The sequence below is a fragment of the Pseudomonas sp. UBA6753 genome, from assembly GCF_002453565.1.
In the GTDB taxonomy this organism is placed as follows: domain Bacteria; phylum Pseudomonadota; class Gammaproteobacteria; order Pseudomonadales; family Pseudomonadaceae; genus Aquipseudomonas; species Aquipseudomonas putida_Z.
Window position 1 is genome coordinate 115344 of the sequence record NZ_DKHD01000032.1, and the last position, 56528, is coordinate 171871.

Below are 56528 nucleotides of genomic sequence, written 5' to 3' on the forward strand. Positions count from 1 at the left end.
TCGCACCACCAATACAAGGCATATAGCACGGGCATCACATCGTGCAGCAACTCGTCCGCCAGCCATTGCCAGCCCTGCGGTTGCCACAAGTGACGCAACAGCACGCTGTAGGCCAATGCCACCAGCACGATGCTGGCGGCCACCGCGGAACTCACCGCAGGCGACAGGAAAAAGCGCTTGGCACGGCCTTCCCGGCCGAACGCCGCATAACTGAGCACCGTTGCCACCAGGGTATTGGTCAACACGGTGAAATACCCGAACACATTGATCAGGCCACCCGCCAGACTGGCCTGTTCCTGCCAACGCGCCAACAGCACCAGGTACACCTGCACGGCCAGGCCGAACCAACCCAGCACGGCCATGCCGGTCAGCCAGGGACGGCGCGGCATGTCAGGCCTGGCGCTGCAGCTTCACGTACAGCTGCTCGACCTTTTCCCGTGCCCACGGCGTCTTGCGCAGGAAGGTCAGGCTCGACTTGATGGTCGGGTTGCTTTTGAAGCAGCGCACATCGATGCGCTCGGCCAGGCCCTGCCATTGGTAGTGCGCCACCAGCTCGGTGAGGATCTGTTCGAGGGTCTTGCCGTGCAGCGCGTTGTGTTGGGCCGTGCTCATGCCAGTGCTCCGTAGGAAAGATGCGCACCTTACACGAGTGTAGTGGTGGGTGGGATCAGGGGAGTCGACAGAAAAACCGCTGGCCAGGCGCAAAACCTCTGTGCTGAAATAGAGATGTTATATTGTAACAATACAAAAGCATCTGCCAAGGAACGCCCCATCCCCATGCTGTACACACCGCTTCGCCTCTCTCCCCTCGTCGTCGCGCTGTGGCTGGCCGCATCACCCAGCCACGCCGTGGAACTCGAACCCCAGGTCATCACCGCCAACCCTTTGGGCAACAGCCAGCTGGCCGCACCCAGCACCGTGCTCGAAGGCGACAACCTGCTGCAACAGCAGCACGGCAGCCTCGGTGAAACCCTGAACAAGCAGCCCGGGGTCGCCTCCACCTGGTTCGGCCCTGGCGCCAGTCGCCCGGTAATTCGTGGACTGGATGGCGACCGCATTCGCATCCTGCGCAATGGCGTCGGCGCCCTGGATGCTTCATCGCTGTCCTACGACCACGCCGTGCCGCTGGACCCGGTGACCGTCGACCGTGTCGAGATCGTCCGTGGCCCGGCTGCCCTGCTCTACGGCGGCAACGCCATCGGAGGCGTGGTCAATACCTTCGACAATCGCATCCCGGATACCCCCATCGAGGGCATCCAAGGTGCCGGTGAACTGCGCTACGGCGGCGCCGATACCACCCGCAGCAGCGCTGGCAAGCTGGAGGCCGGCAACGGTGCCTTCGCCCTGCACCTGGATGCCAACAGCCGCCAGTTCAACGACCTGCGCATCCCCGGTTACGCGCGCAGTTCCAAAGTGCGCGACGCCGACGAACCCGGCAGCAAGCACCGCCTGGAAAACAGCGACGGCCGCCAGGACGGTGGCGCCGTGGGTGGCGCCTACCATTGGGACCACGGTTACGCCGGCCTGTCCTACAGCCGCTACGACAGCAACTATGGCTCGGTGGCCGAGCCAGGTGTGCGCCTGGACATGAAGCAGGACCACTACGCCTTCGCCTCCGAACTGCGTGACCTGGACGGGCCGTTCACTTCGGTCAAGGTCGATGCCGGCTACACCGACTACGAGCACCGTGAAATAGAAGAAGGCGAAGTCCACACCACCTTCAGGAACAAGGGCTATGAAGCACGTATCGAAGCCCGCCACCAACCGCTCGGGCCGGTAGAAGGCGTGATCGGCGCCCAGGTCAGCCGCAACGAATTCTCCGCCTTGGGCGAGGAAGCCTTCGTCCCGCACACCGACACCGACAGCCTGGCGCTGTTCATGCTGGAGCAGTGGCAAGCCACCGAGCGCCTGAACCTGAGCCTGGGCGCACGCATGGAGCACACCCGGGTCGACCCGGATGCCAAAGGCAACGAGAACTTCGCCGACGCCGACAGCGCCAGCACTTTCAACGCCTTCAGCCTGTCTTCCGGGGCGGTGTACCAGCTCGACCCGATCTGGTCGCTGGCCGCCAACCTCGGCTACACCGAGCGCGCCCCGACCTTCTACGAGCTGTATGCCAATGGTGCCCACGTGGCCACCGGAGCCTTTGAAGTCGGCGATGCCAGCCTGAACAAGGAAAAAGCCATTTCTACCGACCTGGCCTTGCGTTTCGACAACGGCACCCACAAGGGCAGTGTCGGGGTGTTCTACAGCCACTTCCGCAACTACATCGGCCTGATCGGCACCGGCAACATCCGCGAGGGGCATGACCACGACCATGGCGAGGATGACCATGACCACGATCACGACCATGACGGTTTCCCGGAATACCAGTACCAGGGCGTGCGGGCGCGCTTCTATGGCATCGAGGCCCAGGACCGCTGGCAACTGGCCGAGAACCGCTATGGCAGCTTTGCCCTGGAGCTCTCCGGTGACTACACCCGGGCGAAAAACCTGGACAGTGGCGAGCCGCTGCCACGCATCGCCCCACTGCGCCTGAACAGCGGCCTGGTCTGGGAGCTGGACCGCTGGCAGGCGCGGGTCGACGTGCAGCATGCTGCGTCGCAGCATCGCAAACCGGCCAACGAAACCAGCACCGATGGCTACACCACGCTGGGGGCCAGCGTTGGCTACCGCTTCGAAGTTGGCCAGAGCCAATGGCTGGCGTTTGTGCGCGGCGAGAACCTGACTGACCAGACCGTGCGCTATGCCAGCTCGATCCTGCGCGATATCGCCCCGGCGCCGGGGCGTAGTGTGGAAGTAGGCCTGCGTACCACCTTCTGATTGCAAATCAGTAACTGTGGGAGCGGGCATGCCCGCGAAGAAGCCGACACGGTGGATGGCACCGGCTCCGCCGGTGTTCGCGGGCGCGCCCGCTCCCACAAAGAGCTCGCAAGCTCTGGACTGTTGCCATATCAGCAACAATCCACTGCGACAATTTGTCTTTTTTTCTTACAACTTCCCCTATATCCTCCCCGCCGCAAGCTGAATCGCTTCATCGAAACCATCTTGTCGTCATTTCCATTGGAGGGCCCGCCCTTCGATGCGCTTGCCGTTTATTCAATAATCAAAAGATAGCGCTATCTCATGCTCCAACTGCCCAAAACCTGTTACATCGGCCTTGCCCTCAGCGCCCTGGCGGCCCCCACCGGCGCCAGCGAGATGTTCGCCAGCGACTCCCCCTGGATGCTCGGCGACTGGGGTGGCACCCGCAGCGAACTGCTGGAAAAAGGCTACGACTTCACCCTCGGCTACACCGGCGAGATGGGCAGCAACCTGCATGGTGGCTACGACCACGACCGCACCGCGCGCTACAGCGACCAGTTCACCTTCGGCAGCCACCTGGACCTGGAGAAGATCCTTGGCTGGCACGACACCGAATTCCAGCTGACCATCACCGAGCGCCACGGCGACAACATCAGCAACGACCGCATCAACGACCCGCGTGTCGGCGGCTTCACCTCGGCCCAGGAGGTCTGGGGCCGTGGCGAAACCTGGCGGCTGACGCAGATGTGGATCAAGCAGAAGTACTTCGATGGCGCACTGGACGTGAAATTCGGCCGTTTCGGCGAAGGCGAGGACTTCAACAGCTTCCCCTGCGACTTCCAGAACCTGGCCTTCTGCGGCTCGCAGGTAGGCAACTGGGTGGGCGGCATCTGGTACAACTGGCCGGTTAGCCAGTGGGCCCTGCGCGTCCGCTACAACCTCAGCGATGCCCTCTACGCCCAGGTCGGCGTGTACGAGCAGAATCCCTCCAACCTGGAGTCGGGCAACGGCTTCAAGCTCAGCGGCAGCGGCACCCAAGGCGCGGTAATGCCGATAGAACTGGTATGGAGTCCACAGGTCAATGGTCTGAAAGGGGAATATCGCGCCGGCTACTACTACAGTAATGCCAAGGCACAGGATGTTCTCAAGGACAGCAACGGCCAGCCGGCAGCCCTCAGCGGCGCCGCCTACCGCAGCAGTTCGAGCAAGCACGGCTTGTGGCTCGGCGCCCAGCAGCAGGTGACTTCGCTGGCGTCCGACCAGTCGCGTGGCCTGAGCCTGTTCGCCAACGCCACGGTGCACGACAAGAAGACCAATGCCATCGACAACTATGTGCAGGCAGGACTGGTATACAAAGGGCCCTTCGACGCCCGCGCCAAGGACGACATCGGTTTCGCCCTGGCCCGTGTGCACGTCAACCCTGCCTATCGCAAGAACGCGCGCCTGGCCAACCAGGCCGCCGGCCTCTACGACTACGACAACCCCGGTTTCCTGCCGGTGCAGGACACCGAGTACAGCGCCGAGCTGTACTACGGCATCCACTTGGCCGACTGGCTCACGGTCCGCCCCAACCTGCAGTACATCCGCCACCCGGGCGGGGTGTCGCAGGTCGATGGCGCCCTGATCGGCGGCCTGAAGATCCAGAGCAGTTTCTAACCCCCTTTTTGACCTGACGGAGAACCTACGATGAGCACTGAAGGTGCCAACAATGGAAGCCGCTGGCTACCGCGCCTGATCGGCGCGCTGCTGTTGCTGATGGGCCTGGCCCTGCTGGCCGGCGGCATCAAGCTGAGCCAGCTGGGCGGATCGCTGTACTACCTGATCGCCGGTATCGGCTTTGCCCTGTCGGGCATCCTGCTGCTGGCCCAGCGCCGCATCGCCCTGGGCCTGTACGGCCTGGTACTGCTGGGCAGCACCGTGTGGGCCCTGCTCGAAGTGGGCCTGGACTGGTGGCAACTGGTACCGCGCCTGGCCATCTGGTTTGCCATCGGTGTGGTCCTGCTGCTGCCCTGGGCGCGTCGCCCGCTGATCGGCCCGGCCAACAAGGCCAACACTGCGCTGCTCGGCATTGCAGTGGTCGCTTCGGGCGCTTGCGCCCTGGGCAGCCAGTTCACCCACCCAGGTGAAGTGTTCGGCGAACTGGGCCGCGACAGCAGCGAAATGGCCAGCGCCGCCCCGGCCATGCCCGACGGCGAATGGCAGGCCTACGGCCGCACCGAGCACGGCGACCGCTATTCGCCGCTGCGCCAGATCACCCCGCAGAATGCCTACCGCCTGGCAGAAGCCTGGCGCATCCGCACCGGTGACCTGCCGACCGAAAACGACCCGGTGGAGCTGACCAACCAGAACACCCCGCTGAAGGTCAACGGCATGCTCTATGCCTGCACCGCGCACAGCCGCGTGCTGGCCCTGGACCCGGACACCGGCGCGGAAATCTGGCGCTACGACCCGCAGGTCAAGAGCCCAGTCGGCACCTTCAAGGGCTTCGCCCACATGACCTGCCGTGGCGTTTCGTACTATGACGAAAACCGCTACGTCAGCCGCGACGGCAGCCCGGTACCGAAAATTACCGACGCCGGCCAGGCCGTGGCCCAGGCCTGCCCACGCCGCCTCTACCTGCCCACCGCAGACGCCCGCCTGATCGCCATCAACGCCGACAACGGCAAGGTCTGCGAAGGTTTCGCCAACCAGGGCGTGATCGACCTCACCACCGGCATCGGCCCGTTCACCGCCGGCGGCTACTACTCCACCTCGCCAGCGGCGGTCACCCGTGACCTGGTGATCATCGGTGGCCATGTCACCGACAACGAGTCGACCAACGAGCCATCCGGCGTGATCCGCGCCTACGATGTACACGATGGCCACCTGGTGTGGAACTGGGACAGCAACAACCCGGACGACACCCAGCCACTGGCTCCCGGCAAGATGTACAGCCGCAACTCGGCCAACATGTGGTCGATCGCCAGCGTCGACGAAGACCTCGGCATGATCTACTTGCCACTGGGCAACCAGACCCCGGACCAGTGGGGCGCCAACCGCACCCCGGGTGCCGAGAAGTACAGCGCCGGCGTGGTCGCCCTGGACCTTGCCACCGGCAAGGCTCGCTGGAACTACCAGTTCACCCATCACGACCTGTGGGACATGGACGTCGGCAGCCAGCCGACCCTGGTCCACCTGAAGACCGACGACGGCGTGAAGCCGGCAATCATCGTGCCGACCAAGCAAGGCAGCCTGTACGTGCTCGACCGCCGCGACGGCACGCCGATCGTGCCGATCCGCGAGATCCCCACCCCGCAGGGTGCGGTGAAAGGCGACCACACCTCGCCGACCCAGGCCCGCTCCGACCTCAACCTGCTCGGCCCTGAACTGACCGAACAGGCCATGTGGGGCGCCACGCCGTTCGACCAGATGCTGTGCCGCATCCAGTTCCGCGAACTGCGTTACGAAGGCCAGTACACCCCGCCATCCGAGCAAGGCTCGCTGATCTACCCGGGCAACGTCGGTGTGTTCAACTGGGGTAGCGTGTCGGTCGACCCGGTGCGCCAACTGCTGTTCACCTCGCCCAACTACATGGCCTTCGTGTCGAAGATGATCCCGCGTGAGCAGGTGGCAGAGGGCAGCAAGCGTGAAAGCGAGACCAGCGGCGTGCAGCCGAACACCGGTGCGCCGTACGCGGTGACCATGCACCCGTTCATGTCGCCACTGGGCGTACCGTGCCAGGCCCCGGCCTGGGGCTATGTCGCCGCCATCGACCTGTTCACCAACAAGGTGGTGTGGAAGCACAAGAACGGCACCACCCGCGACAGCACCCCGGTGCCGATCGGCATGCCGGTTGGCGTGCCGAGCATGGGTGGTTCGATCGTCACCGCCGGTGGCGTCGGCTTCCTCAGCGGCACCCTGGACCAGTACCTGCGCGCCTATGACGTGAACAACGGCAAGGAACTGTGGAAAGCCCGCCTGCCAGCGGGTGGCCAGGCCACGCCGATGAGCTACAGCGGCAAGGATGGCAAGCAGTACGTGCTGGTGACTGCCGGCGGGCATGGCTCGCTGGGCACCAGGATGGGCGACTACATCATCGCCTACAAACTGGCTGAATAAAGCTGCCGAGCCCCGCCAGCGGGGCTCACTCGCTGTACTGGCCTCATCGCCGGCAAGCCAGCTCCCACAGGTACTCCACTAGCCTTGAAAGCAGTGGGTCACCTGTGGGAGCTGGCTTGCCGGCGATAGGGCCGGAACAGGCCACCAAAGATCCCCTTCCCTCCTGCCATCATCTACCATTGAAACCCATCCCCCCCCGCCCCATCTAAGCACCATAGTCATTCACGCAGGTGCCCCATGAGCGACCAGCAGGATTTCCCGGAACATCCCGACGAACACAGCGAAGTCGAACACACCACTCCCCAGGCCGAAACCGGCCACGCCCTTGCCCTGCCCGGCCAGCAGCTCCCGGACAAGGTCTATGTGATCCCGATCCACAACCGCCCGTTCTTCCCGGCCCAGGTGCTGCCGGTCATCGTCAATGAAGACCCTTGGGCAGAAACCCTCGACCTGGTGGCCAAGTCGCCAGACCACAGCCTGGCCCTGTTCTTCATGGATACCCCGCCAGAAGACCACCGCCACTTCGACACCTCGGCGCTGCCGCAGTACGGCACGCTGGTGAAGGTGCACCACGCCAGCCGCGAAAACGGCAAGCTGCAGTTCGTCGCCCAGGGCCTGACCCGGGTACGCATCCGTACCTGGCTCAAGCACCACCGCCCGCCGTACCTCGTCGAGGTGGAATACCCGCGTCAGCCAGCCGAGCCGACCGACGAGGTCAAGGCCTACGGCATGGCGCTGATCAATGCGATCAAGGAGCTGCTGCCGCTCAACCCGCTGTACAGCGAAGAGCTGAAGAACTACCTCAACCGCTTCAGCCCCAACGACCCGTCGCCGCTCACCGACTTCGCCGCCGCCCTCACCTCGGCCACCGGCAACCAGTTGCAGGAAGTGCTCGACTGCGTACCCATGCTAAAGCGCATGGAAAAGGTCCTGCCGATGCTGCGCAAGGAAGTCGAGGTGGCGCGCCTGCAGAACGAGATCTCGGCCGAGGTCAATCGGCAGATCGGCGAGCACCAGCGCGAGTTCTTCCTCAAGGAACAGCTCAAGGTCATCCAGCAGGAGCTGGGCCTGACCAAGGACGACCGCAGCGCCGACCTAGAGCAGTTCGAGCAGCGCCTCGAAGGCAAGACCCTGCCGGACCAGGCACGCAAGCGCATCGACGAAGAGATGGGCAAGCTGGCCATCCTCGAAACCGGCTCGCCCGAATACGCCGTCACCCGCAACTACCTGGACTGGGCCACAGCCCTGCCCTGGGGCGTGTACGGCAAGGACAAGCTCGACCTCAAGCACGCACGCAAGGTCCTCGACCAGCACCACGCCGGCCTCGACGACATCAAGGAGCGCATTCTCGAATTCCTCGCCGTGGGCGCCTGGAAAGGCGAGATCAGTGGCTCGATCGTGCTGCTGGTGGGCCCGCCCGGGGTAGGCAAGACCAGCATCGGTAAATCCATCGCCGAATCGCTCGGCCGGCCGTTCTACCGCTTCAGTGTCGGCGGCATGCGTGACGAGGCCGAGATCAAGGGCCACCGCCGCACCTATATCGGCGCCCAGCCCGGCAAGCTGGTGCAGGCCCTGAAGGACGTCGAGGTGATGAACCCTGTGATCATGCTCGACGAGATCGACAAGATGGGCCAGAGCTACCAGGGCGACCCGGCTTCAGCGCTGCTGGAAACCCTCGACCCGGAGCAGAACGTCGACTTCCTCGACCACTACCTGGACCTGCGCCTGGACCTGTCCAAGGTGCTGTTCGTGTGCACCGCCAACACCCTGGATTCGATCCCCGGGCCATTGCTCGACCGCATGGAAGTGATCCGCCTGTCCGGCTACATCACCGAAGAGAAACTGGCCATCGCCAAGCGCCACCTGTGGCCCAAGCAGCTGGAAAAGGCCGGTGTGGCCAAGACCAGCCTCGGCATCAGCGACAGCGCCCTGCGCGCGGTGATCGAAGGCTATGCCCGCGAAGCCGGGGTACGCCAGCTGGAGAAACAACTGGGCAAGCTGGTGCGCAAGGCCGTGGTCAAGCTGCTGGAAACCCCCGAGGCCAAACTGAAGATCGGCACCAAGGACCTGGAAGCCGCGCTTGGCATGCCGGTGTTCCGCAGCGAGCAGGTGCTGGCTGGCAAAGGCGTGATCACCGGCCTGGCCTGGACCAGCATGGGCGGCGCCACGCTGCCGATCGAAGCCACCCGCATCCACACCCTCAACCGCGGCTTCAAGCTGACCGGCAAGCTGGGTGATGTGATGAAAGAGTCGGCCGAAATTGCCTACAGCTACGTCAGCTCCAACCTCAAGCAGTTTGGTGGTGATCCTGGCTTCTTCAACGAAGCGTTCATTCACCTGCACGTGCCCGAAGGCGCCACGCCCAAGGACGGCCCGAGTGCCGGCATCACCATGGCCAGCGCCCTGCTGTCGCTGGCCCGAGACCAGGCGCCGAAGAAGGGCGTGGCCATGACCGGCGAGCTGACCCTGACCGGGCAGGTACTACCGATTGGCGGTGTGCGCGAGAAGGTGATTGCGGCGCGGCGGCAGAAGATCTTTGAGCTGATCTTGCCGGAGCCTAACCGTGGAGACTATGAGGAGCTGCCGGACTACCTGCGCGAAGGCCTGACCGTGCATTTCGCCAAGCGCTTCGCCGACGTGGCCAAAGTCCTGTTCTGAGCTGCTCCGGCCCCTTCGCGGGCTTGCCCGCTCCCACAGGGAAACCACAGTTTTCAAATACTGTGCAATACCTGTGGGAGCGGGCAAGCCCGCGAAGGGGCCGGCACAAGCAACACAAATCTCCTTGATCATCGGTTATCCTCAGGCCATCGTCAGCCTCCGGAGCCAACATGACCGCCCCTCGTCTGCTCGTTCCCCTGAGCTTCGCCCTGATTTCCGCCTGTGCCCAACAGCCCACGCACCCCGTCGAACTGGACGCCGAAAGCGAATGCCCGACGCGCCTGCAGGTTGGCCAGGCGCTGATCCTGAGCTTGCCCAGCAACCCGTCCACCGGCTACCGCTGGCGCGTCGAAGCACCTGCCTCCAACATACTGCGCAGCCTTGGCCCGGAGGTGTATAGCGCTCCCGAGGAGGAAGACGTGGTCGGCAGCGCCGGTGTCTCCACCTGGCGCTACCAGGCCAGCGATACCGGCGATGGTCAGTTGGTGCTGGTGTACCAGCAGCCGTGGGCCGCAGATATCGCCCCCGTGCAAACCTTCGACTGCAAGATCATCGTCCGCTAAAGTCCGCAGCTTCGCTCATAGGCAACCTGCACACCCACCAGGCAGGCGCAGAGGTCCCTCAGCGCCCGCCCCTGAAGCGCTGCCATGGCAAGAATCGCGGCCTTTGGCTAAAATGCGCCTCCGTTTCACCCTGTATCGAGCCCGCCGTGAGCAAACAACCCGACCGCCTTTTCGCCCAGCCCTTGGAGCAAGTGCCCGACTTCGTCTTCAACGAGGATGTGGTGCGTGTGTTCCCGGACATGATCAAGCGCTCGGTTCCGGGCTACCCGACCATTGTCGAGAACCTCGGCGTGCTGGCCGCGCGCTTCGCCCAGCCGCATACCGCGCTGTACGACCTGGGTGCGTCGTTGGGTGCCGTTACTCAATCGCTGCGCCGCCATGTGCGCAGTGACGGCTGCCGGGTAATCGCCGTGGACAACTCCGCGGCGATGGTCGAGCGTTGCCGCCAGTACCTCACCGCCCAGGACTCGATGTTCCAGGAACTGCTGCCGGTGCAGGTGCTGGAAGCCGACATCCTGGCCCTACCCTTCGAGCCCGCCTCGGTGGTGGCGATGAACTTCACCCTGCAATTCATCGCCCCCGACCAGCGCCTGGAGCTGCTCGGCCGCATCCGCCAGGCACTGTTGCCCGGTGGTGCGCTGATCCTCTCGGAAAAACTGCGCTTCGCCGATGATGAACAGCAGGACCTGCTCAATGAACTGCACCTGGACTTCAAACGTGCCAATGGCTACAGCGAACTGGAAATTGCCCAGAAGCGCAGCGCTATCGAGAACGTGATGAGGCCCGACACCCTCGAAGCCCACCAGGCGCGCCTGCGCGCAGCCGGTTTCTCGAAGGTGGTGCCCTGGTTCCAATGCCTTAATTTCGCCTCTTTGATTGCCCTGCCATGATCGATCTGTCCCCCCTCGTCCGCCGCCTGGCGGGCACGCCCCTGGCTTCCTGGTCACAAGGCCTGCAAGCGCAACTGGAAGCCAAGCTGGAGAAGGGGCACGGTGACCTCGACCGCTGGCGCGGTGCGCTGGAAGCCTTGCCCGCCCTGAATCCGAGCGAAATCGACCTGGTCAACGGGCTGCGCCTGGACTGCGATTGCGACGACGCCACCCGCGCGCAGATGCGCCAGGCACTGATGGGCCTGTCCCCTTGGCGCAAAGGGCCGTTCGACCTGTTCGGCGTGCATGTGGACACCGAATGGCGTTCGGACTGGAAATGGTCCCGGGTCGGCCCGCACCTGGACCTCAAGGGCAAGCGCGTGCTCGACGTGGGCTGCGGTAACGGCTACTACCAGTGGCGTATGCTCGGTGCCGGCGCCGACATGGTAATTGGCGTCGACCCCAACTGGCTGTTCTTCTGCCAGTTTCAGGCCGTTCAGCAATACCTGCCAGAGCTGCCCGCCTGGCACCTGCCATTCGCCCTGGAAGACCTGCCGGCCAACCTCGAAGGTTTCGACACGGTGTTTTCCATGGGGGTGTTCTACCACCGCCGCTCGCCCATCGAGCACCTGCTGGCGCTCAAGGACTGCCTGGTCAAAGGCGGGGAACTGGTGCTGGAAACCTTGGTGATCGAGGGTGACGAAAACCAGGTGCTGGTACCTGAGGACCGCTATGCACAGATGCGCAACGTCTGGTACCTGCCGTCGGTACCGGCCCTGGAGCGCTGGTTGCGCCGTGCCGGTTTCAGTGATGTGCGTTGCGTCGACGTAAGCGTGACCAGCGTCGAGGAACAGCGCAGCACCGAGTGGATGCGCTACCAGTCACTGGGCGACTTCCTCGACCCGAACGACCACAGCAAGACCATCGAAGGTCTGCCGGCCCCACGCCGCGCCACCCTGCTGGCGCGCAAATAAAAAAGGCGCCCGGATGGGCGCCTGAATACACCTGCGCCGAGGAGCTGTCACGGCGCAGGTGCTGTCACTCAATCCTTGGCCAACTCGCGGGCCTTCTCCTGCGCCTTGCGCTCACGCTCGGCAACGGCCTGTTGCTTGTCGCCGTGCAGGCGCTGCTGGTCTTCGCGGAACGCTTGCCAGAATTGTCTGGAACGTTCCGCACCGCCCTCGGCGTAAACACTGGCGCTGCCCAGGGCAAGGGTGGCCAACAGCAGGTATTTGGTCAGGTTCATCGTGGTTGCCTCGTGATAACCGATCAGACAGGGCCATCCTAGCGAGGGCCAGCTAACGGCAAGGTGAGGCGGGGATTACAGTCTTGCAATGTGGCCCTGTTTTGCCTGTTCGGGCCCTATCGCCGGCAAGCCAGCTCCCACAGGATCACCACAGGTCTTGAAAACTAGGCAGTACTTGTGGGAGCTGGCTCCCACCAGGATCACCACAGGTCTTGAAAACTGTGCAGTACCTGTGGGAGCTGGCTTGCCGGCGATGGGGCCATAACAGACAGCCAGATAACAGCAGCATTACAAATCTGTTATCTGCGCCGCGCGCCCTTACTCATGCCGTAACATCCTGCGCCTTGACCCTGATGCCACTACAGGGTCGAGAATCGCCCCCCTTTCATCACACCGAGCCCACCCATGCGTCTACTGATCATCGAGGACGAACTGCGTACCGCCGACTACCTGCAGCAGGGCCTGCGCGAGAACGGCTACGTGGTCGACTGCGCCCACACCGGCACCGATGGCCTGCACCTGGCCCGCCAGCAGCCCTACGACCTGGTCATCCTCGACGTCAACCTGCCCGAACTCGATGGCTGGACCGTGCTGCAGCGGCTGCGCGCCGAATCGACCACGCGCATCATGATGCTTACCGCCCACGGCCGCCTGGCCGACCGGGTCAAGGGCCTGGACCTGGGGGCCGACGATTACCTGCTCAAACCTTTCGAGTTCCCGGAACTGCTCGCCCGTATCCGCAGCCTGCTGCGCCGCAACGACCAGCAACTGCAGCCCAGCACCCTGCGCGTCGCCGATCTGGAGCTGGACCCTGGCCGCCACCGCGCCTACCGCGCCGGCCAGCGTATAGACCTGACCGCCAAGGAATTCGCCCTGCTGCACCTGCTGATGCGCCAGACCGGCGAAGTGCTGTCGCGCACCCAGATCATCTCGCTGGTGTGGGACATGAACTTCGACTGCGACACCAATGTGGTCGAGGTTTCGATCCGACGCCTGCGGGCAAAGATCGACGACCCGTTCGACAACAAGCTGATCCATACCCTGCGCGGCGTCGGCTACGTGCTCGAGGCACGCTTTTGAAAAACGCCAGCCTGTCACTGCGCCTGGGCCTGAGCGTGACGCTGATGGGCGCCGCACTGGTGCTGCTGCTGGCCTGCCTGGCCGTGTTCGCCCTCGATCACGAACTGGACAGCCGCGCACGCAAGGACCTGGCGCGCAAGATGCTGCAGGTCGAGCACAACCTTCGGGTCGACCTGCGTAGCGAAGACCTGGGCAGCCGCGCCCATCCCTTGCTCGACCTGGTGATGGGACACGACAACCTCAGCCTCAGCGTGCTGGCCCTCGAAGGCCGCCACCCGCACCTGCTCAGCCTGGGGCCAGCGCTGGAATCGCAGGTAGGCGATCTGCGCACCGATGCCCGTCTGGCCTTTCATGCGTGGCGCGACAGCAATGGCAACCAGATACTCACCGTGACCCGGCTGATGCGCCTGCGCGACGACACCCCGGTCAAGGTGATGATGTCGCTCAACCGCGCCGACGACAACGCCCTGCTGCAGGCCTACCTGCACTCCACCTTGCTCGCACTGCCGTTGCTGCTGTTGCTGATCGGGGCCGGTGCCTGGTGGCTGATGCAACGCGGCCTGAGGCCACTGCGGCACTTCCGGCGCATTGCCGGGCGGGTGTCGGCCCAGGACCTGCAACATCGTCTTCCCGCTACCGGCCTGCCGCTGGAACTGGCAGAGCTGGCCAGCAGCATCAACGTGATGCTCGACCGCCTCGATCAGGGCGTCAGCCAGCTGTCGCAGTTCTCCGATGATCTGGCCCATGAACTGCGCACACCGTTGAGCAACCTGATGGGCAAGGCGCAAGTGACGCTGGCCCGCGAACGGGACAACGCGAATTACCGGGAAGTGCTGGAAGACAGCATCGAAGAACTGACCCGGCTCAACCGCATCATCAATGACATGCTGTTTCTCGCCCAGGTCAGCCAACCCCAGGCCCAGGTCGCGCTCAAGCCCATGGCATTGGCCGACGAGACGGCGCGGGTTGTCGAGCTGTTTGCGTTCAGTGCCGAGCTGAAAGGGGTTGAGTTGCGTGTGCAAGGCTGGGGGACGGCGCAGGGTGATCGGCTGATGTTTCAGCGGGCACTGTCGAACCTGTTGAGCAATGCCATTCGGCACTGCCCCGATGACAGGCCTGTGGAACTACGTATCGAGCGCGTGGGCAGCGAAGTTCGGCTTTCGGTGGAAAACCAGGGGCCTGGTATTGCTGAAGAACACCAGTCGCGCTTGTTCGAGCGGTTTTACCGGGTGGGCTCGGGGCGCTCGCGGCTGGAGGGAGGGACCGGGTTGGGGCTGGCGATCGTGAAATCGATCATGCAGTTGCATGGTGGGCGGGTCGAGGTCAGCAGCAGCCCCTTGGGGCCTACCCGGTTTACCCTGGTGTTTCCTGCCGAGTGATCGGCTGCCTGCACTGGCCTCTTCGCGGGCTTGCCCGCTCCCACAGGGATTGCACAAGCTTCAAGGCCTGTGGGGTACCTGTGGGAGCGGGCAAGCCCGCGAAGAGGCCAGTACAGGCGACCAACGATTAGCGCGAAGCCGCCACGATCAGCGCCTTCATCTCGGCCACAGCGGCCTTGAAGCCGACGAACAGCGCATGCGCTACCAGCGCATGACCGATGTTCAGCTCATTGATGCCTTTGATTGCCGCCACCGCCTCGACGTTGTGGTAATGCAACCCGTGACCGGCATTGACGATCAGCCCCTGCCCCACGCCAAATGCCACGCCATCGACGATACGCTTGAGTTCCTCGGCCACTTCGGTCGGGGTTTCGGCATCGGCGTAACGCCCGGTGTGCAGTTCGATGGCAGGCGCGCCAACGCGACGCGAAGCCTCGATCTGCCGCTCGTCGGCATCGATGAACAGCGACACTTCGGCACCGGTACGCGACAGGCGCTCAACCGCAGCCTTGATCCGTGCTTCCTGGCCCGCCACGTCAAGGCCGCCTTCGGTGGTCAACTCCTGACGGGTTTCGGGTACCAGGCAGATGTGCGCCGGGCGGATCTTCTCGGCAAAGGCCATCATCTCTTCGGTGACGCCCATCTCAAAGTTCATGCGCGTCTGCAGCACGTCCTTGAGCAGCACCACGTCACGCTCCTGGATGTGCCGGCGGTCTTCACGCAGGTGCACGGTGATGCCATCGGCGCCTGCTTCCTCGGCATCCAGGGCAGCCTTGACCGGATCAGGGTAACGCGTGCCCCGGGCCTGGCGCAGGGTCGCCACGTGGTCGATGTTTACGCCGAGAAGCATGCGGTTGCTGTGAGTCACGAAAGGCTCTCCTGAAGATTGAGCCCCACAGCATACGTCGTGATCAGCGCTTGCGAAACAGTTCCCGGCTGACCAGTGGTTTTGCCCCCAGGTGAACCGCCAGTGCCTGGCGCATCAAGCGCTTGGCGGCGAGCAAGGCACCTGGGGCATCCCAGTCGGCTTCGGCCAGGGCCAGCAGTTCGGTGCCGCGGAACAGCCCGGGTTGCACCAGCTCGACCCGCTCCAGGCCGGCATCCACACGCAAGCGGTACAAGCCATCGACCGCGATCGCCTGGTCATTGACGTCGTGGTGCAACGAAAACGCGTAACCGAGCTCGTCCAGCAGCCGCCATTCGAAGGAGCGCAGCAGCGGCTCCAGCGGGCGACCGGCGGCCAAGGCTTGCAAGGTCAGGGTGTAGTGCTCGAACAGCGCCGGGAAAGGCGCTTCGGCTGGCAGCAGGCGCATGAGCAGTTCGTTGAGGTACAACCCGCTGAACAGGGCATCGCCATGCAGCCAGGCGGCGATACCGGCACTGTCCATGCGCCCGACATTCTTCAGCTCGCCACGCCCACGCAGTTCCAGCTCCAGCGGCACGAACGGCCGCACCAGGCTGCCACCCTTGCCACGCGCGCGGCGCAGCACGGCGCGCATGCGGCCCTGCGGGGTGAAGAAGTCCACCAGCGCGCTGGTTTCCTTGTAGGCACGGCTGTGCAGCACATAGGCTGGCTGGCCGACAGGTTGTTCCATGGAAGATCACTGGCTCCCTGTGGCTCGGTAAACTGCATATTGGGGCTGCTCTGCAGCCCATCGACGCGGTTCGTCGCCACGACAAGCCAGCTCCCACAGGTACGGCGCATGGCTTGAAGTCGATGCGATCGGGGTGGGAGCCGGCTTGCCGGCGATGGGCCGCACCGCGGCCCCAATAGTATTGCTCAGAGGTCGCCGTAGCCCAGCGAGCGCAGGGCGCGCTCGTCATCGGACCAGCCGCCTTTCACCTTGACCCACAGGTTGAGCATGACCTTGGAGTCGAACAGCACCTCCATGTCCTTGCGCGCCTCGGAGCCGATGCGCTTGATGCGCTCGCCCTTGTCGCCAATGATGATCTTTTTCTGGCCGTCGCGCTCGACCAGGATCAGCGCATGGATGTGCAGCACATGACCCTGCTGCTTGAATTCTTCAATTTCCACGGTGATCTGGTACGGCAATTCCGCACCCAGCTGGCGCATGATCTTCTCGCGCACCAGTTCGGCGGCCAGGAAGCGGCTGCTGCGGTCGGTGATCTGGTCTTCGGGGAAGAAGTGCTCGTTCTCGGGCAGGTGCTTGGCGATCTGTGCTTCCAGCGCCTGCAGGTTGTGCCCCTGTTGCGCGGAAATAGGCATCACTTCGGCGTTCGGCAACTGCTCCTGCAGCCATTGCAGGTGCGGGATCAGTTCGGCCTTCTCTTCCATGCGGTCGGTCTTGTTGACCGCGATGATCAGTGGGCCCGTCACGTACTGCACGCGCTCCAGCACCAGTTGGTCCTCATCGGTCCATTTGGTGCGGTCGACCACGAAGATCACCACGTCGACATCCTTCAGGGCCGCCGAGGCGTTGCGGTTCATGTAGCGGTTCAAGGCCTTGTCGTTGGCCTTGTGCATACCGGGGGTATCGACGTAGATCGCCTGCACGTCACCCTCGGTCTTGATGCCGAGCATGTTGTGGCGGGTGGTCTGCGGCTTGCGCGAGGTGATCGCCAGCTTCTGGCCGAGGATGTGGTTGAGCAGGGTCGACTTGCCCACGTTCGGGCGGCCGACAATGGCTACGTAGCCGCAGCGGGTCGGGTTGCTATCAGTCATTGCCATTCTCCACGCCCAGGGCGATCAGTGCAGACGCGGCAGCGACTTGCTCGGCGATACGCCGGCTAACGCCCTGGCCACGGCTCTTGTTGTTCAGCAGCACCACTTCGCATTCGACGAAGAAAGTCCGGCAGTGCGGTTCGCCCTGAATATCCACCACTTCGTAACGCGGCAGCTCGCAGCTGCGCGACTGCAGGAACTCCTGCAGGCGGGTTTTCGGGTCCTTGTTGGTATCGACCAGGGTCAGGCCTTCGAACTCATCGGCCAGCCAGGCCAGCACGCGCTCCCGGGCCGTTTCCATGTCGGCGTCCAGGTAGATGGCGCCAATCAGCGCCTCCAGGGCGTCGGCCAGGATCGACTCGCGGCGGAAGCCACCGCTCTTGAGCTCACCCGAACCCAGGCGCAGGTGATCGCCCAGGTCGAAACCACGGGCCAGGCGGGCCAGGGTCTCACCCTTGACCAGGCGCGCGCGCAGGCGCGACAGCTGGCCTTCGCGGGCCTGCGGGAAGCGCTCGAACAGCGCTTCGCCGGCGACGAAGTTGAGAATGGCGTCACCGAGAAACTCCAGGCGCTCATTGTTGCGCCCGGCGTAACTGCGATGGGTCAGTGCCAGGAGCATCTGGTCCTGGTTCTTGAAGGTATAACCGAGCTTTCGCTCCAGACGGGCAAGGGGAGCACTCATGCAGCCACCCGTTCGTTGTTCAACGCGTTGTTCAAATCAACATCCTGAAAGACTGTTTGGCTGTGGCCCGCCGCGATGTGCGGCGAATCTCCCGATCCCTGAGAACACAGCCTATGTCAGAAATGCATTCGGCGCTGCCTGCTGGCCAGCGCCGATGGGTATCAATGGATCAGACCGACCCGCGACAGGTTGGGCAGGTGGCTGAGCTTGGGCTCTGGCCAGCTCATCCACACCGCGAAGGCCTTGCCGACGATGTTCCGGTCCGGAACCATGCCGTGCAGTTCCTTCGGGATGTTCGGGTCATCCCAGTAACGGCTGTCGTTGGAGTTGTCGCGGTTGTCGCCCATCATGAAGTAATGGCCTGCCGGCACGGTCCATTGCTGGTCCGGCGGCATGCGGTAACGGCTCATTTCCTTGCGGATCAGGTGTTCGGCCTCGCCGAGCTTTTCCTTGTACAGCTCGGCGCTGCCCAGGGTGCCCGGCTCGGTGCCCACCAGTTGTTCGGCAATCGGCTGGCCGTTGACGAACAACCGCTTGTCGCTGGTGTAGCGCACCTGGTCACCCGGCAGGCCTACCACACGCTTGATGTAGTTGACGTTCGGGTCGCTCGGGTAGCGGAACACCATCACATCACCGCGTTGCGGGTCACCCACCTCGATGACCTTCTTGTCGATCACCGGCAGGCGAATGCCGTACGAGAACTTGTTCACCAGGATGAAGTCGCCCACTTCCAGGGTCGGCTTCATCGACCCCGAAGGGATCTGGAACGGCTCGACCAGGAACGAACGCAGCACCAGCACGATGAACAGCACCGGGAAGAACGACTTGCCATACTCGACCAGCAACGGCTCCTTGCCCAGGCGCTCGACCACCGCCATCTCGGGCTGGCTGACGCTGCCCTGGTAGTTGGCGATTGCCGCACGCCGGCGCGGGGCCAGGAACAGCAGGTCGATCAAGCCCAGCAGGCCGCAGACGAAGACGGCGATGACTAGCAACAGCGGGAAATTTAGCGACATAGGACCTAGCTATCCAACCTGAGCACGGCGAGGAAGGCTTCCTGTGGAATCTCCACGTTACCCACCTGTTTCATGCGTTTCTTACCGGCCTTCTGCTTCTCCAGCAGTTTCTTCTTACGGCTGACGTCACCACCGTAGCACTTGGCCAGTACGTTCTTTCTGAGCGCCTTGACGGTTGTCCGCGCGATGATCTGGCCGCCGATAGCTGCCTGGATCGCCACGTCGAACATCTGCCGAGGGATCAGCTCCTTCATCTTCTCGGTCAACGCACGGCCTTTGTAGGCCGCGTTGTCGCGGTGCACGATCAATGCCAGGGCATCGACCTTGTCGCCGTTGATCAGTACATCCAGCTTGACCAGGTTGGCCGACTGGTAGCGATCGAAATGATAGTCCAGCGAAGCATAGCCGCGGCTGGTGGACTTGAGGCGGTCGAAGAAGTCCAGCACCACTTCGTTCATCGGCAGGTCGTAGCGCACCTGAACCTGGCTGCCGAGGAACTGCATGTCGCGCTGCACGCCACGCTTCTCGATGCACAGGGTGATGACGTTGCCCAGGTGTTCCTGCGGTACCAGGATGGTGGCAGTGACGATCGGCTCGCGGAAGTCGGCGACCGCCGAGACATCTGGCAGCTTCGACGGGTTGTCGACGGTGATGGTCTCGCCGGTTTTCAGTTCCAGCTCGTAGATCACGCTTGGCGCCGTGGTGATCAGGTCCAGGTCGTATTCGCGCTCCAGGCGCTCCTGGATGATCTCCATGTGCAGCATGCCGAGGAAGCCGCAACGGAAGCCGAAGCCCAGGGCGTCGGAGCTTTCCGGCATGTATTGCAGCGACGAGTCGTTCAGGGTCAGCTTCTGCAGCGCATCGCGGAAGTCCTCGAAGTCGTCGGAGCTGACCGGGAACAGGCCGGCGTAGACCTGCGGCTGGATCTTCTTGAAGCCTGGCAGCACTTCGACCTCAGGGGTCGAGGACAGGGTCAGGGTGTCACCGACCGGGGCACCGTGGATGTCCTTGATGCTGGCAATGATGAAGCCCACTTCGCCGGCCTTCAGGTCGGCGGTCTGGGTGTGTTTCGGGGTGAACACGCCCACGCTGTCGACCAGGTGCACCTTGCCGGTGGACTTGACCAGGATCTTGTCGCCTTTCTTGACGCGGCCGTGGCGCACGCGCACCAGCGAGACCACGCCCAGGTAGTTGTCGAACCAGGAGTCGATGATCAGTGCCTGCAGCGGCGCCTCGATATCGCCTTCCGGCGCGGGGATGGTCTGCACCAGGCGCTCGAGCACCTCGTCCACGCCCATGCCGCTCTTGGCACTGCAGGCCACGGCGTCGGTGGCGTCGATGCCGATGATCTTCTCGATCTCGTCCTTGACGCGATCCGGATCGGCCTGGGGCAGGTCCATCTTGTTCAGTACCGGCATGACCTCAAGGCCCTGCTCGATGGCGGTGTAGCAGTTGGCTACGGACTGGGCCTCGACGCCCTGGCCGGCATCCACCACCAGCAGCGCGCCTTCACAGGCCGCCAGCGAACGCGAGACTTCGTAGGTGAAGTCGACGTGGCCGGGGGTATCGATGAAGTTCAGCTGGTAGACCTTGCCGTCCTGCGCCTTGTAGTTGAGCGTGACGCTGTGGGCCTTGATGGTGATACCGCGCTCACGCTCCAGGTCCATGGAATCGAGCACCTGGGCTTCCATCTCGCGTGCCGACAGGCCACCGCACATCTGGATGAAACGGTCGGCCAGCGTCGACTTGCCATGGTCGATGTGGGCGATGATGGAGAAATTGCGGATATGACTCAAATCACTCACGGGTCAACACTCGAAAAGGCTGCGAGCCGGACGCCCGCCGAAAAATAGCCGGGAATTGTACCTTAAGCTGCCGGGATATGGGAGATTCCTCTATCGGGCTGTACACAGCATTCGCCCCTGCAATTGTGAACTTTCATGAAAAAGGGCAGCCGAAGCTGCCCTTTTCTCCTTGCCAAGCCGCTTATTCAGCCAGCTTGAAGGTAATGAAGCTGGCACGACCCTGACGCAGCACGCGCATCGACACCGAACGGTTCTTCGGCAGTTCCTTGGCGATTTCGGTGAATTCCTTGGCCGAACCGATGGCCTGGTTGTTCAGGTGGCTGATCACGTCACCCGGGCGCAGGCCGATCATCGCGGCCGGGCCATCCTGGACTTCCTTGATGACCACGCCACCCTTGAGCTCCAGGGCTTTCTTCTGCTCGGCGGTCAGGTCGGCCACCGAGACGCCCAGGCGGTTGCTGCTGCGCTCGGCGCTGCCTTCGGCGCCGGTACCGATGTCGGCATCGTCGTCCGGCAGTGCGCCAACGCTGATGTCGAGGTTCTGGCGCTTGCCGTTGCGGATGATCTCAAGCTTGGCCTTTTCGCCGTCCTTGAGGCTGCCGACCAGGTGCGGCAGGTCGGCCGACATGACGATCGGCTGGCCGTTCATGCTCAGGATCACGTCACCCACCTGCAGGCCGCCCTTGGCTGCCGGGCCGTTTTCCAGCACCTGGGCCACCAGGGCACCGGCCGGCTTGTCCAGGCCGAACGACTCAGCCAAGTCCTTGTTGACCTCCTGGATCACCACGCCCAGCCAGCCGCGGCTGACCTTGCCGTCTTTCTTCAGCTGGTTGGAGACATCGATCGCCACATCGATCGGGATGGCGAACGACAGGCCCATGAAACCGCCGGAACGGGTGAAGATCTGCGAGTTGATACCCACCACTTCGCCGTTCATGTTGAACAGCGGGCCGCCGGAGTTGCCCGGGTTGATGGCAACGTCCGTCTGGATGAACGGTACGTAGGTGTCGTTGGGCAAGGTGCGACCCTTGGCGCTGACGATACCTTTGGTCACCGAATGGTCGAAGCCGAACGGCGAACCGATGGCCAGTACCCACTCGCCCACCTTGAGCTTCTCGGAATCACCCAGCTTGACGGTCGGCAGGTTCTTGCCCTCGACCTTGAGCAGGGCCACGTCGGTGCGCGGATCGGTGCCGACCAGCTTGGCCTGCAGCTCGCTGCGGTCCGACAGGCGGACGATGATTTCGTCGGCATCGGCTACCACGTGGTTGTTGGTCAGCACGTAGCCATCGCTGGAAATGATGAAGCCCGAACCCAGCGACTGGGCCTCGCGCTGGCGGTCGCCACGCGGCGAGCGCGGCTGCTGCGGCATGTTGCGCTCGAAGAACTCGCGGAACATCGGCGGCAGGCCTTCCAGGTCGGGCATCTGCCCGGCGGCCATGCGGCGGTCCGGCAGCTTCTGCTTGGTACTGATGTTGACCACGGCTGGCGAGGCCTGCTCGACCAGGGTAGTGAAGTCCGGCAGGGCTTCCTCGGCCTGGGCGCTGAGCACCTGGCCGAGCATCAGCACGGCGGCGAACATCGATAGGTAGGATTTCAAGCGTGGTATTGACATACGGCTCCCGTCACAACGAGCGGTAGTTTAGAAAGGCCCCTGCACAAAGCAGGAAAGGCCAGGCTCCAAGAAGCCTGACCTATAGAAAATTTGCCGATGGATTGCAAATGACAATGCTTTAATTTCATTTCAGAGGCATGTCCGCACGCTTTGGCATGGCCCGCACGCCTGGCCCGCAAATGCGCGCCATCACTGGCGCGCCTGGCCATCCTGGGGGCGCATCGACAGCGCCACACGCTCTGCGGTACCCAGCGGAATCTCGCCGACCACAGTGACCATTACCTTGCCCTTGGGCGTGTTCAGCCGACGCGAAACCGCCGAAGTCGGGCCAAGTTGGGTGCGCATGTCGGTCCCGCCCTCATCCTTTACCAGCTCGAGGAACACCGAGAAGCGCGCCAGGCCATCGTCGTACATCAGGCTGCTGACCGTGCTGTCATTCTTGGGGTCGCGGCGTACCGAGCTTTTGACCAGTTCGAAGCCAGGCGGCAGCCAGTCCGAACGCCAGCCGGCGACCGTGTCATTGGCGGCAGCGGCCACATGCTGCACCGGCTTGCACGCAGCGCTGGCGCGCAGGTCGTCGTCGCTAGGTGCTTCGGTATCGAGACGGGTCATCTGGAAGCGCTCCAGCAACTGCCCCTTGTCGTTGACCATCAACGAGCGCAGCGGCAGGCCGGTAGCACGGTCCAGGTGCAATTCGAAGGCATAACGGTGCTGGTCGCGCGGGGTGAGCGTCACGATCACGGCATCGCGCCCGGCGACCCGTGACTTGCCCGCCACGCTCAAGTCATACCAGCCCATCAGTTTCAGCGGATCAAGCACACGCTGCGCGGTGTCCGGGGGCGTCGTCACACCACTGGCCAAGGCCCCGCTGACGCACTCTACCTTGCCATCCACGCGCACGATCTCCTGGGCGGCGCCATCGAGCTGCAACAGCCGCTCGCTGACCTTGCCGTCGTCGACCCTGTGCCAGATCTCGTGGGAAGAGAAGCTGCCATTGCGTTCGTAGACAAAAGAGCCTTGGTAGCTCTGCTTTTGCTCGGCCTGTGCCAGCTTGCTCAGCCACTCGCTCGCCTCGGGCGAGGAATTGGCCGCCAATGCTGGCACCGTCATGCAGCTGCCAATCAGCAGCGACAGGAGAGGTAGCGCGCGCATGATCCTCCTTACTTAACGGTTTTCCAGGCTGGCGGCGCGGGCATACGGCAATGCGGTTTCAGTGCCCTTGAGCGCAGATTCCTGGGCATGCTGGCGCAGGTAGCCTGGCAGACGCTGGTCCCAGCCGGCCTGGTTCTGCAGCACGCCGTTGGCCATCGGCCCGGTCGGTTGCTCACTGCTCTCACTATAGCCTGCCAAAACGGCCGGGCCTTGTGCTTGTGGCACAGTCAGGCCTTGCTGGGCAGGTTGCTGGGCAGCAAGCTCGGCACCAGTGATCTCGTCCTGGTTGTACATGCGCACACCGGCCAGCACCGCTACGGTGACCGAGGCAGCTACCGCCAGGCGGCCAATGCTGCGCCATGGCCCTTTCTTGGCCTTGGCCGGCACGGCTTCGTCAGCCAGCGCTGCAGACACCGCCGAGGCGATATCCAGATTGGGCAGCAGCAGCTCCTTGTGCATGGCTGCGCGGGCAACCTGGTAACGCGACCAGGTGGCACGGGTTTCAGCATCGTCTACGGCGTTCAACACACGACGCAGTTCAAGCTCGTCCGCTTCGTTATCCATCACCGCGGACAGCGATTCCTGCAAAGCTTCACGACTCATGGCGGTTCCTCTCTTGGCTGTCGCCGCTGTCTCAGGTTTCCTGCAGCAAAGGTTGCAGGGCTTTGTCTATGGCCTCCCGAGCGCGGAAGATTCGAGAGCGCACGGTACCCACCGGACATTGCATGACACTGGCAATGTCTTCGTAACTCAGCCCGTCGAACTCGCGCAGGGTAAGTGCCGTGCGCAGGTCTTCAGGCAGTTGCTGGATGGTGCGATGGACAGTGCCTTCGATTTCATCCCGCAACAACGAGCGTTCTGGGGACTCGAGATCCTTGAGACCATGATCGCCGTCGTAAAACTCCGCATCCTCGGAGCTCACATCACTGTCTGGCGGCCGTCTTCCACGGGACACCAGGTAGTTCTTCGCCGTGTTGATGGCGATGCGGTACAGCCACGTATAGAACGCACTGTCTCCGCGGAAGTTGCCAAGCGCACGGTAGGCCTTGATGAAGGCTTCCTGTGCTACATCCTGGGCCTCGTGGGTATCGTGAACGAACCGCACGATCAACCCGAGAATCTTGTGCTGATACTTCAGCACCAACAGATCGAAAGCTCGCCTGTCACCGCGCTGAACGCGCTCGACAAGCTGCTGATCCTCTTCCTGGGTTAGCATGAACACTCCTCAGTGAACTCGAAGGAGCGTTGCATCAGCCATCGTTCAGGCTTGCAACCATAGACTCGGGCTTTGCGCAAAAGTTCTCCCCTCCAAGCAAGTTTCCTGCAGCCCTTGGTCGGGTTGCACGGAAGACGCGGCACGGTCACGGCCGGCTACGTCGATAATCAGGTTTCGAGTACGCAGGGACAGCCCGGACAGGCCTGCCGCCCTGCGTCGCCGCGGCAAGTTGTGGCGCGTGGGCAGCCTTCATAGGATTTCCGGCCATGTCGGAAAGTTCCCACAAAGGTTGTCGCGACCAGGCAAGTGGCATGGAAATTGGCCACCCGGGGCTGCTATAAAGGCAACCCGGCCAGCTTTAACGATAGTTTCACAATGCCATCGGCGCGTGACTATTGTGCCGCGCCCCTTCCAAAGAATACTAGTGTCCCGACATGAGCCAACAATTCCAACATGATGTCCTGGTGATCGGCAGCGGTGCCGCCGGTCTCAGCCTGGCACTGAACCTCCCCAGCCACCTGCGAGTCGCCGTGCTCAGCAAGGGCGACCTGGCCAACGGCTCGACCTTCTGGGCCCAGGGCGGTGTCGCGGCAGTGCTGGACAATACCGATACCGTGCAGTCGCATGTCGAGGACACCCTCAATGCCGGCGGCGGCCTGTGCCATGAAGAAGCCGTGCGCTTTACCGTCGAGCACAGCCGCGAAGCCATCGAGTGGCTGATCGAGCAAGGCGTGCCCTTTACCCGCGACGAGCATTACAGCGTCGACGACGGTGGCTTCGAGTTCCACCTGACCCGCGAAGGCGGCCATAGCCACCGGCGCATCATCCATGCCGCCGACGCCACCGGCGCAGCCATCTTCACCACGCTGCTGGAGCAGGCCCGCAAACGCCCGAACATCCAGCTGCTGGAGCAGCGCGTGGCGGTCGACCTGATTACCGAACGTCGCCTCGGCCTGCCCGGCGAGCGCTGCCTGGGTGCCTATGTACTCGACCGCAACACCGGCGAGGTGGACACCTTCGGTGCGCGCTTCACCGTGCTGGCCACTGGCGGCGCGGCCAAGGTCTACCTGTATACCAGCAACCCCGATGGTGCCTGCGGCGACGGCATCGCCATGGCCTGGCGGGCCGGTTGCCGGGTGGCGAACCTGGAGTTCAACCAGTTCCACCCGACTTGCCTGTACCATCCGCAGGCCAAGAGTTTCCTGGTCACCGAAGCCCTGCGCGGCGAAGGTGCCCTGCTGCGCCTGCCCAATGGCGAGCGCTTCATGCCACGCTTCGACCCCCGCGAAGAACTGGCCCCGCGCGACATCGTGGCCCGCGCCATCGACCACGAGATGAAGCGCCTGGGTGTGGACTGCGTGTACCTGGACATCACCCACAAGCCGGCCGACTTCATCCAGAGCCACTTCCCCACCGTGTACGAGCGCTGCCTGGCCTTCGGCATCGACATCACCCGCCAGCCGATCCCGGTAGTACCTGCGGCGCACTACACCTGCGGCGGAGTGATGGTCGACGACCGCGGCCACACCGACGTGCCGGGCCTGTATGCCATTGGTGAAACCAGCTTCACCGGCCTGCACGGCGCCAACCGCATGGCCAGCAACTCGCTGCTGGAATGCTTCGTCTATGGCCGTGCCGCCGCGGCCGACATCCAGGCGCACCTGGATGAAGTGGTCATGCCCAAGGCCCTGCCCGGCTGGGACGCCAGCCAGGTCACCGACTCGGACGAGGACGTGATCATTGCGCACAACTGGGACGAACTGCGGCGCTTCATGTGGGACTACGTCGGCATCGTGCGCACCAGCAAGCGCCTGCAGCGAGCGCAGCACCGCATTCGCCTGCTGCTGGACGAAATCGACGAGTTCTACAGCAACTACAAGGTCAGCCGCGACCTGATCGAATTGCGCAACCTGGCGCAGGTGGCCGAGTTGATGATCCTGTCGGCCATGCAGCGCAAGGAAAGCCGCGGGCTGCATTACACCCTGGATTACCCGGGGATGCTGGACGAGGCCAAGGACACCATTCTCAGCCCGATCTGAAATCGGCGTCGCGGCCTTCGCGGGCCCGCCCGCTCCCACAGGAATCCCACTGCCTTGCAGGCTTGCGAGTACCTGTGGGAGCGGGCAGGCCCGCGAAGAAGCCAACTCGGTATGGTTTTATGCCCGGCTCACCCCTGCCCACCTGCGCCGGCTGAATTTCAACCGCACCCGCAAGCGCCGGTGCTCATCAGCCCCCAGCGCATCCCGTGGCACGCATTGGCTCTCCCCCAACCAGCGCCCCGCCCGCACAAAGCGCAACACCACCAGCGCCGGCAACGCCACGCTGTCCCGGCACAAGCGCACCGGCTGCCAGCCACGGGCACGGCTGAACACCTGCCAGCCGCGCACATCACGGCGCAGGCCAACAATGGCATGCTCATGCGTCAGCAGAATACGTCGGGGAATGGCCCAGCCTGCGTGGGCAATACAGGTGGCGACAACAGCAAGGGCCGACCACCCGGGCAGCGGGCTCGCCCATACGGCGAACCACGCCAGTACCTGGCACCCCAGGTAGGCCGCCAGCAGCAGGCGCGAGCCTTGCCAGCGGCACTCGAAGCACTCACTTGGGCTGGACACGGTCCAGGATGATGCGGACCATGCGCTGCAGCTCCGGGTCTTCGGACTCGGTGCGCTCCATGAACCAGCCGAACATGTCCTGATCCTCGCAGCTCAACAGACGCACGTAGAGTTCGCGGTCGGTTTCGTTGAGCGTGGGGTAGACTTCCTGGGTGAAAGGCACCAACAGTACGTCCAGTTCCAGCATGCCGCGGCGGCTGTGCCAGAAAAGCCGGTTGAGTTCAGTTTGTTCGACCATGGGGCCCTCCTCGAATGGCCCGCCAGTATACAGCCAGGCGAGCGAAGCGACACCGGGCGTTGGTCTAGTCACCTACCTATTTTGTTACCGGCGTTCTATGATGGCCGCCAGTCTTTAGCCACCGCGATGACCCATGGCCGATTCCGCTTTCTTCTGCCCCCTGTCCCACGAGGGCATCCTCGCCGTCCGCGGCTCCGATGCAGGCAAGTTCCTGCAAGGCCAGCTGACCTGCAACATCAACTACCTCAGCCCGGAACACGCCAGCCTCGGCGCCCGCTGCATGGTCAAGGGGCGCATGCAGTCGAGTTTCCGCATCCTGCCCGAAGGCAACGGCTACCTGCTGGCCATGGCCAGCGAGCTGCTCGACGCCCAGCTGGCCGACCTCAAGAAGTACGCCGTGTTCTCCAAGGCGACGCTGACCGATGAAAGCGCTGCCTGGGCACGCTTCGGCCTGCAAGGCGGCGATTCGGCGCTGCAGGCCCTGGGGCTCGATGTGCCTGCGGCAGCTGGCAGCACCGTGCGCCACGACGGGTTGATCGCCATTGCCGTGTCCGCTGGCCGCGTGGAGCTGTGGGCACCGGCAGACAAAGCCGACAGCGTTCGCCAGGCGCTGGCCGCCGCACTGCCTGAAGGTAGCCTTGACAACTGGCTGCTGGGGCAGATTCGCGCCGGGATCGGCCAGGTAATGGGGCCGACCCGCGAGCTGTTCATCCCGCAGATGATCAACCTGCAGGCCGTCGACGGCGTCAGCTTCAAGAAAGGCTGCTACACCGGTCAGGAAATCGTTGCCCGCATGCAGTACCTGGGCAAGCTCAAGCGCCGCCAGTACCGCCTGGCACTGGACCAGCAGGCCATTCCGGCCCCGGGTGCCGAGATCTTCTCGCCCACCCATGGTTCGTCGGTTGGTGAAGTGGTCATTGCTGCCAGCAACGGCACAGGCTGCGAACTGCTCGCCGTGCTCAGCGCCGAAGCGGTGGAAGACGACAACCTGCACCTGGGCAGCCTGGAAGGCCCACGCCTGCAGGTGCTGACCCTGCCCTACGAACTGGACCGCGACCGGGAAATCCAGCGTTGACCAGCCTGCCCCGCCCACGTGGCGGGGCCGCACCACCACTGCGGTAGACACGCCCATGAACAAGCTGGCCGAGATGGTTCAAGCACAGTTGCTCGATGCCATCGAGAAGGATGACCTGGTCCTGCCGACCCTGCCCGAGGTTGCCTTGAGCATCCGCGAGGCGGCGGAAGACAGCGAGATCAGCGTGGCGGCCCTGAGCAAGGTGATCGGTCGCGATGCGGCCCTTTCAGCGCGCCTGATCAAGGTCGTCAACAGCCCACTGCTGCGCGCGGCGGTCGAGGTCACCGACCTGCACACCGCCATCACGCGGCTGGGCATCAACTACAGCTGCAACCTGGCCATTGGCCTGGTGATCGAGCAGATTTTCCACGCCCGGGCGCCGGCGGTGGAGCAGAAGTTACGTGATATCTGGGCCAACAGCCTGGATGTGGCGGGCATCAGCTACGAAATCTGCCGCCGCTTTACTCAGCTCAAGCCCGACCAGGCCACCCTCGGCGGGCTGGTCAACCAGATTGGCGCACTGCCGGTGCTGATCTATGCCGAAGAGCACAACGAACTGCTGTCCGACCCGGTGTGCCTGCATTATGTGATCGAGCAGATCCAGCCGGTGCTGGGCGACAAGATCCTCAAGGCCTGGGAGTTTCCGGAGCAACTGGTCAACCTGCCGAGCCAGGTGCAGGACCTGGACCGGCAGACTGACAAGATCGACTACATCGACATCGTGCAGATCGCCCGCTGCATCAGCCAGCGCGGGCGCCACCGGCCGCTGGCGGCACTGCCGGCATACCGCCACCTGGGCCTGCCGTACGGCACCGAGCTTGAAGTGGGTGAACTGATCGAGGCGCGGAGCATGTTGCGCTGACCGGTGTCAGCCTGTGCCGGCCTCTTCACGGGTAAACCCGCTCCCACAGGTATAGCGCAGCCTTCAGCAGCGGCGCGGTCACTGTGGGAGCGGGTTCACCCGCGAAAGGGCCGGTACAGGCAACACATCAATCCGCAATAAAACTCACCCGCACCCGCAACCCGCCCTTCGCACCGTCATGCAGGCTCACCTGCGCCAGGTGCGCCCGGCAGATCTCGCCGACAATCGCCAAGCCAAGCCCACTGCCCTGCGCACTGCGCCGGTAGAAGCGCTCGAATACCCGCTCACGCTCAGCCTCGGGAATCCCCGGCCCGTCGTCCTCCACCTCAAGCACCGCCGGCGCCAGCACCCGCAAGATCACGTTGCCGCCAGCCGGCGTATGCGCCAAGGCATTGTCCACCAGGTTGCTCAACAGCTCGTTGAGCAGCGTCGGCTCCCCCTTCAGCCACACCGGCGCCTCGGCCTCCAGGGCCAGCGCCACCCCGCGCTTGTGCGCCAGCGGTGCCATGGCCATGCCCAGCTCACGAGCCAACTGGCTCAGGTCCAGGCGCTGCGCGCCGCCTTCGGCAATCGCCCGCGCACCGTTCTCGACCCGCGCCAGCGACAGCAGCTGGTTGGCCAGGTGGGTCAGCCGGTCAGTGCCCTGGGCCGCGGACTCCAGTGTCTGCCGCCACTCCTGCGGCTCGGCCGAACGCAAGCCCAGCTCGACCCGCGCCTTCAGCGCGGCCAGTGGCGTACGCAACTCGTGGGCAGCGTCGGCGATGAACTGCGCCTGGCGCTCGAACTGGCCGCGCAAACGCTCGGTGAAATGGTTCAAAGCCCGCACCAGTGGGCCCAGCTCACGCTGCACCTGCACCACCGGCAAGGCCCGCAGGTCGTCCGGCTGGCGCTCTTCCACCGCCGTGCGCAGGCGCTCCAGCGGCCGCAACGCGGCACTCACGGCAAACCACACCATCACCAGCGCGCCCAGCGCCAGCATCCCCAGGCGCAGCAGGGTATCGGCCATCAGGCCACGGGCCATGCGCACCCGCGCTTCCTCGGTCTCGGCCACACGGATTTCCGCCATGCCGTTCATGTTCGGCTCGCTCACCGGCTTCAGCAGGCTGACCACGCGCACGTCCTGGCCCAGGTAGGTGGCGTTGTAGAACCGCGCCAGCGCCGGGTAGTCGTCGGTACGCGGCGTGCCCGGCGGCGGCGCTGGCAGGTTCTCGTAGCCGGAAATCAGCCGCTGCTGGATGTCCAGCACCTGGTAGTAGATGCGCCCGGCACTGTCGTAGGCGAAGGTGTCCAGGGCCACGTAGGGCACATCTGCGCTCAGCGAGCCGTCACGCTGGGACAGGCCTGCGGCAATGGTCCGCGCCGAGGCCAGCAGGGTGCGGTCGTAGGCGGTGTCGGCGGCCTCGCGGCCGTTCCAGTAGGCGCTCAGGCCACTGGCCAGCATCAGCACCACCAGCAGCAAGGCCAGGTTGCCGAGCAAGCGCCCGCGCAGGCTGCCGTTGTCACGCATCGCGGTGCTCGAGCAGGTAGCCCAGGCCACGGAAGGTGACGATGGCCACCGGGTGGCCGTCGAGCTTCTTGCGCAGGCGGTGGATGTAGATTTCGATGGCGTCGGGGCTGGCTTCTTCGTCCAGGCCGAACACCTGGGCGGCCAGTTGCTCCTTGCTCATCACCCGGCCCGGTCGGGCGATCAGCGCTTCCAGTACGCTCTGTTCGCGCGAGGTCAGGGTCAGGTTTTCGCCACCCAGGGCGAAGCGCCGGGTGTCCAGGTCGTACACCAGCGGCCCGCAGCGTTGCTGGCGCTCGCCACCGAGCACGCTGCGCCGCAGCAGGGCCTTGACCCGTGCTTCCAGTTCGGTCAGCTCGAACGGCTTGGCCAGGTAGTCGTCGGCGCCCAGGTTCAGGCCGTGGACCCGGTCCTTGACGTCACTGCGCGCGGTCAGCATCAGCACCGGCAGGGTCTTGCCACGGCCGCGCAGGCGCGCCAGCACCTCGAAGCCGTCCATGCGCGGCAAGCCGACATCCAGCACGGCCACGGCGTATTCCTCGCTGGCCAGGGCCAGGTCGGCGGCCACGCCGTCATGCAGCACATCCACGGTCAGGCCATGGCTTTTCAAGGCCTGGGCCACGCTTTCGGCCAGTTGCAGGTGGTCTTCTACCAGCAGCACACGCATCGGATTCTCCCTGCTCGGGTGGGACGGTGGCGCGGAGTGTACCGCTGTCGGCAGGCCTGTGAAGCCCTGTCGACAAACCTTTCACGCTGAAAGGTTAGCGAAAGGTTGGTTACCTAGCATCGCACCACGGTCGCCCTTCGCGCCGAAAAAAGCACCAGCAAGGTGCAACGAATAAGAACAATAAACGGAGCCATCAGTGATGCTGTCATCGCAGCCGCAGGCGTTCGCGCCTACCCGTTCCTTTGCCGCACGCCCCTCCGCCATCGCCAGCGCCCTTGCGCTTGCCGGTGTCGCCCCGATGAGCCAGGCCGCCTTCTTCGAAGACAGCACGGCCACCTTCGAAACCCGCAACATGTACTTCAACCGCGACTTCCGCGACGGCACCAGTGCGCAGCAATCCAAGCGCGACGAGTGGGCCCAGGGCTTCATGCTCAACTTCGAGTCTGGCTACACCGATGGCACCGTGGGCTTCGGCCTGGATGCGCTGGGCATGCTCGGCATCAAGCTCGACTCCAGCCCCGACCGCACCGACACCGGCCTGCTGCCGACCCACGATGACGGCAAGGCCGCCGACGAGTACTCCAAGCTCGGCCTGACCGGCAAGGTGAAGGTGTCGCAGACCGAACTGAAGATCGGCACGCTGATCCCCGAACTGCCGACCCTGCAGCCCAACGATGGGCGCATCCTGCCGCAAACCTTCGAAGGCGGCCTGCTCACCTCGAAGGAGGTCAAGGGCCTGACCTTCACCGGCGGCCGACTGGACAAGGCCAAGGACCGCAACGACACCAACTGGGAAGACCTGGCCCTGAACAACAAGAACGGCCGCTTCGGTGGCTCGTTCAGCGCCGACAACCTGGACCTGGCCGGCCTCGACTACCAGTTCACCGATCGCATCACCGGCAGCTACCACTTTGCCCAGCTCGACGATATCTACCGCCAGCACTTCATCGGCATGGTCGCCACCCAGCCATGGGGCCCGGGCACCTTCGGCGCCGACCTGCGCCTGGCGGTGAGTGACGACGCCGGCGCCTCCAAGGCCGGCAACATCGACAACACCACCGTCAACGGCATGCTCAGCTACGCCCTGGGCGGGCACAAGGTCAGCGCCGCCTGGCAGCAGCTGTCCGGCGACAGCGCCTTCCCGTACGTCGATGGTGCCGACCCGTACCTGGTCAACTTCGTCCAGATCAACGACTTCGCCGGCGCCGACGAGCGCTCCTGGCAGGCGCGCTACGACTACAACTTCGCCGCACTCGGCGTGCCCGGCCTGACCTTCATGACCCGCTACATCAGCGGCGACAACGTCAGCCGCGCGGCCGGCGGCGAGGGCAAGGAGTGGGAGCGCAACACCGAACTGAAGTACGTGGTACAAAGCGGCCCGTTGAAGAACGTCGCCGTGCGCCTGCGCAACGCCACCTTCCGCTCCAACTTCGCCCGCGACGCGGACGAGGTGCGGCTGCTGGTGAGCTACAGCGTGGCGCTGTGGTAACCCCATAGCGATAACTTGATAACAACAACGCTCACGGAGATAGACGATGACCTTTTCACTGCGCCGCCTCGTCCTCGCTACCGGCTGCCTGCTGTTGGCCGGCAACGCCCTCGCTGCCGAACCGAAACGCCCCGAATGCATTGCCCCCGCCTCGCCCGGCGGCGGCTTCGACCTGACCTGCAAACTGGTGCAGAGCGCCCTGGTGCAGGAAAAGATCCTCACCAAGCCGATGCGCGTCACCTACATGCCCGGCGGTGTCGGCGCGGTGGCCTACAACGCCGTGGTCGCCCAGCGCCCGGCCGATGCCGGCACCCTGGTGGCCTGGTCCAGCGGCTCGCTGCTGAACCTGGCCCAGGGCAAGTTCGGCCGCTTTGACGAAAACGCGGTGAAATGGCTGGCCGCCGTCGGCACCAGCTACGGCGCCATCGCAGTGAAAAGCGACTCGCCCTACAAGACCCTCGACGATCTGGTCGCGGCGTTGAAGAAAGACCCGAGCAAGGTGGTGATCGGCTCCGGCGGTACCGTCGGCAGCCAGGACTGGATGCAGACCGCCCTGATCGCCAAGGCCGCCGGCATCAACCCGCGTGACCTGCGCTACGTGGCCCTGGAAGGCGGCGGCGAAATCGCCACGGCGTTGCTGGGCGGGCATATCCAGGTAGGCTCGACCGACATCTCCGACTCCATGCCGCACATTCAGAGCGGCAACATGCGCATCCTCGCGGTGTTCTCGGAAAACCGCCTGGACGAGCCCGAGATGAAAGACATCCCCACCGCCAAGGAGCAGGGCTACGACATCGTCTGGCCGGTGGTACGCGGTTTCTACCTGGGGCCAAAGGTGAGCGACGAGGACTACGCCTGGTGGAAACAGTCATTCGACAAGATGCTGGCCTCGGAAGACTTCGCCAAGCTGCGTGACCAGCGCGAACTGTTCCCCTTCGCCATGACCGGTGCAGAGCTGGACGGCTATGTGAAGAAGCAAGTGGCTGACTACAAGGCACTGGCCAGGGAGTTTGGCCTGATCCAGTAAGCCGCCACCGCCCTTTCACCGACCCTGTGGGAGCGGGCGCGCCCGCGAAGAAGACACCGCGGTGCCTGGCACCGGCGTTGCCGGTGTTCGCGGGCATGCCCGCTCCCACAGGGTCCGTGCTCAATGAGGACTCTCTGATGATCCTGCAACGCATCTTCGCCCTGGCCCTGCTGGCGGTGTGCGCCGCCCTGGCCGTGATGGCCTGGCCTTACCAGGCGGCGTTTTCCTATGAACCGGTGGGCCCGCGCGCCTACCCGCTGTTGATGCTCGGCCTGCTTGGCCTGGGCCTGCTGTACCTGGTGTTCCGCCCCACGCCCATCGTGCGCAAGGACGACGAACCAGAACTGGACCGCGAAACCCTGATCAAGATCACCGCCTGCGTCGGCCTGCTGATCGTTTTCGCCAGCACCTTCGAAGCCCTGGGCTTTATCCTCAGCGCCATCCTGGTCGGCGTGCCCATGGCCCGCCTGTACGGCGGCCGCTGGCTGCACAGCGCCATCGTGGTGGTGGGCATGAGCCTGTTCCTCTACTGGCTGTTCGACCGTGTGATGGACGTGCCCCTGCCCCTTGGCCTGCTGAGCGTACTGGAGAACTGACACATGGATACCTTGAGCTACCTGGGTCAGGGCTTCGGCGTCGCCCTGTCCCCCTACAACCTGGTCACCGCCCTCTCCGGCACGCTGATCGGCACCGTGGTCGGCCTGCTGCCGGGCCTGGGCCCGATCAACGGCGTGGCCTTGCTGATCCCCATCGCCTTCGCCCTCGGCCTGCCGCCGGAGTCGGCGCTGATCCTGCTGGCGGCGGTGTACCTGGGCTGTGAATACGGTGGGCGCATCAGTTCGATCCTGCTGAACATCCCCGGCGAAGCCTCGACCGTGATGACCACCCTCGATGGCTACCCGATGGCCCGCAATGGCCTGGCTGGCGTAGCGCTGTCGCTGTCGGCCTGGAGTTCGTTCATCGGTGCGCTGATCGCCACCTGCGGCATGGTGCTGTTCGCCCCGCTGCTGGCGAAATGGGCAATCGCCTTCGGCCCGGCGGAGTACTTCGTGCTGATGGTGTTCGCCATCGTCGCCCTCGGTGGCATGGCCGGCGACAAGCCGCTGAAAACCTTCATTGCCGCACTGATCGGCCTGTTCCTGTCGGCAGTCGGCATCGATGCCAACAGTGGCGTGTACCGTTTCACCGGCGACAGCGTGCATCTGGCCGACGGCATCCAGTTCGTGGTGCTGGTGCTGGGCCTGTTCTCCATCAGCGAAATCCTCCTGCTGCTGGAAAAGACCCACCATGGCCACCAGGCAGTCAAGGCCACCGGGCGCATGCTGTTCAACTTCAAGGAAGCGGCCTCGGTGTTCGTGGTCAACATCCGCTGCGGCCTGCTGGGCTTCATCATGGGTGTGCTGCCTGGCGCCGGTGCAACACTGGCCAGCGCCGTGGCCTACATGACCGAAAAACGCCTGGCAGGTGACAAGGGCAAGTTCGGCAAGGGCGACGCCCGCGGCCTGGCCGCCCCGGAAACCGCCATCGGTGCCTCCTGCTGTGGCGCCCTGGTACCGATGCTGACCCTGGGCGTACCCGGCTCGGGCACCACCGCGGTGATGATCGGCGCTCTTACCTTGTACAACATCACCCCGGGCCCACTGCTGTTCGAACAGCAGCCAGACATCGTCTGGGGCCTGATCGCCTCGCTGTTCATCGCCAACATCATGCTGGTGATCCTCAACATCCCGATGATCCGCATCTTCACCCGCATCCTCGCCGTGCCGAACTGGGCGCTGGTGCCGGTGATCGCCATCATCACGGGGATCGGGGTGTACGCCGTGCATGCCACCACCTTCGACCTGTTCCTGATGGTCGGCATCGGCATCATGGGCTATATCCTGCGCAAGCTGGACTTCCCGCTGTCGCCGATCCTGCTCGGCTTCATCCTCGGTGGGCTGATGGAGCAGAACCTGCGCCGGGCGCTGTCGATCTCCAACGGCGAACTGGGCATCCTCTGGTCGAGCCCGATCAGCATGTCGGTATGGGTACTGACCATTTGCATGCTGACCCTGCCGCTGCTGCGCATCTGGCGCAAACGCAGCCAGCAGCGCCGGGCGATGGCCGATGCCTGATCGCTCGTTGCCGTTGTTTGTCGCGACCGGGCTGGTCGGCCTCGCTGGCGGTTTTGCCGCCAGCAAGGTCGGCTGGCCTTTGCCGTGGATGGTCGGCTCGTTGCTGGCGATCATCCTGGTGCGCTGCCTGACACCCTGGCAGCTGCCGGAAATCCCCAATGGTCGCAAATGCGGGCAGTGGATCATCGGCATCGGTATCGGCCTGCACTTCACCCCGGCGGTGATCGAGCAGGTGGCCAGCCATTTCGCACTGATCTTCTTCGGCGCGCTGTTCACCACCCTGTCCAGCGTGATCAGCGTATGGCTGTTGCGGCGCACCGGTGAAGACCGTGCCACGGCGTTCTTTGCCAGCATGCCGGGCGGTTCGGGGGAGATGGTCAACCTTGGCGCGCGCAACGGCGCGGTGCTCAGCCAGGTAGCGGCGGCGCAGAGCCTGCGCGTGCTGGCGGTGGTACTGTGCGTGCCGGCGCTGTTCAAGTTCCTGCTGGGTGACGGAGTACCGCTGAATCACACCGGCAGTGTGAGCTGGGGCTGGCTGGCGCTGATTGCGCCGCTGGGCGTTGCCGTCGCCTTGCTCTGGCAGCGCTTGCGCCAGCCCAACCCGTGGCTGTTCGGGCCATTGCTGGTGGCAGCCACCGTGAGCCTGGCGGGCAACCTGCAGATAACCCTGCCCAATGGCGCCAGCCAGATCGGCCAGTGGTTGATCGGCAGTGGCCTGGCCTGCCACTTCAACCGCGCGTTCTTCCGCCGCGCACCGTCGTTCCTGGGGCGTACCCTGGTGGCCACGGCGTTGTGCATGGCGATTGCCGGCAGCGCCGCTTGGGTATTGAGCGTCATGACCGCGCTGGATCTGCGCTCGCTGACATTGGGGATGATGCCGGGCGGAATTGCCGAGATGAGCCTGACGGCAGAGACCCTGCAACTGTCGGTGCCGCTGGTGACGGCGCTGCAGGTGATGCGCTTGTTGTTCGTGCTGTTTCTGGCAGAGCCGTTGTTCCGGGTGTGGAACACCAACTCGGAATAATCGCGTCGCCTGCTTCGCGGGCTTGCCCGCGAAGCAGGCGACGCGTTCTTTCAGGTGATCACAGCGGCGGCAACGCCCAGTTGATCGGCGCCAGCCCGCGCTGCTGGAGGAAACTGTTGGCCCGGCTGAAATGCCCGCACCCCAGGAACCCACGGTAAGCCGACAACGGCGATGGATGCACCGATTTCAGCACCAGATGCTTGGTCCCGTCGATCAGCTTCTGCTTGCTTTGCGCATGCGAGCCCCACAGCAGGAACACCACGTTCGGGCACTGCTCGCTGACCACCTGGATGACCCGGTCGGTAAAGAACTCCCAGCCTTTCTTGGCATGCGACGCGGCATTGGCGCGCTCCACGGTCATGGTCGTGTTGAGCAACAGCACGCCCTGCTCGGCCCAGCTCTGCAGGTAGCCATGGTTGGCAATCGGGATGTTCAGGTCGCGCTGCAGCTCCTTGTAGATGTTGACCAGCGACGGTGGCGTGGCCACGCCCGGCTGCACCGAGAAGCACAGGCCATGCGCCTGGCCCGGCCCGTGGTACGGGTCCTGGCCGAGGATGACCACCTTCACCTGGTCCAGCGGCGTCGAGTTGAGCGCATTGAAGATCAACGGCCCTGGCGGGTAGATCTCTTTGCCGGCGGCGTACTCGCCGCGCAGGAACTCGCGCAGCTGATGCATGTAGGGCTGGTCGAATTCGGCGCGCAAGGCGGCCTTCCAGCTGGGTTCGAGTTTGATGCGATCGTCGTCAGTCATGGGGCCTTCCATAAACAATGGCGCGACACTAGGTAAGCCCTTCCCGCTTGTCAAACGATCCGACCGACGACCGGCATGTTCGGCCAGGCAAGCCATACTTGTCCGATGACTTGCGCGAGGTAGTCCATGACCATTCATTGCGAGGTACTCACCGGCGCCGATGGCGCCCGCATCGGCATCGCCACCCTGGATGCGCCCAAGGCGCTCAATGCCCTGAACCTGCCGATGATCGAGGTATTGGGCGAACAGTTGCACGCCTGGGCTCGCGACCCAGGGATCGTTTGCGTGCTGCTGCGCGGCAACGGTGCCAAGGCCTTCTGTGCCGGCGGTGATGTGCGTGCGCTGGTGCAAGCCTGCCGCGACCACCCCGGCAGCGTACCCCCGCTGGCCGCCACCTTCTTTGCCGCCGAATATCGCCTGGACTTTGCCCTGCACACCTATCCCAAGCCGCTGCTGTGCTGGGGGCACGGGCATGTGCTGGGCGGCGGCATGGGCCTGCTGCAGGGCGCCAATGTACGTATCGTCACCCCCAGCAGTCAGCTGGCCATGCCGGAAATCAGCATCGGCCTGTACCCGGACGTGGGCGCCAGCTGGTTCCTTGCCCGCCTGCCGGGCAAGCTGGGGTTGTTCCTCGGCCTGACGGGCGCGCCGATCAATGCCCACGACGCCTTGGACCTGGGCCTGGCCGACCGCTTTCTGGGTGAGTACCAGCAAGAGGCGCTGATCGAAGAACTGCTGCAACTGAACTGGCAGGAACAAACTGCCCTGCAACTGAACAGCCTGCTCAAGGCCGAACAGCACCGCGCCTGCGCCGAGTTGCCCGAGGCCCAGTGGCTGCCGCGGCGACAGGTAATCGATCAGTTGCTCGATGTGGCCGACGCAGCAGCCGCCTGGCGTGCGCTGGAGGGGCTCAAGCACCACGAGGACCCGCTGCTGGCAGATGCCGGCCAACGGTTGCATGAAGGTTGCCCGCTGACCGCACACCTGGTGTGGGAACAGATCCGCCGGGCACGGCACCTGTCGTTGGCGCAGGTGTTTCAGATGGAGTACAGCATGAGCCTGAACTGCTGCCGCCACCCGGAATTCAGCGAAGGCGTGCGTGCGCGCTTGCTGGACAAGGACAACCAGCCGCACTGGCACTGGCCCGATGTGGCGCAAGTGCCGGCGGCGGTGGTGGAGGCGCATTTTGCCAAGGTGTGGGAGGGGCGGCATCCGCTGGCGGATCTCGGGTAGCGTCGCGAAAGGGGCGCACCGCGCCCCCGATTTTCAATTCATCTACCGCTGCCAGTTCCTTCCTTGCCCATGCCCACGCCGCCCGTCCCCGCGCCGGTCATCATCCCCCCGCCCGTTGGAGTGCCAACGGTCATTCTGGTAGCGCTGGCTGCCACCGCGATAATCATGACGGTCCCGGTCGCGCCCATAGTCATACCGCTGGCGGTTGCCATAGTCATAGCGTGGGTTGCCATGCCACTGCTTCATCCCCGGCTGTGGATGAGACCGGTAGTGAGGCGCAGGCGCCGAGCGGTAGTAGTAACGCGGCGCCGGCTGGTAGTAATAGCGCTGTTGCGGCGTTACGTAATAGCGGTCATAGCGGTAATAATCCGGTGAAACATAACGGTCGGAATAGTAGTGGTCCGATCGGTAATAGCCCCCGCTCTCGTAGTACGGAACGCAGGCGGAAGTCATCAGCCCCAGCAGGGCGATCAACAGGATTCGATAGGACATGGCGGCCTCCTGGACCGCTGGAGTGCCCGAACAGCGGCGCTGGCGAGCATCGATGCGAAATGCGATCATCGACATTGAATAAGACAGTGCCGCCAAGGTGCAGTGCCATTTCTGCAACAATTTGATACAGGTGAGCGGCAGCCATGCCCGATAACCAGCACTGCCCCGCTTGTGGCGCCCTCAACCAGTGCAGCCTGGCCGACCCGCGCCGGGCCACCCAGGCCTGCTGGTGTTACAGCGTGACCATCGACCCTGCCGTGCTCGAGGCCCTGCCCGCCGCGCTACGCGACAAAGCCTGCCTGTGCCCGCGCTGCGCCGCCGTCGAAGAACAACTTCGCTCCCCCGCCTCCGACTGACCGTTTGCCATGCGCCTCGACCGTTTCCTCGCCAACCTGCCCAGCCACAACCGCCAGCAAGTCCGCCTGATGCTGGCGCAACGCCGTGTGCGGCTGGATGGCCAGGTGGTCAGCGACCCGCTGGCCGAGGTGCGTGAATTCAGCCGCGTGGAGCTGGACAACCAGCTGCTGCAGGCTGGCCGCCCGGCGCGCTACCTGATGCTGCACAAGCCCGCTGGCTGCGTCAGCGCCACTCAGGATCCGCAACACCGCACCGTGCTCGACCTGCTGCCCGCCGCGTTGCGTGAGGACCTGCACATTGCCGGGCGCCTGGACTTCAACACCACCGGCCTGATGATCCTGACCAACGATGGCCAATGGTCACGGCGGCTTACCCAGCCCACGACCAAGCTGCCCAAGCACTACCTGGTGGAAACCGAGGACGAGATTGGCGAGCACTATGTGGCCAAGTTCCTGGAGGGTTTCTACTTCGCCTTCGAAGACCTCACCACCCTGCCCGCCCAGCTGGACATCCTCGGGCCGCGCCAGGCACGGCTGGCGATCGTCGAAGGGCGCTATCACCAGGTGAAGCGCATGTTCGGCCATTTCGACAACAAGGTGGTGGGGTTGCATCGGGAGAGCATGGGGGCGATCCGGCTGGACCCGGGGTTGGCGCCAGGGGCGTTTCGTGAGCTGACGGCGGATGAAATAGCGACGGTCTAGTCAGCCTGTACCGGCCTCTTCGCGGGCACGCCCGCTCCCACAGGTACACCACAGGCCTCCGGGCTGGAGTGACCTCTGTGGGAGCGGGCGAGCCCGCGAAGAGGCCGGAACAGACAGATCAGGGTCGTCATACGACCGCTCAGCGACAAAAGTCACATTTTCCCCCGAACGGCACTTGCGGGATCCCCGACCCACTGCTTGAATCCAAATCGTCAGTCTGCATGTGACTACCAAGTCACACCCGCAGTCGAAGACACCTTTTGCCGGCCACCCAGGGCCTCGATGCCTTGGGGCACGGCAAATTGCCCGCCAAAAACAATACCGTCGACGCAAGTGCCAAGGATCGACACAGGGCCCCCCGGTATCTCTTCAGGCAAATGCCTACCTGTCATAAAGAACGTGCACCCTAGGTGACGCGAATACCCTTTTTGCGCCAGGAGTCGATGACATGAGGCCAGAAATCGCTGTACTTGATATCCAAGGTCAGTATCGGGTTTACACGGAGTTCTATCGCGCGGATGCGGCCGAGAATACGATCATTTTGATCAATGGCTCGCTGGCCACCACGGCCTCGTTCGCCCAGACGGTACGTAACCTGCACCCGCAGTTCAACGTAGTACTGTTCGACCAGCCATACGCGGGCAAATCCAAGCCGCACAATCGCCAGGAACGCCTTATCAGCAAGGAGACCGAAGCACATATCCTCCTCGAGCTGATCGAGCACTTCCAGGCAGACCACGTGATGTCGTTCTCGTGGGGTGGCGCAAGTACGCTGCTGGCGCTGGCGCACCAGCCGCGGCACGTGAAGAAAGCTGTAGTGAGTTCGTTCTCACCGGTGATCAACGAACCGATGCGCGACTACCTGGACCGTGGTTGCCAGTACCTGGCCGCCTGCGACCGCTATCAGGTCGGCAACCTGGTCAACGACACCATCGGCAAACACCTGCCGTCACTGTTCAAGCGCTTCAACTACCGCCACGTCAGCAGCCTGGACAGCCACGAGTACGCGCAGATGCACTTCCACATCAACGAGGTGCTGCAACATGACCTGGAGCGGGCGCTGGATGGTGCACGCAATATCGACATCCCGGTGCTGTTCATCAACGGCGACCGCGACGAGTACACCACGGTCGAAGATGCGCGGCAGTTCAGCAAGCACGTGGGCCGCAGCCACTTCAGCGTGATCCGCGACGCAGGCCACTTCCTGGACATGGAAAACAAGACCGCTTGCGAGGACACCCGCAGCGTCATGCTGGGGTTCCTGAAGCCAACCATGCGTGAACCTCGTCACCGTTACCAGCCTGTAAAACAGGGGCAGCATGCATTGGCCATCTGAGCAGCTCGGCGTCCTGTGGATGAGACCCGCAAGCCAGGGGGCGCCGACAAGCTTTTTTATAACTTGGGCTTCTAATTCGTTGAGGGTTCTGGTAAAAAGTGCTGCGCAAACGCGGGTATAGTTTAGTGGCAAAACGAAAGCTTCCCAAGCTTTAGTTGAGGGTTCGATTCCCTCTACCCGCTCCAAATCGCATTCCCGCATGGCGTTCCCGCAACGTCATCGCTGTCAAAAGGAGCCCAGGCTCCTTTTTTCGTTTCTCCCCCTCCCTTTGATCTGCCCCATGGCCATTTGCCTGCCGATCCGCTTCAATGCGTGGATGGATTCGTGAAGCATTTCGAAAGGACGACGCATGTTTCTCTCCCGCTGGCTACCGGGCCTTGCCAACCTGCTGCACTACCGCCGCGAGTGGTTCCACGCCGACCTGCAGGCCGGCCTCTCGGTGGCAGCGATCCAGATTCCCATAGCCATCGCCTACGCGCAGATCGTCGGCCTGCCGCCGCAGTACGGCCTGTATGCCTGTGTGCTGCCGATGATGGTCTACGCCCTGATCGGCAGCTCGCGCCAGCTGATGGTAGGCCCTGACGCCGCCACCTGCGCGATGATCGCCGGCGCCGTGGCGCCGTTGGCCATGGGCGAGCCGCACCGCATTGCCGAACTGTCGGTGATCGTCACCTTGCTGGTCGGGGTAATGCTGATCGCGGCCGGAGTGGCCCGGGCCGGGTTCATCGCCAGCTTCTTCTCGCGGCCGATCCTGATCGGCTATCTCAACGGTATCGGCCTGAGCCTGATCGCCGGGCAGTTGTCCAAGGTGGTGGGGTTCAAGATCGAGGGCGACGGCTTCATCCTCAGCCTGATCAACTTCTTCCAGCGCCTGGGCGAAATCCACTGGGTGACGCTGCTCATCGGCCTCGCCGCACTGGGCCTGCTGATCTGGCTGCCACGGCGCTACCCCCGCCTGCCTGCGGCGCTGACGGTAGTGGCGCTGTTCATGCTGCTGGTCGGCCTGTTCGGCCTCGACCGCTTCGGCGTCGCCATTCTCGGCCCGGTGCCTGCCGGCATCCCGCAGCTGGCCTGGCCACACAGTAACCTGGCAGAAATGAAAAGCCTGCTGCGCGACGCCTTGGGTATCGCCACCGTCAGCTTCTGCAGCGCCATGCTCACCGCACGCAGCTTTGCCGCCCGGCACGGCTACGCGATCAACGCCAACCACGAATTCGTCGCCCTGGGCGTAAGCAACCTGGCTGCCGGTGTTTCCCAGGGCTTTGCCATCAGCGGCGCAGACTCGCGCACGGCGGTCAACGACATGGTCGGTGGCAAGAGCCAGCTGGTGGGCATCATCGCCGCGCTGGTCATCGCCCTGATCCTGCTGTTCTTCACCGCACCGATGGCGTGGATCCCGCAGGCCGCGCTGGGCGCCGTGCTGCTGATGGCCGGCTGGGGGCTGATCGACATCAAGTCGCTGGGGCACATTCGCCGCCTGAGCCGCTTCGAGTTCTGGCTGTGCCTGCTGACCACGGTCGGCGTGCTGAGCCTGGGCGTACTGCCCGGTATCGTGTTTGCCGTGACCCTGGCGATCCTGCGCCTGCTGTACAGCATCTATCAGCCCACCGACGCGGTGCTGGGCTGGCTGCCGGGCACCGAAGGCCAGGTGGACACCCGCAAACACAAGGATGCCCGCACCGTGCCTGGCCTGGTGGTGTACCGCTTCGACGACGCGATCCTGTTCTTCAACGCCGACTACTTCAAGATGCGCCTGCTCGAGGCGGTGCAGAGCCAGGACCAGCCCAAGGCCGTGCTGTTCGATGCCGAAGCGGTAACCAGCATCGACGTCAGCGGCATCGCCGCCCTGCGCGAAGTGCGCGACACCCTGGCCGCCCAGGGCATCTTCTTCGCCATCGCCCGCGCCCGCGGCACCTTCCTGCGCATGCTGGTGCGCTCGGGGATGGCCCGCGAGATGGAAGACAAACTGCTGTTCGGCTCGGTGCGGGCGGGCATTCGCGCCTATCGGGTTTGGCGTAACAGGAGTCGTAGTGTGAAGGTGACTGAACAAGGCTGACGGGCGAGTTGATGCCACAAATTTGCCTCCTACAGAGAAAAGGACTACTCGGCATTCGGAAAGGGATGATGGGCTAGCGACAACCTTGTTCGCTAGCCTCGTTTTCCCGCTCTGAAGACACGGCCGGGCACTCCCATATCTGTAGCGCTGGATAACCGGAAGCTACGCCAATGGCGTACACTCTGCTATGCTTTTCACTGAAACAACCTTGTTCACCAAACGAGTCAGAGAACTCCTTGATGATGACACCTATCGCTTGCTGCAAGTCAGGCTCATGGCTTCACCTGAGACAGGAGACCTGATTGAGGGAACCGGTGGCCTACGCAAAATACGAGTGCCCGCTAACGGGCATGGAAAACGCGGTGGTGCCAGGGTTATCTACTACCACTTCATATCCAGATCACAGATAGCCATGCTCTACATCTACGGCAAAAATGAGCAGCCCGATCTGTCCAGCGAGCAGCGCAAGGCATTGAAGTCCATCATTGAACACTGGAGGCATGCATGAACCGCTTTTTTGACGAACTGATGGAGAGCGTTCAACAGATGGACGACATCGTCCAGGGCAAGTGCGCGCCTTCTCGCGAATTCGCAATCGATGCTCTTCAGGTACGAAGCATCCGCAGGGCAACAGGGCTTTCACAAGTACGCTTTGCCGAGATGATCGATGTTCAGGTCGCCACGCTGAGAAATTGGGAACAAGGCCGACGAGAACCGACCGGGCCAGCCAAGGCATTGTTACGTGCGATACGCAACGATCCAGATCATGTACTGAAGGCCCTTGCTCACTGACATAGGCCCGCCTGACCAGCATGATCACCTGTGGCAGACTGTTCAGCGCTTTGGCCGCTACAAACCGTCCGCCTGCAACCATTCAGTATCCCAACCTCTCCAGCATCACAACCTCTGGCTCCGCCGGACGCTGATAGAACCGTAGCAACGCCCCCGTGCGGTTGGTAAAGATCCCGTCGACACCTGCCTTCATCGCCTTGTCGAAGTCCACCGGTTCGTCGAGGGTGTACGCATGCACCAGCAGATCCCGCGCCTGGCTGGCCTGGTTCATCCAGGGCTGGATCAGGTCGGCATAGCTCTGTTCACCCAGATGAGTGCGCATGGCAGAAGGCCCCGTACCGACCGCACCGCCCTGCCTGGCCTGATCGAGCCAGCGCAGGAATTCCGCCTGGTCCTTCGGCTGCTGACGGGCATAGAACGCGGCCTTGTCGGTTTCACCCGAGTCAGCGAAATCCTGCCCGGAAGCGGGCTCGATGGTTTTTGTCCCCACCCACAGCAGGAGTACCTTCGGCACCTGCGGCATGGCCTCGTGCAGCAACGCCAGGCTGTTGCGGTCGAAGGTCTGCAACACCACACGGCCTGGCCGGTCGAGCCAGCCGCGGGCTGCGAGGCGCGCCTTCAGGTCCTGCTCGATACCCGGGAACTGCTTGGGGACCTTGGTCTCGATGTACAACCCAGGGTGCCGCTCGGGGTTGCCTTCGGCGATGTCGATGACCTCGTCCAGGGTGAGGATCGGCAGTTTGCGGAAAGAGGCCCGGGCGCGCGCCGGGTAGGCCTGGTTGAACCAGCTGCCAGCATCCAGCGACTTCAGCTCGGCGAGCGTGAAGGCGCTGACCGGGCTGTCCTTTCGCTCTGGGAAGCGCTCGGCGACATCGCTGGTACGCGACAGCACATCGTCATGGACCACCACCAGCACGCCGTCACTGCTGCGTTGCAGGTCGAGTTCCAGGTAGTCGGCGCCCTGGTCGCGGGCCAGCAGGTATGCAGGGGTGGTGGATTCCGGGGCATCGTACGAGGCGCCGCGGTGGGCGATCACCGCCGGGTGCGCAATGCCGTGGGCGGTGGCCAGGGCCTTGCCATTGCTGGCGGAAGCGGCCGATACAGTGAACAAAGCGGTCAAAGCCAAGAAACTGAACATGGGATTGCGCATGGATAAGTCCTTTATCGTCCTGTGAACCTTGCGCTGCCTGTTCTGGCCTCTTCGCGGGCACGCCCGCTCCCACAGGTACTGCACTGAATTCAAGGGCAGTGTAATTCCTGTGGGAGCGGGCGTGCCCGCGAAGGGGCCGGCATTGCCGACACAAGGCCCTTGCCTGGATACAACCCTCGCACACCTTGCATGACATGCTAAAGTCGCCCCCGTTCCCGCTCCACCCAACGGACCCCAGCATGCCCGCACTAGACGCTACCCTCACCCCCTGGCCGGAACTCGCCGCCCGCCACCCTTGCGACGCCCTGCTGCTGGGCAACGGCGCCAGCCGCGTGCTGTGGAAGCCGTTCGGCTACTTCTCGCTGTTCGAGGAAGCGCAACGTGCCGGCCGCAAGAAAGGCCTGGCCGTGAGCGATCAGGCACTGTTCAAGTCGCTGGGTACGGAACTGTTCGAGCCGGTGCTCAGCGCCCTCAACACCACCGTGCGCACCAACGCCGCGCTGGCCATCAACTCCACCGCACCGCTGAACCGCTACTACTCGATCAAGGAAGCGCTGATCCACGCCGTACGCACCGTGCACCTGCCGTGGCCACTCATGCCGGCCACGACCCTGGCAACCCTCAACCAGGCCCTGCGCGGCTACCGCAGCGTCTACACCAGCAACTACGACCTGCTGCTACCGTGGGCCGTGCAACACGCACCGCACGGCTTCGCCGAACTGTTCGACGAGCAAGGCTTCTTCGACGTGCGCCGCACCAACGGCGAAGGCACGCGGGTGCTGCATCTGCATGGCGGCCTGCACCTGCTCAAGCTGCCGGACGGCACCACCCGCCAACGCAGTGCCGACAGCGCCGAACTGCTCGATGGTTTTGCCGTGAACATCCCGGGCGAAGTGCCGCTGTTCGTCAACGAAGACCGCAGCGACGAGAAACTGCGCGCCATCCGCAACTCTGACTACCTGGGCTGGTGCCTGGGGCAACTGGCGCGGGAAAGCCAGGGGCTATGCCTGTTCGGGCTGCACCTGGACAGCAGTGACCAGCATCTGCTCGAAGCCATCCGACAGGCCCGACCGATGCATCTGTCGATTGCCATAAGGCCGTTGAGCGAGGCATCGGTGATCAACCAGAAGCAGCATTTTGTCGACAGGTTCGGGGATATGCCGGGGGCGGTGCTGCATTTCTTTGATGCCAGTACGCATCCGTTGGGGCAAGCAGCGTTGGCAATTGAAGCACCGCTCACCCACAGGTGAAGTGGACCAATTGGGGGCCGCTTTGCGGCCCATCGCCGGCAAGCCAGCTCCCACAGGGATCGCGCAACGCCTGAATTCTGCGCGGTACCTGTGGGAGCCGGCTTGCCGGCGATGGGCTGCGTAGCAGCCCCGTTTACGCTATCTGTCAGGCATCAAGGCGCCGACGCGGTTGTCACCTGCACGGCCGGGCCAACTGCAACCGGCTCGGGCATCGCTACATCGCCGCCCAGCTGGCGGATTTGCCGAATCTGCTGGACCCTGTTCAGGTTTTCCCAGGCGACGGGATAGTGCCCCGGCGACAACTCGATCGCGCTGCGGAAGAACTGCTCAGCCACATCCAGCTTGCCTTCCACCAGGCAGACATAGCCGACATCATTGCTGGCCTCTGCACGCTTTTCGACCTGTTCGAAGGCAGACACCGCTTCTTCATAGCGCCCCATGCGAGCCAGCAGCAACCCATAGTTGCGCCAAAGCGGTTTGTACGTGCCGTCGTAGCTCACACCACGTTTGTACCGGAGCTCGGCATCGGCCCATTGCCCGGCCATGTAGTAGGAGTACCCCAGGCTGTTCTGCACCAACGCCGAATGTGGATCGATGAGCTCGGCCAGGCGGTAGTAGGTCTGCGCCTCGGCGAAGTTGTCGGCCAGATCCGCGAGCACCCCCAGCCCGTTGTAGGCCTTGAGTGGTGACTTGCTGTCGACCCTGAGCGCAGCCGCCCCTGTCTGGGTATTGGCTGGGTCCTTGGCAACGCGTTTCTGATCCACGGCAACTGCCTTCAAAAGCATCACCTTGGCTTGCTCATGTTTACGCATGGACAGGTTCAGCAGGCCCATTTCCGTCAGGGCATCGGGGTTTTCAGGTGCCTTGCTCAGTACCTCGGTGAAGGCCATCTCGGCAAGCTGGTTATTGCCCCGTTCGCGGTGGATACGGCCAACCCAGACCAGGGCTTCTTGACGTTCGGGCGCCAGCTCAAGGACGCGCAGGTACTGGTACAGTGCCTGGTCCAGGTCACCGGCCTGGTAAGCCATCGCCGCCATCTGCATCGCCTGGTCGGGCGAGTTGCTTTGCGACTGCACTTGGTAGAGCACCGAATTGCCACCGGAGTAGACAGAACGCACCCCATTCAAGTCTGGCCCTGTGCTCTGGCAACCCGAGAGCACGGCGATCATGGTCAACAGCAAGCTGATCCTGTTCATGTCATGGATTCCCGAACGTTTTAAGTATCCCGATGATCACCGGGCCGATGGCAACCAGAAAAAAGCTTGGCCACAAACAGAAAATTAGCGGAAAAACCAGCTTTGTTCCGATTTTCGCGCCCATTTCCTCGGCGGCCTGCATGCGCCGGTCACGAAACTCCTCGGCATAGATGCGCAAGGTGGCCGCTACGCTGGTACCGAAGCGGATGCTCTGGGCCAACAGGCTGACCAGACCCTGGATGTCTTCCAGGCCGGTGCGGTCCGCCAGTTGTCTGAGCGCTTCGGTACTGGAAATGCCGGCGCGGATCTGCGCATTGACCAAGGCCAGTTCCTCGGCCAGCTCGGCCTGGCTGACCGACATTTCTTCAGCCACCCGCTCGATGGCCTGGGGCAACGCTAGGCCCGACTCCACGCAAACCACCATCAGGTCCAGGGCATCAGGGAAGGCTGCACGCAACCGACCTTGCCGAGCATTCTTTCGCTTGTCGACATAGATTGCCGGCAGAAGCCATCCGACGGCCGCTCCCATGGCCACCAATCCCATGCCCATCATCAGGGAAAGGTTTGGAACCAGTGGCAGTACCAACAGCGAGACGCCTACCAGCAGCAACGGCAACAGCAAACGCACCGCCCAATACACCTGTACCGCCGACGCCGAACCATAACCCGCGTGGGTCAACAGGGTTCGAGTAGCCGACACCTGCCCATCCGTAGACGGGGTAACGCGCCGACCAACCCGCTCCAGTAGAAGCTGAAGGTTGCCTGGCGCCTCTCGCCCGGCCGCAGCGCTGGAGTGATCACGCTTGATCAGTGCAAGACGACGCTGCAGTGGGCTCTGCAAACCCTGCACCAGTAACGTCACAGTGATAACGGCAATGACCGTGCTTACCCCGATCGCACCGACGATCAGCAAGCGTGCCAATGCCTCGTTGTCCGTCACCCCACTCAATAAACCGAGCAAATAGTCCATGACCGACGCCCCCATGCGAGAACTGCCTAAATCTGGATACGGATAATCTTACGAATCCAGAAAATCCCCACCAACATGGAGCCAAAAGCCCCCATGACCAACTTTTGCCCAGTAGGATCCTTGATCAGCATCGTCAGATAATTTGGGCTCGTGATAATGATCGCTGCCGCCAGCAGGAAGGGAATGGCCACCAGCACCCAAGCCGACATACGCCCTTCGGCCGACATTGTCTTGATCTTGCGCTGAAAGCGGAAACGCCCGCGTATCAAATTGCTCAAGCGCTCCAGTACCTCCGTCAGGTTGCCGCCAGTCTCACGGTGAATAAGGATCGAGGTGACCAGCATCATCACTGTCATGCTTGGCATCCGCTCTAGCAGGCCAAGCATGGCCCGGCGCACATCATTACCGTAGTTGATATCGGCGAAGGTCAGGCCAAACTCATGCGCCACCGGCCCCTTGTGCTCATCTGCCACCAGACGCAGGGTTTCATTAAAAGGGTGCCCGGCGCGCAATGCCCGGCACATAGCTTCCAGCGCATCCGGCAAGCCCTCTTCAAACTTGGCGAAACGCTTGCCACGGTCACGGGTAATTTTCAGCAGCGGCAGCCAGAACGCCACGAACGCTGCCGCCAGCGCCAGCCACCAGTAAGGAAAGAACATCCAAGCCAGCATCCCGGCAGCAGCTGCCAGCGCCAACCCCAGCAGTAGTACCCGATAGGCCCGGTACTCATGCCCGGCCTGCTCGATCATTTGAGTCAGCGTCGCCATGAAGGGCAATTGCTCGAGCCGCGCCTCCAGCGGCGACAGGCGTGTCAGGTATTTCTGCCGCAGTACGGTCTGCATGTTCGGCAGATGACTTGCCCGCTCCAGGAGCACAAGTCGACTGCGGATACGCTTGCGTACCTTGCCCGCCTCGCCGAACACTGGCACTGCCAAGCCTTGGCTGAGGAGAAACACGGCAACGAACACCATGCCAAGAAACATCAGGATGAATTCACCGGGTATCTGGCTCATGGCTGACGAGCCTCCATCCATTCAGGCCTGAACATCGTCAGCGGCAACTCGATCCCGCGCTTGGCCAAGGAATCGCGAAACGCTGGGACCATGCCGCTTGGCCGGAAGTCACCTAGCACCTGGCCCTGCTCGCCCACACCATTGCGGACAAAAGAGAAGATCTCGGTCATGGTGATGATTTCACCCTCCATGCCGTTGATCTCCTGCACGCTTACCAACCGTCGCTTGCCGTCTTCCTGCCGCTCCAACTGGATCACCACATCGATGGCCGATGCGATCTGTTGACGCATGGCCTTGATCGGGAACGTGGCACCAGACATCAAGACCATGTTCTCGACGCGACCCAATGCATCGCGCGCGGTGTTGGCGTGGATGGTAGTCAATGAACCATCGTGACCAGTGTTCATCGCCGTCAGCATGTCCAGCGCCTCGGCGCCACGCACCTCACCGATCACGATACGGTCCGGGCGCATCCGCAGGCTGTTGCGCACCAGCTCACGCTGGCCCACCTCGCCACGTCCCTCGATGTTCGCCGGCCGTGTTTCCAGGCGCACCACATGTGGCTGCTGCAGTTGCAGCTCGGCTGAGTCCTCGATGGTGACGATGCGCTCGTTATGGGGAATGAAACTGGACAGCACATTGAGCATGGTGGTCTTGCCGCAGCCGGTGCCGCCGGAGATCAGCACGTTCAGCCGCCCCCGCACGATCGCCTTGAGCAGCAACGCGATGGCCGGCGTCAGCGCGCCCGCCTGGATCAGGCTATCGGTATTGAGCAGGTCCACCGCAAAGCGGCGGATCGAGATACTCGGCCCGTCGATGGCCAGCGGCGGGATGATCGCATTGACCCGTGAACCATCCTTGAGCCGCGCATCTACCAACGGCGAGGACTCGTCGATACGCCGGCCGAGGCTGGAGACGATGCGGTCGATGATGTTCAGCAGGTGCTGATCATCGCGAAAACGCACATCGGTGCGCTGCAACTTGCCGAACCGTTCGACATACACAGAGTCATGCCCGTTGACCAGAATGTCGGACACCGTATGGTCGGCCAGCAGTGGCTCCAGCGGGCCAAGGCCAAGCACTTCGTCGGTGATCTGCTTGATGATCAACTGGCGACTGGCAGAGCTCACCGGCGCCGAATGCTCATCGAGCAGACGCTGGCAGATATCGCGGATCTGCCGCACGGCCTCGGCCTGCTCGAGCGAATCGAGCAAGGACAGGTCCATGACCTTGAGCAGTTGCTGATAGGTCTTCTCCCGCCACTCGGCTTCCACCGATGTGACCTGGCTTTTCGTTTCAAACAGAACATCCGGTGCCGAATGTTCCCACGCCATCAGCGCCTCTGCCGGGTCCTTCGCGCCTCCACCCTGCTTCGACGGCGTCGATGCCTCGGGGGTGGCTGCCTGTTTGCGCAAACGGTTACGGAAATCGCTAAGCATGGTTCACCCCCGAAAAACACGCTTGAAGGCGCGTTTGAACAGTCCGTTTTCAGTGTCCACCTGCTTGCCAACCAATTCCTCGGCCAGCCCACGCAGCGCCTGGGTGATCGCGGAGCGAGGTGCTTGCAGACCTAATGGCACACCTGTGTTCTGGCTCTGGTTGATGACGCTGAAGTCATTCGGCAGTTTCACGATATTGGTGCAGCGCAGCGCCTCGCCAATATCCTTGAGGCTGACCGGTGCCGCCTTGTCGTAGCGGTTGACCACCACCTCCAGCTGATTGCCGCGTACGCCCAGGTCATCGCGCAGAATGCGCGCCAGGGAACTGGCGTCGCGCAGATGGTTGACGCTCTGCTGCACCACGACGTACACCCGGTCGGCCTGCTCCAGCACCGAAGCGGTGATGTGATCGATCTGCCGCGGCAAGTCCGCCACTACCCAGTCATAGTTGGCCCGCGCCAGCTGCAGCAGCGCATCGAGCTGTTCGGCCTGGACATCCTGCGGCAGGCACAGCTCATTGGCGCGGCTGCCAAGCACATGCAAGGACGGGCTGAAATGGCTGCAAAAGCCGCGTAGTGCAACACCATCCATTTCTTTTATCTGCTGCAACACGTCCAGTTGGCTGTGCGACTGCGCCACATCCAGATGATGCGACACGCTGCCAAACTGCAGGTCCAGGTCAAGCAACAGGGCGTTGCCCTTGAGGCTGAGCTGATGCGCCAGGTTGCAGGCCAGCACCGTGCCGCCGGAGCCACCCTTGGCATTCATCACCGCGACCAGTTTGCCTGTTGCCGTGCTGTTGGTCTGGGTTTCCATGACCATACGGTTCAAGGCAGCGATAAGCTCCGTGGCAACGATAGGCTCTGGCAGAAAATCGCGCGCACCGGCCTGCATCGCCAGGCGCATGCCTTCCCGATCGTCCAGCAGGCCACACACCAACAGCGGCGGGCGCTCATGTGCCGGGCGTTGCAACAGGGCCGCCAGCTCCTCACGCCACAGCTGGCCAACGCGCAGCAGCAAGAAATCGGGCATCCGGTCCAGCCCGTACAGAGGGTCGCAATGCCCATTGCTCACCTGGCGAACATTCACCTCCAGACCCGAGATGCGCTGACAGATTTCTTGCAACTGACGCAAGGCCAAGGCGTCGGAACTGCTGATCAACAGACGCATCCCGGGCTTGATGGAGGTAGCGGATACAGAAGATTCCCTAAGATTCAGCATGGCGTGATCTCCGGTACGACACCCGCCCCGGTATGACGCCCGAGGCTCTCGCGAGGTAAGGTCGCCTTGAATACTGGCAAGGTAATGGGCACGCCAAACCCTGGAATAAACAGGCTGAATTGAAAGTTCTGCAGCGTCAGTTGGACATAGCGGACAGCGGCAAATCCGGTGGCGCTCACCAGATCACCGGGGTTGGCGACCTGTGCACCGTTCTTGTCCAGGTACAGCAGGGTAAGGTCCGAGGTGTCCAGGTCGGCCAGCAGGCTGCTGGCACCACTGTCGCCCGCAGTGTTGAATATCGCCCTGCGCAGCACCACCGGATCGCTGATATTGCATACCGCTGCCAGCCGTGCGCCACGCCGAACGGACTCATTCAGCACGTTCACGGTGTAGTACAGCCGGCCTATTTCAAGCACCCCGAACAACAGCGTGAACAGCAACGTACCAACGATGGCGAACTCCACCACGTAAACGCCCTGCATGCCTCTGCGCTTCATCACAGTGCCCTCATCACGGTGGTGGCGACCAACGGGAAGTTCAGTGCCGTGCCGTTGCCGATAAACGCCGGAATACCGCTGGCTATCAGCGGGGAAAAGACCGCGCTGATGGTCACCTGCACGTGGTCGTTGGTGCCCGCCACCTTGGCCACCTGCACGGTGGTATTGGCCGGCATCCCGGTCAGGCTGCAGGGCGGCGCGGAAGGTGCACCGTACACCGCCACTTTCTTGGTCATGCACTCGAGGTCGGCGCTCACCTCGACCTTGCCAAGGGTCGAGTTCCAGGCCTGGCTGGCGACAAAGCGCGCTGCATCCCGGCTGCCCTGCAGCAGGCTGTTGTACTGATAGAGCATGCGGCCAAATTCGCCAAAGGCCAGCAAGGTCAGGAGCAACAGTGGCAGAGTGATGGTGAACTCGACGATTGCCACCCCTTGCTGACGCTGCGCACGCTTGAGCCGATAAAGTTCCATGACACGCTCCTAGGAGTCGGTGCTCGGTGTGCCACTGCCACTGATAAAGGTTTTGTACAGCTGGATGATCTGCGGGCCGGAATCGTCTTGCGGTGTAGGTCCTGGCACGCCGTCACCCTCGCATTGCTTGACGAACTGGCCGAAGATCTGCGAATCCCCACCCGAGTTGTCGGCCGGCTGCACTACATAGAAGCAACCGAAACCGATGACTGGAATTGACGATGCCCCTGAGTTCTTGCCCGAGCAGTCCCCCACCACGATCTTCAGCATCCGCCGCTCAAAAACCCCGCTCGACTGGCACCCCGCCCCTCCACCTCCGACACATGCAGCTGTCTGAGCGGCATAGTCGTTGTAGTCGAACAGCGGCGTGCCGCCGGCCGAGAGGTTGCCATTATTCGAAGTGACAGGTTGGCCCTGGTGCTCCACCCGGTGAGGCGTGGTTTTGTCGTTGTACTTCATCACCGGATTGCTATAGGTCGTCACCAGGTCGGGCGGGTAGTCCGAACTCTTCAACGACCCGGAGTACTCGCCAAATCGCGTATTCAGACCTTTGACGGAAGGGCCAACCGTGTTGCCAGGCTTGGTGGCGACGTTGTCACCGACATTGCGGCATACCGAACCGCCGCCGGCCATCAGGTCGCCAATGGTCTTGCCGCCAGAGCCAAAATCGAGCAACTGGAAGTTACCCGGACCAATCGGGTCGCTGTTCTTGGAAGCTGATTTCAAGACCTCCAGGTCACCAAAGCGATACCCCCAGAACATGCCGGCATCGGGGTTGTATTGAGCCGGGTTGCCACACACCAGCAGCGGCGCCAGATCACATGGGCTGGTCGGGCTCGGTCCGGCGGTGGCTATCGCCGTCACTTGCTTGGCTCCCACGGCACCGTCACCGAATGACTGGGCGAAACTCCAGAAAAAACCCGCCAGTGAAAAATTCGCTACCGAGACCCGCACATAGGTGGCATTGGCCGGCCCTGGGAAGGAGAAAGGCCCATAGACATTGTCTGCCAGTTCCACCATCGCAAACCCGCCAGGGTTGCCGCCGATTGCCGTTGCCAGCTCCTGGTTGCCCAAAGCACTCGCATTTTTTTGCAGGGTAGAGAGCGCGGCATCACGTGCGGTACTGGCAGCATTACTAGCGCCCATCACCTGGCTCAGGGTTTTTGCGCCACTAAGGGCGGCGGCGTCCACGGCATTCTGCAGTCGGGTCTTGTTCAGCAACATGTGACCGCCATCGAGCACCAACGCGGCCATCATCAGTATCGCCAACAGGGCGATCACAATGATGATAGTTACTGCGCCCCGCTGTTGGCCTGGCGGCGCGGTGAACATCCGTTGAGCTCGAGGAGTCATGATCACGCCCTCAATCAGCGAGTTGAATCAGTGACTTGGATCTGGATCGGCTGACCGACCTGCTGCGCATCGCCAGTCACCCCTCTATAGCCATTGATCACCTTCTCCAGCAACGGCCCATCGGCGCCAGCAGCAGGCAGTTCAGTACCTGGGTTGGCAGCCACCTGCTTGTCGGCAATCTGCTGGTAGGTAGTCTGGTAGACGCTGTAGCCCAGGGGGCCAACGCGCCCTTCGTCGTACGACATGCAACCGGACAACCCCGACAGCAGCGCGCAACACACGATCATGGTTCTCATGCTGGTTCTCTCCGATCAATTCAGATCATGGCCAAAGTTGCCACCGCTGACGCCGAGGCTGACGGGCACCGAGCGCCCGGGCTCACTGCTCTTGGTCTTGCCAAGCAGGTAGAAGTCCAGGTCACTGGGTTCGACGAATTTCTCGGTGGGCAGGCGCACCGCCTTGGCATCCACAGGCTTTGCGAGGTGCGGCGTCACCAGGATCACCAGTTCGGTCTCACCGTTGATGAACGACTGGCTGCGGAACAGGTGCCCGAGTATCGGCAGGTCCCCCAGCCCGGGGAAACGGCTGACGAAATCGCGGGTGTTTTCACTGATCAGACCGGCGATGGCGATGGTCTGGCCATTGCCCAGTTCGACCGTGGACTCAGCGCTGCGCTTGGTCAGCGACGGGATGACCTGGGTAACACCATCGCCCAGAATACTGTTCAGTCCCGTGTCGAGTACCAGCGAGTTGACGTTGGAAAGCTCGC

Annotated in this window: 55 protein-coding genes and 1 tRNA gene (2 of these 56 cut by a window edge); 26 read left to right on the plus strand and 30 right to left on the minus strand. The window is 63.3% G+C overall.

Features of this window, described 5'->3' with window-relative positions:
- On the minus strand, window positions 1-389 hold the 5' portion of the coding sequence (locus B2790_RS12200) for a Pr6Pr family membrane protein (RefSeq protein ID WP_286918915.1). Its footprint begins 247 nt before the window's first position; 389 of the gene's 636 nt are visible here — the first part of the coding sequence; the start codon lies at window positions 387-389; its stop codon lies beyond the left edge, outside the window.
- A gap of 1 nt (window position 390) precedes the next feature.
- Window positions 391-612 carry a VF530 family DNA-binding protein gene (locus B2790_RS12205; protein ID WP_003252112.1) on the minus strand — a complete coding sequence of 74 codons (222 nt, stop codon included), beginning with the start codon at window positions 610-612 and terminating at the stop codon, window positions 391-393.
- Window positions 613-777: 165 nt separating this feature from the next.
- On the opposite strand from B2790_RS12205, the gene B2790_RS12210 reads away from it, so the two are divergent.
- From B2790_RS12210 to cmoB, 7 genes are all read left to right on the plus strand, one after another.
- Window positions 778-2823 carry a TonB-dependent receptor gene (locus tag B2790_RS12210; RefSeq protein ID WP_286918916.1) on the plus strand — a complete coding sequence of 682 codons (2046 nt, stop codon included), beginning with the start codon at window positions 778-780 and terminating at the stop codon, window positions 2821-2823.
- Between the two features lie 303 nt (window positions 2824-3126).
- Window positions 3127-4461: a carbohydrate porin gene (locus B2790_RS12215; protein WP_286918917.1), complete on the plus strand. Its 1335-nt coding sequence runs from the start codon at window positions 3127-3129 to the stop codon at window positions 4459-4461.
- A 30-nt stretch (window positions 4462-4491) separates the two neighbouring features.
- Window positions 4492-6903 carry a glucose/quinate/shikimate family membrane-bound PQQ-dependent dehydrogenase gene (locus B2790_RS12220; RefSeq protein WP_286918918.1) on the plus strand — a complete coding sequence of 804 codons (2412 nt, stop codon included), beginning with the start codon at window positions 4492-4494 and terminating at the stop codon, window positions 6901-6903.
- Window positions 6904-7140: 237 nt separating this feature from the next.
- A complete protein-coding gene (gene lon / locus B2790_RS12225) occupies window positions 7141-9561 on the plus strand; it encodes an endopeptidase La (protein ID WP_075046168.1) in 2421 nt (806 codons plus the stop codon).
- A 170-nt stretch (window positions 9562-9731) separates the two neighbouring features.
- Window positions 9732-10124 (plus strand): protease inhibitor I42 family protein, encoded by a 393-nt coding sequence (locus tag B2790_RS12230; protein WP_286918919.1) that lies wholly within the window; start codon window positions 9732-9734, stop codon window positions 10122-10124.
- Between the two features lie 146 nt (window positions 10125-10270).
- Window positions 10271-11014 carry a carboxy-S-adenosyl-L-methionine synthase CmoA gene (gene cmoA, locus B2790_RS12235; protein WP_025340420.1) on the plus strand — a complete coding sequence of 248 codons (744 nt, stop codon included), beginning with the start codon at window positions 10271-10273 and terminating at the stop codon, window positions 11012-11014.
- Window positions 11011-11967: a tRNA 5-methoxyuridine(34)/uridine 5-oxyacetic acid(34) synthase CmoB gene (gene cmoB, locus B2790_RS12240; protein WP_085590264.1), complete on the plus strand. Its 957-nt coding sequence runs from the start codon at window positions 11011-11013 to the stop codon at window positions 11965-11967. Before cmoA ends, cmoB begins: the two co-directional genes overlap by 4 nt.
- 68 nt (window positions 11968-12035) lie before the next feature.
- Here cmoB and B2790_RS12245 read toward each other — a convergent pair whose 3' ends face one another.
- Entirely contained in the window at window positions 12036-12239 is a 204-nt protein-coding gene (locus B2790_RS12245) for a hypothetical protein (RefSeq protein ID WP_286918920.1), read from the minus strand.
- A 405-nt stretch (window positions 12240-12644) separates the two neighbouring features.
- On the opposite strand from B2790_RS12245, the gene B2790_RS12250 reads away from it, so the two are divergent.
- Complete coding sequence (locus B2790_RS12250; protein ID WP_286918921.1) at window positions 12645-13319, plus strand: heavy metal response regulator transcription factor; 675 nt, start codon at window positions 12645-12647, stop codon at window positions 13317-13319.
- Window positions 13316-14698 carry a heavy metal sensor histidine kinase gene (locus B2790_RS12255; protein ID WP_286918922.1) on the plus strand — a complete coding sequence of 461 codons (1383 nt, stop codon included), beginning with the start codon at window positions 13316-13318 and terminating at the stop codon, window positions 14696-14698. Before B2790_RS12250 ends, B2790_RS12255 begins: the two co-directional genes overlap by 4 nt.
- 127 nt (window positions 14699-14825) lie before the next feature.
- Here the strand turns inward: B2790_RS12255 and pdxJ are convergent, their stop codons facing one another.
- The 10 genes from pdxJ to rpoE all read right to left on the minus strand — a co-directional run bounded on the left by pdxJ (window position 14826) and on the right by rpoE (window position 24867).
- The gene (pdxJ, locus tag B2790_RS12260) at window positions 14826-15548 is read right to left on the minus strand and encodes a pyridoxine 5'-phosphate synthase (RefSeq protein WP_153670549.1); all 723 of its coding nucleotides are present in this window, start codon (window positions 15546-15548) and stop codon (window positions 14826-14828) included.
- A gap of 61 nt (window positions 15549-15609) precedes the next feature.
- Entirely contained in the window at window positions 15610-16293 is a 684-nt protein-coding gene (gene recO / locus B2790_RS12265) for a DNA repair protein RecO (protein ID WP_015271594.1), read from the minus strand.
- Window positions 16294-16478: 185 nt separating this feature from the next.
- On the minus strand, window positions 16479-17381 hold the full coding sequence (era, locus tag B2790_RS12270; protein ID WP_015271595.1) for a GTPase Era: 903 nt from the start codon (window positions 17379-17381) through the stop codon (window positions 16479-16481).
- Complete coding sequence (gene rnc / locus B2790_RS12275) at window positions 17374-18063, minus strand: ribonuclease III (protein WP_003258487.1); 690 nt, start codon at window positions 18061-18063, stop codon at window positions 17374-17376. The genes era and rnc overlap by 8 nt, the downstream gene beginning before the upstream one ends.
- A gap of 161 nt (window positions 18064-18224) precedes the next feature.
- A complete protein-coding gene (lepB, locus tag B2790_RS12280) occupies window positions 18225-19079 on the minus strand; it encodes a signal peptidase I (RefSeq protein WP_003258486.1) in 855 nt (284 codons plus the stop codon).
- 5 nt (window positions 19080-19084) lie between these two features.
- The gene (gene lepA / locus B2790_RS12285; RefSeq protein ID WP_025340425.1) at window positions 19085-20884 is read right to left on the minus strand and encodes a translation elongation factor 4; all 1800 of its coding nucleotides are present in this window, start codon (window positions 20882-20884) and stop codon (window positions 19085-19087) included.
- 181 nt (window positions 20885-21065) lie between these two features.
- On the minus strand, window positions 21066-22466 hold the full coding sequence (locus B2790_RS12290; RefSeq protein ID WP_371257967.1) for a DegQ family serine endoprotease: 1401 nt from the start codon (window positions 22464-22466) through the stop codon (window positions 21066-21068).
- A gap of 222 nt (window positions 22467-22688) precedes the next feature.
- On the minus strand, window positions 22689-23651 hold the full coding sequence (locus B2790_RS12295; RefSeq protein ID WP_286918923.1) for a MucB/RseB C-terminal domain-containing protein: 963 nt from the start codon (window positions 23649-23651) through the stop codon (window positions 22689-22691).
- A 12-nt stretch (window positions 23652-23663) separates the two neighbouring features.
- The gene (locus tag B2790_RS12300; protein ID WP_075046173.1) at window positions 23664-24254 is read right to left on the minus strand and encodes a sigma-E factor negative regulatory protein; all 591 of its coding nucleotides are present in this window, start codon (window positions 24252-24254) and stop codon (window positions 23664-23666) included.
- Between the two features lie 31 nt (window positions 24255-24285).
- Window positions 24286-24867 carry an RNA polymerase sigma factor RpoE gene (gene rpoE, locus B2790_RS12305; protein WP_003252049.1) on the minus strand — a complete coding sequence of 194 codons (582 nt, stop codon included), beginning with the start codon at window positions 24865-24867 and terminating at the stop codon, window positions 24286-24288.
- A gap of 434 nt (window positions 24868-25301) precedes the next feature.
- On the opposite strand from rpoE, the gene nadB reads away from it, so the two are divergent.
- Window positions 25302-26906 carry an L-aspartate oxidase gene (nadB, locus tag B2790_RS12310; RefSeq protein WP_286918924.1) on the plus strand — a complete coding sequence of 535 codons (1605 nt, stop codon included), beginning with the start codon at window positions 25302-25304 and terminating at the stop codon, window positions 26904-26906.
- Window positions 26907-27023: 117 nt separating this feature from the next.
- On the opposite strand, the gene B2790_RS12315 is transcribed toward nadB, so the two are convergent.
- Both B2790_RS12315 and B2790_RS12320 read right to left on the minus strand, forming a co-directional pair.
- Complete coding sequence (locus B2790_RS12315; protein ID WP_286918925.1) at window positions 27024-27482, minus strand: protein YgfX; 459 nt, start codon at window positions 27480-27482, stop codon at window positions 27024-27026.
- Entirely contained in the window at window positions 27466-27720 is a 255-nt protein-coding gene (locus B2790_RS12320; protein WP_003252043.1) for a succinate dehydrogenase assembly factor 2, read from the minus strand. Before B2790_RS12320 ends, B2790_RS12315 begins: the two co-directional genes overlap by 17 nt.
- 133 nt (window positions 27721-27853) lie before the next feature.
- Here B2790_RS12320 and B2790_RS12325 point away from each other — a divergent pair, with 133 nt between their 5' ends.
- Complete coding sequence (locus B2790_RS12325; RefSeq protein WP_286918926.1) at window positions 27854-28795, plus strand: YgfZ/GcvT domain-containing protein; 942 nt, start codon at window positions 27854-27856, stop codon at window positions 28793-28795.
- Window positions 28796-28850: 55 nt separating this feature from the next.
- Complete coding sequence (locus B2790_RS12330) at window positions 28851-29657, plus strand: HDOD domain-containing protein (RefSeq protein ID WP_015271603.1); 807 nt, start codon at window positions 28851-28853, stop codon at window positions 29655-29657.
- Window positions 29658-29784: 127 nt separating this feature from the next.
- Here B2790_RS12330 and B2790_RS12335 read toward each other — a convergent pair whose 3' ends face one another.
- Both B2790_RS12335 and B2790_RS12340 read right to left on the minus strand, forming a co-directional pair.
- On the minus strand, window positions 29785-31164 hold the full coding sequence (locus B2790_RS12335; protein WP_025340432.1) for a sensor histidine kinase: 1380 nt from the start codon (window positions 31162-31164) through the stop codon (window positions 29785-29787).
- Window positions 31157-31828 carry a response regulator gene (locus B2790_RS12340; protein WP_025340433.1) on the minus strand — a complete coding sequence of 224 codons (672 nt, stop codon included), beginning with the start codon at window positions 31826-31828 and terminating at the stop codon, window positions 31157-31159. Before B2790_RS12340 ends, B2790_RS12335 begins: the two co-directional genes overlap by 8 nt.
- 199 nt (window positions 31829-32027) lie before the next feature.
- Here B2790_RS12340 and B2790_RS12345 point away from each other — a divergent pair, with 199 nt between their 5' ends.
- The 5 genes from B2790_RS12345 to B2790_RS12365 all read left to right on the plus strand — a co-directional run bounded on the left by B2790_RS12345 (window position 32028) and on the right by B2790_RS12365 (window position 37482).
- Window positions 32028-33317 (plus strand): OprD family porin, encoded by a 1290-nt coding sequence (locus B2790_RS12345; RefSeq protein ID WP_286918927.1) that lies wholly within the window; start codon window positions 32028-32030, stop codon window positions 33315-33317.
- A 46-nt stretch (window positions 33318-33363) separates the two neighbouring features.
- Window positions 33364-34344 (plus strand): Bug family tripartite tricarboxylate transporter substrate binding protein, encoded by a 981-nt coding sequence (locus tag B2790_RS12350; protein ID WP_025340435.1) that lies wholly within the window; start codon window positions 33364-33366, stop codon window positions 34342-34344.
- A gap of 137 nt (window positions 34345-34481) precedes the next feature.
- Window positions 34482-34940: a tripartite tricarboxylate transporter TctB family protein gene (locus B2790_RS12355; RefSeq protein WP_046614795.1), complete on the plus strand. Its 459-nt coding sequence runs from the start codon at window positions 34482-34484 to the stop codon at window positions 34938-34940.
- Between the two features lie 3 nt (window positions 34941-34943).
- Entirely contained in the window at window positions 34944-36458 is a 1515-nt protein-coding gene (locus B2790_RS12360; RefSeq protein WP_025340437.1) for a tripartite tricarboxylate transporter permease, read from the plus strand.
- A complete protein-coding gene (locus tag B2790_RS12365; protein ID WP_085590287.1) occupies window positions 36451-37482 on the plus strand; it encodes an AbrB family transcriptional regulator in 1032 nt (343 codons plus the stop codon). Before B2790_RS12360 ends, B2790_RS12365 begins: the two co-directional genes overlap by 8 nt.
- A gap of 58 nt (window positions 37483-37540) precedes the next feature.
- Here B2790_RS12365 and ung read toward each other — a convergent pair whose 3' ends face one another.
- The gene (gene ung, locus B2790_RS12370) at window positions 37541-38233 is read right to left on the minus strand and encodes a uracil-DNA glycosylase (protein WP_075046180.1); all 693 of its coding nucleotides are present in this window, start codon (window positions 38231-38233) and stop codon (window positions 37541-37543) included.
- 126 nt (window positions 38234-38359) lie between these two features.
- Here ung and B2790_RS12375 point away from each other — a divergent pair, with 126 nt between their 5' ends.
- Window positions 38360-39466, plus strand: a complete 1107-nt coding sequence (locus B2790_RS12375) for an enoyl-CoA hydratase/isomerase family protein (RefSeq protein ID WP_286918928.1) — start codon at window positions 38360-38362, stop codon at window positions 39464-39466.
- Between the two features lie 42 nt (window positions 39467-39508).
- Here B2790_RS12375 and B2790_RS12380 read toward each other — a convergent pair whose 3' ends face one another.
- On the minus strand, window positions 39509-39958 hold the full coding sequence (locus B2790_RS12380) for a hypothetical protein (RefSeq protein ID WP_286918929.1): 450 nt from the start codon (window positions 39956-39958) through the stop codon (window positions 39509-39511).
- A gap of 143 nt (window positions 39959-40101) precedes the next feature.
- Here B2790_RS12380 and B2790_RS12385 point away from each other — a divergent pair, with 143 nt between their 5' ends.
- The 7 genes from B2790_RS12385 (at window position 40102) to nadS (ending at window position 45200) form a co-directional block, all read left to right on the plus strand.
- Window positions 40102-40314 (plus strand): cysteine-rich CWC family protein, encoded by a 213-nt coding sequence (locus B2790_RS12385; protein ID WP_274078334.1) that lies wholly within the window; start codon window positions 40102-40104, stop codon window positions 40312-40314.
- Between the two features lie 9 nt (window positions 40315-40323).
- Entirely contained in the window at window positions 40324-41016 is a 693-nt protein-coding gene (locus B2790_RS12390; protein WP_286918930.1) for a pseudouridine synthase, read from the plus strand.
- Window positions 41017-41464: 448 nt separating this feature from the next.
- Complete coding sequence (gene phaG / locus B2790_RS12395; protein WP_075046184.1) at window positions 41465-42352, plus strand: (R)-3-hydroxydecanoyl-ACP:CoA transacylase; 888 nt, start codon at window positions 41465-41467, stop codon at window positions 42350-42352.
- A 111-nt stretch (window positions 42353-42463) separates the two neighbouring features.
- Window positions 42464-42537: transfer RNA gene (locus B2790_RS12400), tRNA-Gly, on the plus strand.
- Window positions 42538-42701: 164 nt separating this feature from the next.
- Window positions 42702-44408: a SulP family inorganic anion transporter gene (locus B2790_RS12405; RefSeq protein WP_286918931.1), complete on the plus strand. Its 1707-nt coding sequence runs from the start codon at window positions 42702-42704 to the stop codon at window positions 44406-44408.
- Between the two features lie 187 nt (window positions 44409-44595).
- A complete protein-coding gene (locus tag B2790_RS12410; protein WP_075046186.1) occupies window positions 44596-44916 on the plus strand; it encodes a type II toxin-antitoxin system RelE/ParE family toxin in 321 nt (106 codons plus the stop codon).
- On the plus strand, window positions 44913-45200 hold the full coding sequence (gene nadS, locus B2790_RS12415; RefSeq protein WP_075046187.1) for a NadS family protein: 288 nt from the start codon (window positions 44913-44915) through the stop codon (window positions 45198-45200). The genes B2790_RS12410 and nadS overlap by 4 nt, the downstream gene beginning before the upstream one ends.
- Before the next feature lie 82 nt (window positions 45201-45282).
- On the opposite strand, the gene B2790_RS12420 is transcribed toward nadS, so the two are convergent.
- Entirely contained in the window at window positions 45283-46350 is a 1068-nt protein-coding gene (locus tag B2790_RS12420) for a glycerophosphodiester phosphodiesterase family protein (RefSeq protein WP_085614243.1), read from the minus strand.
- Window positions 46351-46589: 239 nt separating this feature from the next.
- Between B2790_RS12420 and B2790_RS12425 the strand changes: the two genes are divergently transcribed.
- Window positions 46590-47600: a DUF4917 family protein gene (locus B2790_RS12425; RefSeq protein ID WP_075046189.1), complete on the plus strand. Its 1011-nt coding sequence runs from the start codon at window positions 46590-46592 to the stop codon at window positions 47598-47600.
- A 152-nt stretch (window positions 47601-47752) separates the two neighbouring features.
- Here the strand turns inward: B2790_RS12425 and B2790_RS12430 are convergent, their stop codons facing one another.
- The 10 genes in view from B2790_RS12430 to B2790_RS12475 are tightly spaced (at most 26 nt apart) and all read right to left on the minus strand, a layout consistent with a single transcriptional unit that may run on beyond the window.
- Entirely contained in the window at window positions 47753-48796 is a 1044-nt protein-coding gene (locus B2790_RS12430) for a tetratricopeptide repeat protein (protein WP_286918932.1), read from the minus strand.
- 1 nt (window position 48797) lies between these two features.
- Entirely contained in the window at window positions 48798-49766 is a 969-nt protein-coding gene (locus B2790_RS12435) for a type II secretion system F family protein (protein WP_075047036.1), read from the minus strand.
- A 26-nt stretch (window positions 49767-49792) separates the two neighbouring features.
- Window positions 49793-50779, minus strand: a complete 987-nt coding sequence (locus B2790_RS12440) for a type II secretion system F family protein (protein ID WP_075046191.1) — start codon at window positions 50777-50779, stop codon at window positions 49793-49795.
- A complete protein-coding gene (locus tag B2790_RS12445; RefSeq protein ID WP_075046192.1) occupies window positions 50776-52218 on the minus strand; it encodes a CpaF family protein in 1443 nt (480 codons plus the stop codon). Before B2790_RS12445 ends, B2790_RS12440 begins: the two co-directional genes overlap by 4 nt.
- Window positions 52219-52221: 3 nt before the next feature.
- Window positions 52222-53439 carry an AAA family ATPase gene (locus tag B2790_RS12450; protein ID WP_075046193.1) on the minus strand — a complete coding sequence of 406 codons (1218 nt, stop codon included), beginning with the start codon at window positions 53437-53439 and terminating at the stop codon, window positions 52222-52224.
- Entirely contained in the window at window positions 53433-53936 is a 504-nt protein-coding gene (locus tag B2790_RS12455; RefSeq protein ID WP_286918933.1) for a TadE/TadG family type IV pilus assembly protein, read from the minus strand. Before B2790_RS12455 ends, B2790_RS12450 begins: the two co-directional genes overlap by 7 nt.
- A complete protein-coding gene (locus tag B2790_RS12460; RefSeq protein WP_075046194.1) occupies window positions 53936-54406 on the minus strand; it encodes a TadE/TadG family type IV pilus assembly protein in 471 nt (156 codons plus the stop codon). Before B2790_RS12460 ends, B2790_RS12455 begins: the two co-directional genes overlap by 1 nt.
- A 9-nt stretch (window positions 54407-54415) precedes the next feature.
- Window positions 54416-55762 carry a TadE/TadG family type IV pilus assembly protein gene (locus B2790_RS12465; protein ID WP_075047037.1) on the minus strand — a complete coding sequence of 449 codons (1347 nt, stop codon included), beginning with the start codon at window positions 55760-55762 and terminating at the stop codon, window positions 54416-54418.
- An 11-nt stretch (window positions 55763-55773) separates the two neighbouring features.
- The gene (locus B2790_RS12470) at window positions 55774-56055 is read right to left on the minus strand and encodes a hypothetical protein (RefSeq protein ID WP_075046195.1); all 282 of its coding nucleotides are present in this window, start codon (window positions 56053-56055) and stop codon (window positions 55774-55776) included.
- A 15-nt stretch (window positions 56056-56070) separates the two neighbouring features.
- A protein-coding gene (locus tag B2790_RS12475) for a type II and III secretion system protein family protein (protein WP_075046196.1) crosses the window boundary here: on the minus strand, window positions 56071-56528 show its end. The gene runs 1030 nt beyond the window's last position; only the last 458 of its 1488 coding nucleotides appear in the window; the start codon falls outside the window, past its right edge; the stop codon is at window positions 56071-56073.

Excerpts from the sequence above, each read along its gene's own strand:
- B2790_RS12325 (WP_286918926.1), top strand. The coding sequence starts at position 27,854 with ATGGCCGATTCCGCTTTCTTCTGCCCCCTGTCCCACGAGGGCATCCTC.
- B2790_RS12385 (WP_274078334.1), top strand. The coding sequence starts at position 40,102 with ATGCCCGATAACCAGCACTGCCCCGCTTGTGGCGCCCTCAACCAGTGC.
- pdxJ (WP_153670549.1), bottom strand. The coding sequence starts at position 15,548 with ATGCTTCTCGGCGTAAACATCGACCACGTGGCGACCCTGCGCCAGGCC.
- B2790_RS12360 (WP_025340437.1), top strand. The coding sequence starts at position 34,944 with ATGGATACCTTGAGCTACCTGGGTCAGGGCTTCGGCGTCGCCCTGTCC.
- B2790_RS12215 (WP_286918917.1), top strand. The coding sequence starts at position 3,127 with ATGCTCCAACTGCCCAAAACCTGTTACATCGGCCTTGCCCTCAGCGCC.
- B2790_RS12455 (WP_286918933.1), bottom strand. The coding sequence starts at position 53,936 with ATGAAGCGCAGAGGCATGCAGGGCGTTTACGTGGTGGAGTTCGCCATC.
- recO (WP_015271594.1), bottom strand. The coding sequence starts at position 16,293 with ATGGAACAACCTGTCGGCCAGCCAGCCTATGTGCTGCACAGCCGTGCC.
- B2790_RS12460 (WP_075046194.1), bottom strand. The coding sequence starts at position 54,406 with ATGGAACTTTATCGGCTCAAGCGTGCGCAGCGTCAGCAAGGGGTGGCA.
- B2790_RS12220 (WP_286918918.1), top strand. The coding sequence starts at position 4,492 with ATGAGCACTGAAGGTGCCAACAATGGAAGCCGCTGGCTACCGCGCCTG.
- rnc (WP_003258487.1), bottom strand. The coding sequence starts at position 18,063 with ATGAGTGCTCCCCTTGCCCGTCTGGAGCGAAAGCTCGGTTATACCTTC.
- B2790_RS12435 (WP_075047036.1), bottom strand. The coding sequence starts at position 49,766 with ATGGACTATTTGCTCGGTTTATTGAGTGGGGTGACGGACAACGAGGCA.
- B2790_RS12205 (WP_003252112.1), bottom strand. The coding sequence starts at position 612 with ATGAGCACGGCCCAACACAACGCGCTGCACGGCAAGACCCTCGAACAG.
- nadS (WP_075046187.1), top strand. The coding sequence starts at position 44,913 with ATGAACCGCTTTTTTGACGAACTGATGGAGAGCGTTCAACAGATGGAC.
- B2790_RS12375 (WP_286918928.1), top strand. The coding sequence starts at position 38,360 with ATGACCATTCATTGCGAGGTACTCACCGGCGCCGATGGCGCCCGCATC.
- B2790_RS12210 (WP_286918916.1), top strand. The coding sequence starts at position 778 with ATGCTGTACACACCGCTTCGCCTCTCTCCCCTCGTCGTCGCGCTGTGG.
- B2790_RS12300 (WP_075046173.1), bottom strand. The coding sequence starts at position 24,254 with ATGAGTCGTGAAGCTTTGCAGGAATCGCTGTCCGCGGTGATGGATAAC.
- B2790_RS12355 (WP_046614795.1), top strand. The coding sequence starts at position 34,482 with ATGATCCTGCAACGCATCTTCGCCCTGGCCCTGCTGGCGGTGTGCGCC.
- B2790_RS12330 (WP_015271603.1), top strand. The coding sequence starts at position 28,851 with ATGAACAAGCTGGCCGAGATGGTTCAAGCACAGTTGCTCGATGCCATC.
- B2790_RS12410 (WP_075046186.1), top strand. The coding sequence starts at position 44,596 with ATGCTTTTCACTGAAACAACCTTGTTCACCAAACGAGTCAGAGAACTC.
- B2790_RS12245 (WP_286918920.1), bottom strand. The coding sequence starts at position 12,239 with ATGAACCTGACCAAATACCTGCTGTTGGCCACCCTTGCCCTGGGCAGC.
- B2790_RS12390 (WP_286918930.1), top strand. The coding sequence starts at position 40,324 with ATGCGCCTCGACCGTTTCCTCGCCAACCTGCCCAGCCACAACCGCCAG.
- B2790_RS12335 (WP_025340432.1), bottom strand. The coding sequence starts at position 31,164 with ATGCGTGACAACGGCAGCCTGCGCGGGCGCTTGCTCGGCAACCTGGCC.
- cmoB (WP_085590264.1), top strand. The coding sequence starts at position 11,011 with ATGATCGATCTGTCCCCCCTCGTCCGCCGCCTGGCGGGCACGCCCCTG.
- B2790_RS12345 (WP_286918927.1), top strand. The coding sequence starts at position 32,028 with ATGCTGTCATCGCAGCCGCAGGCGTTCGCGCCTACCCGTTCCTTTGCC.
- B2790_RS12430 (WP_286918932.1), bottom strand. The coding sequence starts at position 48,796 with ATGAACAGGATCAGCTTGCTGTTGACCATGATCGCCGTGCTCTCGGGT.
- B2790_RS12320 (WP_003252043.1), bottom strand. The coding sequence starts at position 27,720 with ATGGTCGAACAAACTGAACTCAACCGGCTTTTCTGGCACAGCCGCCGC.
- B2790_RS12420 (WP_085614243.1), bottom strand. The coding sequence starts at position 46,350 with ATGCGCAATCCCATGTTCAGTTTCTTGGCTTTGACCGCTTTGTTCACT.
- B2790_RS12405 (WP_286918931.1), top strand. The coding sequence starts at position 42,702 with ATGTTTCTCTCCCGCTGGCTACCGGGCCTTGCCAACCTGCTGCACTAC.
- B2790_RS12250 (WP_286918921.1), top strand. The coding sequence starts at position 12,645 with ATGCGTCTACTGATCATCGAGGACGAACTGCGTACCGCCGACTACCTG.
- B2790_RS12340 (WP_025340433.1), bottom strand. The coding sequence starts at position 31,828 with ATGCGTGTGCTGCTGGTAGAAGACCACCTGCAACTGGCCGAAAGCGTG.
- nadB (WP_286918924.1), top strand. The coding sequence starts at position 25,302 with ATGAGCCAACAATTCCAACATGATGTCCTGGTGATCGGCAGCGGTGCC.
- rpoE (WP_003252049.1), bottom strand. The coding sequence starts at position 24,867 with ATGCTAACCCAGGAAGAGGATCAGCAGCTTGTCGAGCGCGTTCAGCGC.
- B2790_RS12365 (WP_085590287.1), top strand. The coding sequence starts at position 36,451 with ATGCCTGATCGCTCGTTGCCGTTGTTTGTCGCGACCGGGCTGGTCGGC.
- B2790_RS12425 (WP_075046189.1), top strand. The coding sequence starts at position 46,590 with ATGCCCGCACTAGACGCTACCCTCACCCCCTGGCCGGAACTCGCCGCC.
- B2790_RS12380 (WP_286918929.1), bottom strand. The coding sequence starts at position 39,958 with ATGTCCTATCGAATCCTGTTGATCGCCCTGCTGGGGCTGATGACTTCC.
- B2790_RS12350 (WP_025340435.1), top strand. The coding sequence starts at position 33,364 with ATGACCTTTTCACTGCGCCGCCTCGTCCTCGCTACCGGCTGCCTGCTG.
- lepB (WP_003258486.1), bottom strand. The coding sequence starts at position 19,079 with ATGTCGCTAAATTTCCCGCTGTTGCTAGTCATCGCCGTCTTCGTCTGC.
- phaG (WP_075046184.1), top strand. The coding sequence starts at position 41,465 with ATGAGGCCAGAAATCGCTGTACTTGATATCCAAGGTCAGTATCGGGTT.
- B2790_RS12445 (WP_075046192.1), bottom strand. The coding sequence starts at position 52,218 with ATGCTTAGCGATTTCCGTAACCGTTTGCGCAAACAGGCAGCCACCCCC.
- B2790_RS12440 (WP_075046191.1), bottom strand. The coding sequence starts at position 50,779 with ATGAGCCAGATACCCGGTGAATTCATCCTGATGTTTCTTGGCATGGTG.
- lon (WP_075046168.1), top strand. The coding sequence starts at position 7,141 with ATGAGCGACCAGCAGGATTTCCCGGAACATCCCGACGAACACAGCGAA.
- era (WP_015271595.1), bottom strand. The coding sequence starts at position 17,381 with ATGACTGATAGCAACCCGACCCGCTGCGGCTACGTAGCCATTGTCGGC.
- B2790_RS12295 (WP_286918923.1), bottom strand. The coding sequence starts at position 23,651 with ATGCGCGCGCTACCTCTCCTGTCGCTGCTGATTGGCAGCTGCATGACG.
- B2790_RS12290 (WP_371257967.1), bottom strand. The coding sequence starts at position 22,466 with ATGTTCGCCGCCGTGCTGATGCTCGGCCAGGTGCTCAGCGCCCAGGCC.
- ung (WP_075046180.1), bottom strand. The coding sequence starts at position 38,233 with ATGACTGACGACGATCGCATCAAACTCGAACCCAGCTGGAAGGCCGCC.
- B2790_RS12230 (WP_286918919.1), top strand. The coding sequence starts at position 9,732 with ATGACCGCCCCTCGTCTGCTCGTTCCCCTGAGCTTCGCCCTGATTTCC.
- B2790_RS12470 (WP_075046195.1), bottom strand. The coding sequence starts at position 56,055 with ATGAGAACCATGATCGTGTGTTGCGCGCTGCTGTCGGGGTTGTCCGGT.
- B2790_RS12450 (WP_075046193.1), bottom strand. The coding sequence starts at position 53,439 with ATGCTGAATCTTAGGGAATCTTCTGTATCCGCTACCTCCATCAAGCCC.